The 57,671-nt window shown below is 41.7% G+C and carries 53 protein-coding genes, 3 tRNA genes and 1 pseudogene (2 of these 57 running past the window's edge); 33 read left to right on the top strand and 24 right to left on the bottom strand.

Annotated features, from left to right (window positions below; genetic code table 11):
- The 3 genes in view from parE to parC are tightly spaced (at most 54 nt apart) and all read left to right on the top strand, a layout consistent with a single transcriptional unit that may run on beyond the window.
- Window positions 1-1,345, top strand: partial view of a DNA topoisomerase IV subunit B gene (gene parE / locus EGC86_RS03060; RefSeq protein WP_059744637.1) — the 3' portion only. Its footprint begins 542 nt before the window's first position; only the last 1,345 of its 1,887 coding nucleotides appear in the window; its start codon lies beyond the left edge, outside the window; it ends in the stop codon at window positions 1,343-1,345.
- Between the two features lie 54 nt (window positions 1,346-1,399).
- A complete protein-coding gene (locus EGC86_RS03055; RefSeq protein ID WP_374702267.1) occupies window positions 1,400-2,554 on the top strand; it encodes a PQQ-dependent sugar dehydrogenase in 1,155 nt (384 codons plus the stop codon).
- On the top strand, window positions 2,547-4,850 hold the full coding sequence (gene parC, locus EGC86_RS03050; protein WP_059744634.1) for a DNA topoisomerase IV subunit A: 2,304 nt from the start codon (window positions 2,547-2,549) through the stop codon (window positions 4,848-4,850). Before EGC86_RS03055 ends, parC begins: the two co-directional genes overlap by 8 nt.
- A gap of 93 nt (window positions 4,851-4,943) precedes the next feature.
- Here the strand turns inward: parC and EGC86_RS03045 are convergent, their stop codons facing one another.
- From EGC86_RS03045 to rsgA, 7 genes and pseudogenes are all read right to left on the bottom strand, one after another.
- Window positions 4,944-5,135 carry a bacterioferritin-associated ferredoxin gene (locus EGC86_RS03045; protein WP_011638763.1) on the bottom strand — a complete coding sequence of 64 codons (192 nt, stop codon included), beginning with the start codon at window positions 5,133-5,135 and terminating at the stop codon, window positions 4,944-4,946.
- A gap of 354 nt (window positions 5,136-5,489) precedes the next feature.
- Entirely contained in the window at window positions 5,490-6,443 is a 954-nt protein-coding gene (locus EGC86_RS03040; RefSeq protein WP_123776581.1) for a D-2-hydroxyacid dehydrogenase, read from the bottom strand.
- 33 nt (window positions 6,444-6,476) lie between these two features.
- On the bottom strand, window positions 6,477-7,211 hold the full coding sequence (locus EGC86_RS03035; RefSeq protein ID WP_102037216.1) for a glycerophosphodiester phosphodiesterase: 735 nt from the start codon (window positions 7,209-7,211) through the stop codon (window positions 6,477-6,479).
- A 24-nt stretch (window positions 7,212-7,235) separates the two neighbouring features.
- On the bottom strand, window positions 7,236-10,472 hold the full coding sequence (locus EGC86_RS03030) for a mechanosensitive ion channel domain-containing protein (protein WP_123776580.1): 3,237 nt from the start codon (window positions 10,470-10,472) through the stop codon (window positions 7,236-7,238).
- Between the two features lie 18 nt (window positions 10,473-10,490).
- Window positions 10,491-11,364: pseudogene (locus EGC86_RS03025) on the bottom strand (DMT family transporter).
- A gap of 5 nt (window positions 11,365-11,369) precedes the next feature.
- The gene (asd, locus tag EGC86_RS03020; RefSeq protein ID WP_123776579.1) at window positions 11,370-12,236 is read right to left on the bottom strand and encodes an archaetidylserine decarboxylase; all 867 of its coding nucleotides are present in this window, start codon (window positions 12,234-12,236) and stop codon (window positions 11,370-11,372) included.
- Between the two features lie 55 nt (window positions 12,237-12,291).
- Window positions 12,292-13,353, bottom strand: coding sequence for a small ribosomal subunit biogenesis GTPase RsgA (gene rsgA / locus EGC86_RS03015; RefSeq protein WP_059744624.1), 1,062 nt, complete (start codon window positions 13,351-13,353; stop codon window positions 12,292-12,294).
- 112 nt (window positions 13,354-13,465) lie between these two features.
- Between rsgA and orn the strand changes: the two genes are divergently transcribed.
- The 25 genes from orn to EGC86_RS02890 all read left to right on the top strand — a co-directional run bounded on the left by orn (window position 13,466) and on the right by EGC86_RS02890 (window position 38,083).
- Window positions 13,466-14,011: an oligoribonuclease gene (orn, locus tag EGC86_RS03010; protein ID WP_011638756.1), complete on the top strand. Its 546-nt coding sequence runs from the start codon at window positions 13,466-13,468 to the stop codon at window positions 14,009-14,011.
- A gap of 197 nt (window positions 14,012-14,208) precedes the next feature.
- Window positions 14,209-14,284, top strand: a tRNA-Gly gene (locus EGC86_RS03005).
- Window positions 14,285-14,377: 93 nt separating this feature from the next.
- A tRNA-Gly gene (locus tag EGC86_RS03000) sits at window positions 14,378-14,453 on the top strand.
- Between the two features lie 104 nt (window positions 14,454-14,557).
- Window positions 14,558-14,633, top strand: a tRNA-Gly gene (locus EGC86_RS02995).
- Window positions 14,634-15,407: 774 nt separating this feature from the next.
- On the top strand, window positions 15,408-15,863 hold the full coding sequence (locus tag EGC86_RS02990; RefSeq protein ID WP_123776578.1) for a ferritin family protein: 456 nt from the start codon (window positions 15,408-15,410) through the stop codon (window positions 15,861-15,863).
- 172 nt (window positions 15,864-16,035) lie between these two features.
- A complete protein-coding gene (tsaE, locus tag EGC86_RS02985; protein WP_102036635.1) occupies window positions 16,036-16,494 on the top strand; it encodes a tRNA (adenosine(37)-N6)-threonylcarbamoyltransferase complex ATPase subunit type 1 TsaE in 459 nt (152 codons plus the stop codon).
- A 7-nt stretch (window positions 16,495-16,501) separates the two neighbouring features.
- Complete coding sequence (locus EGC86_RS02980) at window positions 16,502-17,845, top strand: N-acetylmuramoyl-L-alanine amidase (RefSeq protein ID WP_123776577.1); 1,344 nt, start codon at window positions 16,502-16,504, stop codon at window positions 17,843-17,845.
- A 1-nt stretch (window position 17,846) separates the two neighbouring features.
- The gene (gene mutL / locus EGC86_RS02975; RefSeq protein ID WP_123776576.1) at window positions 17,847-19,706 is read left to right on the top strand and encodes a DNA mismatch repair endonuclease MutL; all 1,860 of its coding nucleotides are present in this window, start codon (window positions 17,847-17,849) and stop codon (window positions 19,704-19,706) included.
- A gap of 1 nt (window position 19,707) precedes the next feature.
- Window positions 19,708-20,634, top strand: coding sequence for a tRNA (adenosine(37)-N6)-dimethylallyltransferase MiaA (miaA, locus tag EGC86_RS02970; protein WP_123776575.1), 927 nt, complete (start codon window positions 19,708-19,710; stop codon window positions 20,632-20,634).
- An 82-nt stretch (window positions 20,635-20,716) separates the two neighbouring features.
- Window positions 20,717-20,974, top strand: a complete 258-nt coding sequence (gene hfq, locus EGC86_RS02965; RefSeq protein ID WP_011638750.1) for an RNA chaperone Hfq — start codon at window positions 20,717-20,719, stop codon at window positions 20,972-20,974.
- Between the two features lie 20 nt (window positions 20,975-20,994).
- On the top strand, window positions 20,995-22,302 hold the full coding sequence (gene hflX / locus EGC86_RS02960) for a ribosome rescue GTPase HflX (protein ID WP_011638749.1): 1,308 nt from the start codon (window positions 20,995-20,997) through the stop codon (window positions 22,300-22,302).
- Window positions 22,303-22,335: 33 nt separating this feature from the next.
- Window positions 22,336-23,496 carry an FtsH protease activity modulator HflK gene (hflK, locus tag EGC86_RS02955; RefSeq protein WP_011638748.1) on the top strand — a complete coding sequence of 387 codons (1,161 nt, stop codon included), beginning with the start codon at window positions 22,336-22,338 and terminating at the stop codon, window positions 23,494-23,496.
- Between the two features lie 2 nt (window positions 23,497-23,498).
- Window positions 23,499-24,377: a protease modulator HflC gene (hflC, locus tag EGC86_RS02950; protein WP_011638747.1), complete on the top strand. Its 879-nt coding sequence runs from the start codon at window positions 23,499-23,501 to the stop codon at window positions 24,375-24,377.
- A gap of 412 nt (window positions 24,378-24,789) precedes the next feature.
- Window positions 24,790-25,380 (top strand): ubiquinol-cytochrome c reductase iron-sulfur subunit, encoded by a 591-nt coding sequence (petA, locus tag EGC86_RS02945; protein WP_123776574.1) that lies wholly within the window; start codon window positions 24,790-24,792, stop codon window positions 25,378-25,380.
- Entirely contained in the window at window positions 25,380-26,594 is a 1,215-nt protein-coding gene (locus tag EGC86_RS02940; protein WP_011638745.1) for a cytochrome b, read from the top strand. The genes petA and EGC86_RS02940 overlap by 1 nt, the downstream gene beginning before the upstream one ends.
- On the top strand, window positions 26,594-27,328 hold the full coding sequence (locus tag EGC86_RS02935) for a cytochrome c1 (RefSeq protein WP_123776573.1): 735 nt from the start codon (window positions 26,594-26,596) through the stop codon (window positions 27,326-27,328). Before EGC86_RS02940 ends, EGC86_RS02935 begins: the two co-directional genes overlap by 1 nt.
- Window positions 27,329-27,423: 95 nt before the next feature.
- Window positions 27,424-28,053, top strand: a complete 630-nt coding sequence (sspA, locus tag EGC86_RS02930; protein WP_011638743.1) for a stringent starvation protein SspA — start codon at window positions 27,424-27,426, stop codon at window positions 28,051-28,053.
- Window positions 28,053-28,523 (top strand): ClpXP protease specificity-enhancing factor, encoded by a 471-nt coding sequence (locus tag EGC86_RS02925; RefSeq protein WP_123776572.1) that lies wholly within the window; start codon window positions 28,053-28,055, stop codon window positions 28,521-28,523. The genes sspA and EGC86_RS02925 overlap by 1 nt, the downstream gene beginning before the upstream one ends.
- 97 nt (window positions 28,524-28,620) lie before the next feature.
- Window positions 28,621-29,190, top strand: a complete 570-nt coding sequence (locus EGC86_RS02920; RefSeq protein ID WP_123776571.1) for an aminodeoxychorismate/anthranilate synthase component II — start codon at window positions 28,621-28,623, stop codon at window positions 29,188-29,190.
- Between the two features lie 128 nt (window positions 29,191-29,318).
- Window positions 29,319-31,808: a S9 family peptidase gene (locus EGC86_RS02915; protein ID WP_123776570.1), complete on the top strand. Its 2,490-nt coding sequence runs from the start codon at window positions 29,319-29,321 to the stop codon at window positions 31,806-31,808.
- Between the two features lie 102 nt (window positions 31,809-31,910).
- A complete protein-coding gene (locus EGC86_RS02910; RefSeq protein WP_123776569.1) occupies window positions 31,911-33,053 on the top strand; it encodes an HDOD domain-containing protein in 1,143 nt (380 codons plus the stop codon).
- A 335-nt stretch (window positions 33,054-33,388) separates the two neighbouring features.
- Window positions 33,389-34,606: an aspartate aminotransferase family protein gene (locus EGC86_RS02905; protein ID WP_011638738.1), complete on the top strand. Its 1,218-nt coding sequence runs from the start codon at window positions 33,389-33,391 to the stop codon at window positions 34,604-34,606.
- Between the two features lie 117 nt (window positions 34,607-34,723).
- On the top strand, window positions 34,724-35,743 hold the full coding sequence (gene astA, locus EGC86_RS02900; protein ID WP_011638737.1) for an arginine N-succinyltransferase: 1,020 nt from the start codon (window positions 34,724-34,726) through the stop codon (window positions 35,741-35,743).
- Window positions 35,744-35,752: 9 nt separating this feature from the next.
- Window positions 35,753-37,213 carry a succinylglutamate-semialdehyde dehydrogenase gene (astD, locus tag EGC86_RS02895; protein WP_011638736.1) on the top strand — a complete coding sequence of 487 codons (1,461 nt, stop codon included), beginning with the start codon at window positions 35,753-35,755 and terminating at the stop codon, window positions 37,211-37,213.
- Window positions 37,214-37,282: 69 nt separating this feature from the next.
- Complete coding sequence (locus EGC86_RS02890) at window positions 37,283-38,083, top strand: DUF1338 domain-containing protein (RefSeq protein ID WP_102037572.1); 801 nt, start codon at window positions 37,283-37,285, stop codon at window positions 38,081-38,083.
- 77 nt (window positions 38,084-38,160) lie between these two features.
- Here EGC86_RS02890 and EGC86_RS02885 read toward each other — a convergent pair whose 3' ends face one another.
- From EGC86_RS02885 to crp, 4 genes are all read right to left on the bottom strand, one after another.
- On the bottom strand, window positions 38,161-39,495 hold the full coding sequence (locus EGC86_RS02885) for an ATP-binding protein (RefSeq protein ID WP_123776568.1): 1,335 nt from the start codon (window positions 39,493-39,495) through the stop codon (window positions 38,161-38,163).
- Window positions 39,492-40,166 carry a response regulator transcription factor gene (locus EGC86_RS02880; protein WP_123776567.1) on the bottom strand — a complete coding sequence of 225 codons (675 nt, stop codon included), beginning with the start codon at window positions 40,164-40,166 and terminating at the stop codon, window positions 39,492-39,494. Before EGC86_RS02880 ends, EGC86_RS02885 begins: the two co-directional genes overlap by 4 nt.
- Entirely contained in the window at window positions 40,147-40,497 is a 351-nt protein-coding gene (locus EGC86_RS02875) for a PepSY domain-containing protein (RefSeq protein WP_011638732.1), read from the bottom strand. The genes EGC86_RS02880 and EGC86_RS02875 overlap by 20 nt, the downstream gene beginning before the upstream one ends.
- A 131-nt stretch (window positions 40,498-40,628) precedes the next feature.
- Complete coding sequence (crp, locus tag EGC86_RS02870; RefSeq protein WP_101085253.1) at window positions 40,629-41,264, bottom strand: cAMP-activated global transcriptional regulator CRP; 636 nt, start codon at window positions 41,262-41,264, stop codon at window positions 40,629-40,631.
- 297 nt (window positions 41,265-41,561) lie between these two features.
- On the opposite strand from crp, the gene EGC86_RS02865 reads away from it, so the two are divergent.
- A complete protein-coding gene (locus EGC86_RS02865) occupies window positions 41,562-42,341 on the top strand; it encodes a tetratricopeptide repeat protein (RefSeq protein WP_011638730.1) in 780 nt (259 codons plus the stop codon).
- Window positions 42,342-42,579: 238 nt separating this feature from the next.
- Here EGC86_RS02865 and EGC86_RS02860 read toward each other — a convergent pair whose 3' ends face one another.
- From EGC86_RS02860 to EGC86_RS02850, 3 genes are all read right to left on the bottom strand, one after another.
- Window positions 42,580-43,476 carry a phosphoribulokinase gene (locus EGC86_RS02860; protein ID WP_011638729.1) on the bottom strand — a complete coding sequence of 299 codons (897 nt, stop codon included), beginning with the start codon at window positions 43,474-43,476 and terminating at the stop codon, window positions 42,580-42,582.
- A 133-nt stretch (window positions 43,477-43,609) separates the two neighbouring features.
- The gene (locus tag EGC86_RS02855; RefSeq protein WP_059744600.1) at window positions 43,610-43,858 is read right to left on the bottom strand and encodes a YheU family protein; all 249 of its coding nucleotides are present in this window, start codon (window positions 43,856-43,858) and stop codon (window positions 43,610-43,612) included.
- Between the two features lie 24 nt (window positions 43,859-43,882).
- A complete protein-coding gene (locus EGC86_RS02850; protein WP_123776566.1) occupies window positions 43,883-44,884 on the bottom strand; it encodes a hydrolase in 1,002 nt (333 codons plus the stop codon).
- Between the two features lie 112 nt (window positions 44,885-44,996).
- Here EGC86_RS02850 and EGC86_RS02845 point away from each other — a divergent pair, with 112 nt between their 5' ends.
- Window positions 44,997-45,509: a TAT leader-containing periplasmic protein gene (locus EGC86_RS02845; protein ID WP_123776565.1), complete on the top strand. Its 513-nt coding sequence runs from the start codon at window positions 44,997-44,999 to the stop codon at window positions 45,507-45,509.
- A 23-nt stretch (window positions 45,510-45,532) separates the two neighbouring features.
- Window positions 45,533-47,122: a GMC family oxidoreductase gene (locus EGC86_RS02840; protein ID WP_123776564.1), complete on the top strand. Its 1,590-nt coding sequence runs from the start codon at window positions 45,533-45,535 to the stop codon at window positions 47,120-47,122.
- A 72-nt stretch (window positions 47,123-47,194) separates the two neighbouring features.
- Here the strand turns inward: EGC86_RS02840 and EGC86_RS02835 are convergent, their stop codons facing one another.
- Window positions 47,195-47,686, bottom strand: coding sequence for a TIGR02444 family protein (locus EGC86_RS02835; protein WP_123776563.1), 492 nt, complete (start codon window positions 47,684-47,686; stop codon window positions 47,195-47,197).
- Window positions 47,687-47,758: 72 nt separating this feature from the next.
- Window positions 47,759-49,669, bottom strand: a complete 1,911-nt coding sequence (locus tag EGC86_RS02830) for an ABC transporter ATP-binding protein (RefSeq protein ID WP_059744586.1) — start codon at window positions 49,667-49,669, stop codon at window positions 47,759-47,761.
- A 176-nt stretch (window positions 49,670-49,845) separates the two neighbouring features.
- On the opposite strand from EGC86_RS02830, the gene EGC86_RS02825 reads away from it, so the two are divergent.
- Window positions 49,846-50,043, top strand: a complete 198-nt coding sequence (locus EGC86_RS02825; protein ID WP_059744585.1) for a YheV family putative zinc ribbon protein — start codon at window positions 49,846-49,848, stop codon at window positions 50,041-50,043.
- 36 nt (window positions 50,044-50,079) lie between these two features.
- Here the strand turns inward: EGC86_RS02825 and EGC86_RS02820 are convergent, their stop codons facing one another.
- The 8 genes from EGC86_RS02820 to sfsA all read right to left on the bottom strand — a co-directional run bounded on the left by EGC86_RS02820 (window position 50,080) and on the right by sfsA (window position 57,369).
- Window positions 50,080-50,598 carry a hypothetical protein gene (locus tag EGC86_RS02820; RefSeq protein ID WP_011638721.1) on the bottom strand — a complete coding sequence of 173 codons (519 nt, stop codon included), beginning with the start codon at window positions 50,596-50,598 and terminating at the stop codon, window positions 50,080-50,082.
- 489 nt (window positions 50,599-51,087) lie between these two features.
- Entirely contained in the window at window positions 51,088-51,942 is an 855-nt protein-coding gene (panC, locus tag EGC86_RS02815; protein WP_123776562.1) for a pantoate--beta-alanine ligase, read from the bottom strand.
- Between the two features lie 241 nt (window positions 51,943-52,183).
- Complete coding sequence (panB, locus tag EGC86_RS02810) at window positions 52,184-52,978, bottom strand: 3-methyl-2-oxobutanoate hydroxymethyltransferase (RefSeq protein ID WP_011638719.1); 795 nt, start codon at window positions 52,976-52,978, stop codon at window positions 52,184-52,186.
- A 68-nt stretch (window positions 52,979-53,046) separates the two neighbouring features.
- On the bottom strand, window positions 53,047-53,532 hold the full coding sequence (gene folK, locus EGC86_RS02805) for a 2-amino-4-hydroxy-6-hydroxymethyldihydropteridine diphosphokinase (RefSeq protein WP_102036217.1): 486 nt from the start codon (window positions 53,530-53,532) through the stop codon (window positions 53,047-53,049).
- Window positions 53,533-53,537: 5 nt separating this feature from the next.
- Window positions 53,538-54,839 carry a polynucleotide adenylyltransferase PcnB gene (pcnB, locus tag EGC86_RS02800; protein WP_059744576.1) on the bottom strand — a complete coding sequence of 434 codons (1,302 nt, stop codon included), beginning with the start codon at window positions 54,837-54,839 and terminating at the stop codon, window positions 53,538-53,540.
- 241 nt (window positions 54,840-55,080) lie between these two features.
- Window positions 55,081-55,962: a tRNA glutamyl-Q(34) synthetase GluQRS gene (gluQRS, locus tag EGC86_RS02795; RefSeq protein WP_123776561.1), complete on the bottom strand. Its 882-nt coding sequence runs from the start codon at window positions 55,960-55,962 to the stop codon at window positions 55,081-55,083.
- 140 nt (window positions 55,963-56,102) lie between these two features.
- Window positions 56,103-56,546 (bottom strand): RNA polymerase-binding protein DksA, encoded by a 444-nt coding sequence (gene dksA / locus EGC86_RS02790; RefSeq protein WP_011638715.1) that lies wholly within the window; start codon window positions 56,544-56,546, stop codon window positions 56,103-56,105.
- A 118-nt stretch (window positions 56,547-56,664) separates the two neighbouring features.
- Window positions 56,665-57,369, bottom strand: a complete 705-nt coding sequence (sfsA, locus tag EGC86_RS02785) for a DNA/RNA nuclease SfsA (RefSeq protein ID WP_102036220.1) — start codon at window positions 57,367-57,369, stop codon at window positions 56,665-56,667.
- A 144-nt stretch (window positions 57,370-57,513) separates the two neighbouring features.
- Between sfsA and pepB the strand changes: the two genes are divergently transcribed.
- On the top strand, window positions 57,514-57,671 hold the beginning of the coding sequence (gene pepB, locus EGC86_RS02780; protein ID WP_123776560.1) for an aminopeptidase PepB. It continues 1,117 nt past the right edge of the window; only the first 158 of its 1,275 coding nucleotides appear in the window; it begins with the start codon at window positions 57,514-57,516; its stop codon lies off the right edge, out of view.

Below are 57,671 nucleotides of genomic sequence, written 5' to 3'. Positions count from 1 at the left end.
CAGTAAGTTAATTTACATCTTGCGAGCTAAAGCGGTTTTGTGCCCTGGCTTACGGATTAAATTCACCAATAAACAAAATGGTGATGTGCATGAATGGTTTTATGAAAGTGGCTTAACCGATTATCTCAAAGAAGCGATAAAAGACTCGGTTTTATTGCCAGAAGAACCCTTTGTCGGCAGCTTTAAAGGCAAATTAGAAGCTGCTGAGTGGGCTATTACATGGTTGCCTGAAGGTGGCGAGAGTTTAAGTGAAAGCTATGTGAACTTAATTCCGACACCATTAGGTGGTACTCATGTGAATGGGTTTAGACAAGGTTTGCTTGAGTCTATGCGTGAGTTTTGTGAATTTCGTAATCTTGTTCCTCGGGGGATTAAATTATCGCCCGAAGATATTTGGGACCGTGCGGCGTTTATTTTATCGATAAAAATGCAAGACCCTCAATTTGCTGGGCAAACCAAAGAGAAATTATCGAGCCGTCAAAGCTCGGCATTTGTTTCTGGTATTGCTCGCGATGCCTTTTCGCTGTGGTTAAACTCCAATACTGAGCTAGCAGAGCAGTTAGCAGAACTGTGTATTGGTAATGCATTGCGCCGCTTAAAGGCCGCTAAAAAAGTCGCACGTAAAAAAGTCACCTCCGGACCGGCATTACCAGGCAAGCTAACCGATTGCAGCGGCCAAGACCCAATGCGAGGCGAGCTGTTTTTAGTAGAAGGTGATTCAGCTGGTGGTAGTGCCAAACAAGCACGAGACCGCGAGTTTCAAGCAATTATGCCGCTAAGAGGTAAGATTTTAAATACTTGGGAAGTCGATTCCGGACAAGTGTTAGCATCGCAAGAGGTACATAATATTTCGATTGCGATTGGTTGCGATCCTGACAGTGATGATATTTCAGAATTACGTTATGGTAAAATTTGTATCTTAGCCGATGCGGATTCTGATGGATTGCATATTGCCACACTATTATGTGCGTTGTTTTTAAAGCATTATCGTGTATTAGTTAACAATGGTCATGTGTATATTGCTATGCCACCGTTATTTCGTATTGATATTGGTAAAGAGGTTTTTTACGCCCTGGATGAGGCTGAAAAAGTCGGCATTTTAGATCGTATTACGGCAGAAAATAAAAAAGGTAAAGTGCAAGTGACTCGCTTTAAAGGTCTGGGTGAAATGAACCCGTTGCAACTACGTGAAACCACTATGGATCCCAATACTAGACGCTTAGTGCAATTAACTATTGATGATGCCGATGAGACAGTGGCATTAATGGATATGTTACTTGCCAAAAAGCGTGCTCCTGATCGTAAAAGTTGGTTAGAAACCAAAGGTGACCTAGCGTTGCTTTAGTCGTGTTTCTTAGTGCCAATAATAATGTATAACATAAGGCAAAAGATAATTAGCATGCAATATATTAGATTACGATCTTACGTAAATTTGGGCGGTAAATTAGCCTTCATGGGGGTTATGTTTTTAACCCTGACACCAGCTTTAGCCTTTGCCGCGCAATCGGTGATGATCACCGTTACAAAAGGTTTTGGATTAAGTTTATATGCTTCCGATTTAGGCGATATTAAGCAATTAACCGTTGGCGATGAGGGCACTCTTTTTGTGGGTTCTCAAAAAAGCGGCACTGTTTATGCGCTAGTTGATAGTGATCAAAACGGCCAAGTTGATAAACGTTATCTTATTGCCAGAGGCCTTGATTATCCTGAAGCACTAGCCTTTCATAATGGTTCACTATACGTCACCGAAGAAGATCGCATTATCCGTTTTGAAGAGATCGAGTCTCGCTTGCGTCGTCCTAGTCGAGCGCGTGAAGTGTATTCAAATTTACCAAGCTTAGATAAAAAGTATTCTCGTTCAATGCATTTTGGACCGGATGGGCGTTTATACATTGCCATCGGTTCACCTTGTAATGTGTGCGAGGCAGCTTCGCCATTTGGCAGTATATTAGCGATTAATGTTGATACCGGTGCCAGTGAGCAAGTTGCTTCTGGCCTTCGAAGTGTTATCGGCTTTGATTGGTCACCTGATACCAATAAGTTGTGGTTTGCCGATTTAGGCCGAGATTGGATGGGGGATAATATTCCCGCTGATGAGATAAACCGTTTAGACGTTAAAGGCAGCCATTTTGGTTTTCCTTATTTGCACGGTAAAGATGTTATTGAACCCGCCTATGATAAACCGGAAAATTTAAACATCACCTTGCCCGAATTTGAATTGCCAGCACATGTTGCAGCTACGGGTTTAAGCTTTTACCGAGGTGAGCAATTTCCTGAGCGTTATCGCAAAAATATTTTTGTGGCTGAAAACGGTTCGTGGAACCGTTCAAGTAAAGTCGGCTATCAAATTGTGATGCTTGAAATGGAAGATAACAAAATTATTAATCGTGAAACCGTGGTGAGTTTTCTGGATGGAGAATTTCCGGTTGCACGTCCATTTGATGTGATTAATGCGCCTGATGGTGCAATGTACATTTCAGATGATCTAAAAGGTAATATTTACCGCTTGTTTTATAATGCACCCGAACAATCACAGGAAACGAATAATGAGTGATGCGATTGAATTAAGCCTTGATGGTGTAGAGCAAATGCCGCTGAGGCGCTTTACCGAAGGGGCTTATTTAAATTATTCCATGTACGTGATTATGGATCGCGCCCTACCGCACATTGGTGATGGTCTAAAACCCGTCCAACGACGCATTATCTATGCAATGAGCGAGTTAGGTTTATCTGCGCAATCTAAGCACAAAAAATCAGCCCGTACTGTCGGTGACGTGTTAGGTAAATATCACCCGCATGGTGATAGTGCGTGTTACGAAGCGATGGTGTTAATGGCGCAGCCATTTTCCTATCGATATCCGCTGGTTGACGGCCAAGGTAACTGGGGCGCGCCAGATGATCCTAAGTCATTTGCTGCAATGCGTTATACCGAAGCTAGATTATCAAAGTTTTCTGAAGTGTTACTGTCGGAATTAGGACAGGGTACCGTAGATTGGAGCCCTAACTTTGATGGCACCATGAAAGAGCCTGTAACCTTACCAGCACGATTACCGCATATATTATTGAATGGTATTACCGGTATCGCAGTTGGCATGGCAACGGATATTCCGCCGCATAATGTGCGTGAATTAGTGGGCGCCTGTATAGAGCTAATCGATAATCCTAAAGCGGATTTAGCACGCTTAATGGAGTTTGTTCCAGGCCCTGATTACCCAACAGAAGCCGAAATAATTACCCCTAGAGCTGATATTGAGCGAATTTATGATACTGGTAAAGGCTCAATCAGGGCGCGTGCAGTTTATAGTGAAGAGCAGGGCGAGATTGTTATTACTTCATTACCGCATCAAGCCAGTAGCGGTAAGATTTTAGAACAAATTGCCAATCAAATGCAGGCCAAAAAACTGCCGATGGTGTCTGATTTACGTGATGAATCTGATCATGAAAACCCAGTTCGATTAGTGATTGTGCCTCGTTCAAATCGCATTGATTGTGATCAGCTAATGACCCATTTATTTGCGACGACAGATCTTGAAAAAAGCTTCCGAGTTAACCTCAATGTGTTGGGGCTCGACGGCCGTCCGAAAGTAAAAGGGCTAAAACAACTGTTAACTGAGTGGTTAGAATTTCGCCTTACAACAGTCACTCGCCGCTTGCAATATCGACTTGATAAAGTATTAGCACGGTTACATATTTTAGAAGCATTAATGGTTGCGTTTTTAAACATTGATGAAGTGATCGAAATTATTCGTTATAACGACGAACCTAAAGCTGAGTTGATGGCTCGCTTTAACTTGTCGGATAAACAAGCTGAATCAATTTTAGAGTTAAAATTACGTCATTTAGCCAAGCTTGAAGAATTTAAAATTAAAGGTGAGCAAGATGAGCTTGCGGCAGAACGTGACAAATTAGAGTTATTGTTAAGCTCTGAACGTCGCTTGAAAACCTTAGTGAAAAAAGAATTGATCCAAGATGGTGAGACTTATGGTGATAATCGTCGTTCACCTATTATTGAACGTGTAGATGCCAAAGCGCTGACTGAGCAAGAGTTAACGCCAACAGAGTCTGTCACTGTTGTATTGTCTGATAAAGGCTGGGTACGTTGTGCTAAAGGCCATGATGTCGATGTAGAAGGCTTATCGTATAAGTCTGGTGACAGTTATCTTTGTAGCGTGATGGGCAAGAGTAACCAAGCCGCGGTGTTTATTGATTCGACTGGACGTGCATTTGCCACCGACAGCCATACGTTGCCTTCAGCGCGAAGCCAAGGTGAGCCTATCACCACACGCTTTAATATGGCACCTGGCGCGACGATGCAACATGTGCTCATGGGCGAAGATGAACAGTTCTTCTTGTTGGCTACCGATGCTGGTTATGGCTTTATTTGTGCTTATCCAGATTTGGTTAGCCGTAATAAAGCCGGTAAGGCACTACTCAGTCTGCCAACCAATGCGCTTGCTATGCAGCCAAAGTTAATCAATAAAACGGCAGATCAGTCGTTGTTAGCGATTACCTCTGAAGGCCGAATGTTGATGTTTAGTTTAGATGCCTTGCCACAGTTATCAAAAGGTAAAGGCAACAAGATTATCGGTATTCCAACCGATCGCGCTAAGAATCGTGAAGAGTTACTTTTGCACTTAAATGTTGTGCCGCATAATACCGCAGTAACTTTGTGGGCTGGTAAGCGCAAGCTAACCTTGAAACCAAGCGATTTAGAGCACTATCGTGGTGAGCGTGGTCGTCGTGGTGCTAAGTTACCAAGAGGATTACAACGCGTAGACAGTGTTGATGTCGAAATGGGACCATTGGCAGAAGACGGCTTGCAAGACGATAATCTGGATATACACGAGTAAGATTGTTGGATTGTAGAATAAAAAAATGCTGCTCATATGTCATATGAGCAGCATTTTTTTATGGAAGCAGAGTCGACTTATATATTAATGCGACTAGGCAACTTCATAGAAATTAGGTTCGTACTCAAGCTGTGTTTGAATGATTTGACTAGCCATGCGGGCACATTTGCCGCATTGGTCTGCAACGCCAAGACGTTTTTTTACATCAGCCAACGAACTGTCACCTAAGCTAACAGCTGCTTTGATTTGAGTGTCGGTAATAGCATGACAAAGACAAACGAACATAGGGAAAGCCTCTTCATTCAAAAAAATGGTCTGAGCTAGAAAGTAATCTAATTCTAAATGAAAACAGTTATCATTGGCAATAACTATTTTGCTTATGTAGCGATCATTTTTAATACAGTTTGATCTAGCTCATCTTTTTCCGATAAATCAAGTCCGCGATATTGGTGCAGGCATAAACACATTTATAGTTAACTTATTGATACTGCTAAATTTAGATTGGTGAGTACAACAATTTGTGAAAGCGGTTAATATTAGGTGTTAGCCGGATCAGATTAAGTGCATTTTTGATGCTGTAAACCAAAGTGATCAAAACCCTCTTGAATTATATCTGTGAATATTAAGTTGATTGCAGCTTTAGTAACCTTGGTTAACGTCGACCACATACTGTAATGGTTTGGATTGTTGCCATAGCTGATAGTTGTGGCTGAATACCTGTATTACTTGCTCAGGGAAGCTTGGTGCAGCGATATGCGGTGTAATAGTGACGTTATCATAATGCCATAGTGGATGATCAGCAGGAAAGGGCTCTTGTTCAAATACATCTAATATGGCTTGGCGTTGTGGCTGTAAGGTTAATTCAGCTTGCAGAGCTTCTAATTCAATAGTGCTACCTCGGCCAATATTAAATAACATGGCATCTGCTTTTAATAACGTAAGATTAGCCACATTTAAAATGTGTTTGGTTTGAGGTGTACTGGGTAATACGCTAACTATCACATCTGCTAGCGGTAAATAGTCGGCTAATTTATCCATCGTGTCGATGCTATCAAATTCACTAACATGACCACCTTTTCGATTAAGCCCGCTGACGGTCATACCAAAATGATGAGCTGTTTTTGCAAGGTGCTGGGCGATAGATCCGGTGCCTAATATTAATAGTTGTGCTCCTTGCAAAGTACCATAACTACCCGCTAACCAACGCTGCTGTTGTTGCTGTTGAGTGTAAACATTATGATGGCGATAATGGCTTAGCAGGTAACCAAAAACATATTCACTCATAAGGGGACCAAACACACCGCGAATATTAGTCAGTAAATAATCATGTGGTAACGACAGATGCATTAATGCATCGACACCGGCAAAGGTAGATTGTAACCATTTGGGCGACGGTACATGCGGCAATAATGAAGCGGCTAGATGAGGTTCTGCTAACCAAATATCGGCATCGCTAATATTGCCGCCAGTATAATGGCCTGAACCATCAACCATCAGATCGTCAACAATTTCGAGGTTCGGCAGGCAAAGCGTTGTTAATAGTTGCCTATATCGGTCATTTTCTCTGGTCAGTAATAACAGTTTATGTGCCACATTAACCTCATTGTCGAACGTTGGATAACTAGATTATTCAAACCAACCACTATAATCGGTTGTTATCGGCATCATTGCTGCTGCGATGGCTTTGTCTGGGTAATTACTGAATATACCGTCCACGCCCATCGCTTTTAACGCTTGAATATCTTGTGGATTATCAACCGTATAAACAAACACTTTGCCACCTCGTTGGTGAGCATCATCAACAATGGCTTGATTAATAAAACCAACATCAAGATTGATTGAATAGGCATTAAGTGTGGTCATTATTGTAGCTAAATCGAGCGGGATTCCAGCTAGTAATGGTGCGATGACCGCGTGCGGAAAAGACTGTTTTATCTGCGCCAAATAAGGATGGTTAAAGGATGATATTAACAGTTGTTCTGGGGTGAAATTAAGTTGCTCTAAGGCTTGAGGATATAACGCAATCAAGGGTTGTACACAGCCAATGCCTTTTAATTCGATGTTGATAGTACATGAGCCTTTGCTGCTAATACTGACTCGTTCGAGTACTTGCCACAATGTGGGGATTGCTTGTCCGCCAACCGTAAATTGAGCCAATGCAGCCTTGGTGGCTAAATGAATTAGCCCTGTTCCTGTTGATTTACCTTCTAAGCGGCGATCATGAAACACCACTAATTCACCTTCAACGCAATGCACATCCAGTTCAATGGCATTAACGCCTAAGTCGAGCGCTTTGTCCATTGCGGCTAAGGTGTTTTCGGGAGCATAACCGCTGGCGCCGCGGTGAGCAAAAACGAGCATAGGTGTCCTTAATCAATACTTAGCTTAGCCCTTGTATAATCCGGTGGATTCTTTAGGCGCATGATTTATATGAACTTCCATCTGAGGGTAGGCAAGTTCAACATTGTTGTCTTTTAATTTTTTACTAATACGCTTATGTAAATTATGGCGTAGCGGCCAACGATCAGACATGTCTTTTGCATACGAGCGCACTTCATAATCTTGTGTGTGTTGACCAAAACCCGCAAACCATACTTCGGGTTCTGGGCTGGTTAATGATAAGTCACATTCACGTACTGCTTGATGCAATAACATTTCGACTTTAGCTGGATCAGAATCACGAGACACCGATACCGTAACAATAACGCGGGTAATTGGATCTGATAAAGACCAGTTAACCAATTGTTCGGTGATAAAGGCTTTGTTAGGCACGATAATTTCTTTACGATCCCAATCGACAATCGTGGTTGCTCTAATCTGAATTTTACTGACGGTACCGGTGAGATCGCGGATCGTCACCGTGTCACCAATACGGATCGGTTTTTCAAATAGAATGATAATACCGGAAATAAAGTTGGCAAAAATCTCCTGGAGACCAAAACCTAAGCCCACTGATAATGCGGCAACTAACCACTGTAATTTTGACCATTCCATGCCCAAAGTTGAAAACCCGAACAGCATGCCAAAAAATACCACAAGGTAGCTACTCACAGTGGTAATAGCAAAACCTGTGCCTGGCGATAAATCGAGCCTTTGTAGAAGCATTAATTCAAGTAAACCAGGTAGATTCTTCGCAATAACGACCGAGAACCCGACCAACATGATGCCAAATAAAATCGATTTTAATGTAATGGGCACTTGCTGCTCAATACCATTTACATTGCTATTGGTGGTCCATAAGGTAATGCCATCTAAAAATGAGAATACCGCAGTATGCGTTTGCGCCAAAATGCCTAATAAGCTGGCAAAAAAAGCTAAAATTAAGATCGACCTGACTAAACCTAACGATTGGCTAGAGATGGTTTCTAAATCAACGACGGGTTCTTCGTAGGTTTCTATCGGCTCATTATTCATTTCGCCTCTTTCACGCTGTGCAAGTCGCTCTGCACGTTTTGCTTTGGCTCGGTCAAAAGCAATTAGGCGACGCTCGATTAACATCCAACGCTTAATGAGCTGATAGGTTAGTAAGAAACCTAAGCCTAACAGTACCGATATTTGTAGCTGTAATAGCAGCTGGAAAGCCGTGAAGTAGTAACCTATTCCCGCCAAGATAGCGCTAAAAATTGGCGTGACAACTAGAAGTGCCCATACCGCTTTTTGAATCAACTCCATGTTAGTGGCGTTAGGCTTATTTTTACGATATTGACCAATAAGTAACATGATATCTTTATACAGCAGGCATAATACAATACAGAAAACGATAAATGCACCGCGGCCAAGACTGTTGCGTACTAACGAAGTATCTAATGCTTCGGTAAAGCCCATTAAACCGATTAATGGTGCAGATACCATGACAAATGAAGCCATGGTTTGTTGTGCTTGTTTTACAATTTTCTTGGGCCGTCTGAAATGGCTGATCAAAATGCCTTTATCAACGGTTAATAAGTAAAAGAATTGGTAAATGAGATAACAGACACCAATGGCTAAGATGCCCACTCCAACGGCATACACCATATTTTGCTCTGATCGCGAGAATATAAACCCAGCCATGATCACTGGTAAGGGTTTTATTAGGGCATACACTAAGCTGATGATTAGGGTTTTTATGGTGTATTTGAATTTATCTTGAGTCACATTACCGACAAAAATTGCATAGCGTCCAATCGCTTTATTGAACTTAGGTGTCAGCATGTCTTGTGCCATTAAACAGCACAATAATAAAATACCCCACCAAGCCCAATAATTACTCTGTTCGGACCACGCTTGCTGTAATGACTGCCACTGACTTGGCTGCAGCAACCAAACGCTACTGTGACTTAAATCAATTAGCCATAATGCGCCAATGCTAGGGGCGTTAGGTACCCAAAACAAATGCTCATTAAGAGTATTTTTTAATGTGTTGTGCAGTTGATTTAACTGTTCATAACCAATACGCAATTTTGCAAATTCAGCCAGGTATCGATCGTAGCTTTGCAGTAGCTGCTCTATCAATACTTGCTGTGATTGCAATAATTTGACTTGGGTTTCATTAAACATTTCGCTGTCATCGAGTTGCTGACTATTTAGCGCTTGTTGTTGTTCTAATTGGTAGCGCTCTAGCCGTGTGTCAGCTAACTCTGTTTGCAATTTGTCGAGATTGGGCGGTTTAGGCAATGATTGCAGCATTTGTAAGAAACGATCGCCGAATGCAGAATTAGTTTTAACCCAGGTAATTTGCTCAAGCACGTTTGATAGCTGTGCATTTTGAGATTGATAGCGTTTTTCAATGCGTTGTTGTTTCTCTATCGCAGATTTTATATTGCTAGTAAGTTTTTGTAATTGCTCTGCATAGTGCTGATTTAACTTACTTAAATCTTGAGATAATGGATCGGCCAGTTCTTGAGCATCAATTAAGTTGTTGGCTATGGTGTCTGCGGTTTGCTGCTGACGATACTCGATATTATGTTTGTTGATAAGCTCGATAAAGGTTTCTTGTTGGCTTAACGATAAGCGATTGAGCTGTTGTTGTAATTGGGTAATCTCTAATTGCTTAGGGTTAGCTAAACGTTCCGACTGCAAGGTCGCAATATGCTGCGCCAGCAGTTCAGCTTGAAGTTTGTTACGTTGGCCTAACGGAGTCTCAATTGGGACTTGGAGGGTTTTATTATGCTGAGTTAAGGCATTTTGTGCCTGAACTATTAAGTCTGGTAATAGTGTCTGACGTTGTGAAATTAGGCGCAACTTATCATTAAGGCTGGACTCAGTCTCTTTTAATTCCGATAAGTGAAAGTAGGCCATTGAGGCTTGCTGATCAAGATCGATATCCGCATCTAGAGTCAATGCTATTTGCGCTTCGCGTAATTGCCCTGCTAGTGATAGTTTGGTTTCGTTGTTAGATTGTTCAATATTGGTATAGGTTTGCTGTTCTATTTGCAGCTTTTCAATGCTGCTTTGCAGTTCTGCAATTTGAGATGTGATATCAAGCGGCTGATTTTCGGCTTGGCTATTGAGCCCCAAGCGCTTATCTAGGGTTAGGGGAGTATTGGCAAATACAGAAACCGACAGTGTATTAACTATAAGGAAACACAAGAATAAACACGCTAAACGTAACATAATACTTTGCTCAGGTTGGAGTATGGCCATGGTAGCAAATTTGCGTGATTATGCTCTACTTTTTTGATGACTTTGTTGGGTTTCAAATAAAGCCGTTGCCACAATAATGGTTCCGCCGATAAGGGTTCTTGTTGTGAGTTGCTCGTCTAAAATCAACAATGCGAGCACTGCACCATAAAACGGCTGTAAACACGACACTAACCCCACCGTTTTCGCGCTTAAAAAACGCAGTGCTGTAGTAAATAACGCATGAGGTAAGGCGGTGAAAACGATGCCAAGTAACAGAATCAATCCCCAAGTGGTTTGACTAAATGTGCTGGTCCGCGACATCTTGCCAAGGACTCAATAGAATTAACGTTATCAGTGTTTGGTAAAACATAGCATGCGGACCGCTATATTGCGAAAATACACGTTTATGAAGCAAATTTCTGCTGGTAAATAAAGCTGCTGAAATAATGCCAACGATAATGCCTAAGGTGGTGTCATTATTCAGATTAGCCTCAGGTATCAGCATTATTACTCCTGCTAATACCGCGATAGCGGATATCACATCGACAAGTTTGAGCTGAGTTTTATTGATTAATGGTTCGATTAATACCGTCATGACCGGATAAGTAAAAAATGCAATCATACCAATGGCGACAGATGACAACTGCATAGCCGCAAAATACGTTACCCAATGCAAGCACACTAAAGTGCCTAGCGCTAAGGCCGCCCAATAATCTTGTTGGCGTTGTAACCTAAGTGGGCGTTTGGTCGCTTTGATAATTGCTGCGAGTACCATTGCGGCGATGATACAGCGCAAAAAGGTAATGTTAAGTGCGCTAAGGGAAATGAGTTTAGAAAATAAAGCCGTACCACCAAAGAGCAGTACGGCTAAATGTAACTCAACTAAGCCAGTGTGTGGTTTAGTTGGTGTCATGTTGATTATTGCTGTTTGAGTTTCGCGAACGGCTGACCCATGCGAGTTGTTTCACCTGGTTCTACACCATCTGCAAATGTTTCAATAGCATCTTGGGCAAATAACATCACCACAGTACTGCCTAATTTAAAGCGACCCATTTCAGCGCCTTTTTCTAAGGTGACAGCTTCTGGACCCGTGGTTGGATAGTCCCAGCTAAATACTTGTTTACCACCTGGCGGTGTTACCGTGCCGGACCATATGGTTTCAATACTGGCAACTATGGTTGCACCAACCAGTACCATTGCAAGTGGACCTACTTCGGTTTCAAATATAGCCACAACACGTTCATTACGGGCAAACAGTCCTGGCACGTTTTGAGCGGTAAGTGGATTAACCGAGAATAAATCACCTGGCACGTAAGTCATTTTTGATAATGTACCTGTAATAGGCATATGCAGGCGATGGTAATCTTTTGGGGCCAAATAAATGGTGGCAAAATCACCACCATCAAAACGGGCAGCATCGGTCTTATTACCACCTAACAATGCTTCAGAGGTGTAACTGTGGCCTTTAGCCTGGAAAATATTGCCCGCTTCAATTGGGCCACATTGGCTTATCGCACCGTCAACAGGGTGCGCCATCATATTACTTTCTTGGCAGATAGGTCTTAGTTCAGGCTTTAATGCGCGGGTAAAAAATGCATTAAAAGTCTTATAGGCTTCGGGCTCAGGTTGCTGTGCTTCAGACATATCAATTTTGTACTGTTTGATAAACCATTTAATGCCTGCCGTGGTGATAGCACCTGCTTCAGCTGCAGCAAACTTGCCCACTAAACGTGACAGAAAATGTTTTGGTAGCATGTATTGCAAAGCAATTTTAATTGAGTCCAATGTGTTTCCCTTTTCTCTAATCTGGTTGAACCATAAAATATTATTCTATTGAGTATTATTCATCAATAGCACGGAAATGTCGTGCATGACGTTGCTCGTCTAAACTGGCAATAATACGTTGGTAATTACTAAAGCGGTCTTGGGTTATCTTTCCATCAGCTAAAGCCTGCTGTAAAGCACAACCTGGGTCGTCGCCATGTTTACAATCACGGAACTTACACGATCCTAAAAAGTCTCTAAACTCAACAAAACACCAGCCCACTCTTATGGCATCTAAATGCCATAAGGCAAATTCGCGAACACCGGGGGAATCGATTAAATCACCGCCGCTGACAAAGTGCAGTAATTTGGCCGTGGTCGTAGTGTGCTGTCCTAAACCTGAGTTGCCAGACACATCTCCGATCAACAGTTCAGCATCAGGCATTAATGCATTGATTAATGACGACTTGCCAACACCAGACTGACCAGCAAAAACACTGACGCTGTTATTGAGTAATTCTTTAAGGTCTTCAACGCCTTCACCTGTGTGACTACTGACGCGGAATACTTGATAACCAATATTTTGGTAACGCGTTAAGGCTGTTTCAATTTCATCACGATTAGTCTCATCCAATAAATCAATTTTATTCAAAATGATGATTGGTGTGATATCAGTATCTTCTGAAGCCACTAAGTATCGGTCAATAATTTGAGTGGTAAAGCTGGGCAATACCGATGACACAATTAAGATTTGATCGATGTTGGCGGCAATAATTTTTACGCCGTCGTATAAATCTGGTCGAGTTAAAGAAGATTTTCGAGGGTGAACTGCGATGACAATGCCACCGATACTGGAGCCTGATTGGACTTCTGTCGCTAATCTGACCACCACTTTATCACCAGTAACTAAACTGGTTACTGCCCGGCGAATATTACACCGCGATACAGTACCGTCAGCCGTTTCGATGTCGGCATGCTGACCAAAGCGCGAAATAACCACTCCAGCTTGCTCAGGGCCTAAGAGGTTATCCTGTAACTCAGCTTGTTGAGTGTCATCGTCACCGCGCTTTAATCGCTTGGTTTGATTCGCTCGCATTCGGCGTAATTGGCCTTGGCTTAGGGGTTTCTTTTTACTCACTGGCTTATCTTCATTAAATAGGTGTTTTTTTGTGTGTCAAAAAAACAGTATGATACACACTCTTTTATAAAAATGCCTGAATTTAGGCGACAGATAACATAAGGCGGCATAAATGGCTGTTGATGCGAATAATCTAATTTGGGTTGATTTGGAAATGACAGGCTTAGAACCAGATGTCGATCGAGTCATTGAAATTGCAACCTTAGTGACCGATCAAGAACTCAATATCATTGCTCAAGGCCCTGTTCTAGCCATTTATCAGACCGATGAAGTACTAGCAGGCATGGATGATTGGAACCAAAAACATCACGGAGAGTCTGGATTAGTTGACCGTGTGCGTGCCAGTAAATGTTCTGAACAAGATGCGATAGCACAAACGATTGATTTTTTAGCTCAGTACGTGCCTAAAGGCGCATCGCCAATGTGCGGTAATAGTATTGGTCAAGATCGTCGCTTTTTGAATAAGTACATGTTGGAACTTGAAGAGTTCTTTCATTATCGCAATATTGATGTCAGCACAGTTAAAGAATTGGTTCGTCGTTGGAGTCCTGAAACAATGAATGGCTTCAGCAAGAAAAATACTCACCAAGCATTAGAAGATATTAAGGAATCTATTGCTGAAATGCAGTTTTATCGCAAAGAAGTATTTAAAATTTAACCAATCGAACAATTTTTTTTAAAAAGGGGGTTGCAGCATAGTAAAATTTACCTATAATGCGGCCTCAACTTTCTACAGAGCGCCAAACTCTGAGTCATAGAAAGTTGTAATGAAATTTGAAAGTATGCGACATTAGCTCAGTTGACGTAGGTCGAAAGACGATACCTTGTTGACTGTTACAATGAAGCAAATAGTACGCGACATTAGCTCAGTTGGTAGAGCGATACCTTGCCAAGGTATAGGTCATCAGTTCGAACCTGATATGTCGCTCCAAATTTCAGCATGATTTTGTAATGCGACATTAGCTCAGTTGGCATAGGTTGAAAGACGATACCTTGTTGATTGTTACAATGAAGCAACTAGTACGCGACATTAGCTCAGTTGGTAGAGCGATACCTTGCCAAGGTATAGGTCATCAGTTCGAACCTGATATGTCGCTCCAAATTGTTGCACGTTTCTTATATGATTTTGATATGCGACATTAGCTCAGTTGGCATAGGTCGAAAGACGATACCTTGTTGATTGTTACAATGCAGCAACCAGTACGCGACATTAGCTCAGTTGGTAGAGCGATACCTTGCCAAGGTATAGGTCATCAGTTCGAACCTGATATGTCGCTCCAAATCACTTCCCTAGTTTGAACTCCCTAGTTTGAACTGCAACGTTAGCTCAGTTGCGCCCTTAGAAAATACGATACCTTTTTGTTTGCCAAACTAGAAGTGATAACTGCGTCATCAGTTCGAACCTCTCTTTGTGAAAATAAAGGTCGCTCCAAATCAATCTTCTCGTTTCAAACTCTTCCTGCTAAAAATTCCTAGCCAAAAATCTAAGCGTTAAACCTGAATTGATTTTTGATTTGCGACATTAGCTCAGTTGCGCTTTTAGAGAATGCGATACCTTTTTTGTTCGCCAAGCTAGACGTCATAAAGCGGTCATCAGTTCGAACCACTCTTTATTTATAAAGCAACGTCGCTCCAAATCATCTCCTCTTGTTAAATCCTCCATTAATTACCCTTGTGTCACTAGGCTCAGCTACGTTTTTAGAAAATGCGATACCTTTTTTGTTTGCCAAGCTAGACGTCATAAAGTGGTCATCCGTTCGAACCATTACTGAGAAACGTATAGCTCGATCTCCATTTTTAATGGCCATCAATCCGAATCTAATTCAGCCTGAACCTTATTATTGTAATAAATTTGCACCATTTGTGTTTGAGCAAATCGTTTTGCAATCAACAAATAAGTGATCTAGTACTCACTTCTTCATGGATCTCTAAAGTAAGCGCATATTGGTGAAGTAAAACATGATCTGGTTCAAATCATTTACTGCTGTAATCTTTGATAATCAGCTTAAGATAGATTTTCCTAAGAAGTTAGGGCTTTAAACGAGGTGAGTTTTATGCGGATCCAACAACTAAGTGAGCTACTTGATTACGTTGCTAATTGCCATCTCGATATGGAGAAATTATATAAGCGCTTAGATCGTAATGCGGATTCTTCTAGAGTAAAAATGATGTTGACCTATTTTCAACAACATCAAAGACATATTTACGAAACGTTAGAAAGCTATCTTGAAGATGCACCGTCAAGAATATTAAATACTTGGTACAAAGATATTACGTTTGAAGATTTTAGTAAGCGTTGCAATGAAACTTCACTCGCTGCCAATATGAAAGAAGACGAAGTGCTTGAGTTGCATTTAGACCTAGAAAACCGCTTAATCGCTTTACTTGAAAAAACAGCTAATAGTAGTCCAACTGATGAAATTAAAAGTGCATTAATGGACTTAGTCCGTGTTGCACAAACTCAACAAAAACGTTTAGTTCATAGCACAATCCGTATGGACGACATTTAAACGAGGCGTTGAAATTTTAATATAACTTCCTGAAGTGTGATTTTGCCAGCTATTCCCAGTAGCTGGTTTTTTTATTAACAAAAAATAACCACTATAACAGTGGGAGTTCCCCGGTAACTTCTGGTATATTTAGCATTCTTGTATCTCTTTTTTATGGAAGCTGACTTTACACATGACATCGCTGTTTAAAACCCTTGAAAATGAACAAGCTACTGTTGCCCTTGGACAACAAATTGCGCAGTGGATAAAGCCGCCACTCACTATTTATCTTACGGGGGATTTAGGGGCAGGTAAAACAACGTTTAGTCGAGGCATTATTCAAAGTTTAGGTCATCAAGGCGCGGTGAAAAGTCCGACATACACCTTGGTCGAACCCTATGAATTTAATGATATGGATGTATTTCATTTTGACCTATATCGATTAGCCGACCCAGAAGAGCTCGAGTATATGGGTATCCGTGATTATTTTACTGACAGAAGTGTGTGTCTAGTTGAATGGCCTGATAATGGTCATGGATTACTCCCTGAGGCTGACATCCATTTGCATTTGCGTTATAAAGAATCTCAAAGACAAATTGAATTACAAGCTTTATCCCCTGCAGGGCAGGCCATTTTGAATAATATAAAATAAAATAATAATGACTTTAAAAAATACGTTTTTTACCTCTGTAGTATTCATGCTGTTGTTTTTGCAGTCTAATGTGGTTTGGGCTGCCAACCAACTTGATAGCGTGCGCATTTGGGCTGCCCCAGAATCGACGCGAGTCGTATTTGATTTAACCCAAACCCCTAATTATGACAGTTTTACCTTAACCGGCCCTCATCGTTTAGTGGTCGATATTCAAGATACTGGCGCCAAGATTAATTTAGATAAAATAGCTAACAACAGTAAAATTATCAAAAAGATACGTTTTAGCTCTCCACCTAAAAAAGGTGTATTGCGCCTGGTTATGGATTTAACTAAACCGATAAAATCCAGTCTATTTACTTTGCCTCCTACTGCTCCATATGGAAACCGCCTTGTCGTCGACTTAGAAGATTCTAACGGCGAGTCGCCAACCGTGAATGCGGTTAGTCGCTCTGCTAATCAGTCATCTAGAGACATTGTGGTTGCCATTGATGCTGGGCACGGTGGTGAAGACCCAGGATCAATTGGTCCCTCCGGTACTTACGAAAAGCGTGTGGTGATGGAAATAGCAACTCGTTTAGCCAGTAAAATTAATCAAACTGCAGGAATGCGTGCAGTGATGACACGGCGTGGTGATTATTATATTCATCCCAATAAACGTTCTGAGTTGGCTCGTAATATTAAAGCAGATTTATTGATTTCAATTCATGCAGATGCATTTACTTCTCCTAAGCCTCAGGGCGCTTCGGTTTGGGTATTATCTATGCGCCGTGCAAATACTGAAATTGGTCGTTGGCTTGAGCAAAAAGAGAAGCACTCTGAGCTATTAGGTGGTGCTGGAGAAATTATTCAAAATTCTGATAGCGAGCAATATTTAGCTATGACCCTTTTAGATATGTCGATGAATAGTTCTATGGCGATAAGTAATTCTATTGCTGGCGATGTATTAAAAGATCTCAACGGTGTCACCAAATTACATAAACATAAACCAGAAGCTGCGAGCCTGGCGGTACTTAAATCACCGGACATTCCTTCTATTTTAGTGGAAACCGGTTTTATTTCTAATCCACAAGAAGAGCGTTTACTCAGAAGCCCGGCACATCAAGAAAAAATAGCACGCGCCATCCATTCGGGGGTGCAACGTTATTTTGCTAGTAATGCGCCCAGCGATACATTGATTGCGAAAGCGCGATCTAGTAGCTCGCAAGCACAAAAGCATAAAGTGCAACGCGGTGAGTCACTGTCTGTTATCGCCCAGCGATATCGCGTTTCTATTTCACGTTTAAAGCAGGCCAATAACTTGAAGTCGGACGTGGTACGTGTTGGTCAACATCTTGTGATCCCAAGGGCTTAATATGGCGATTCAGCTGTTACCTCCTCAACTTGCAAACCAAATCGCAGCCGGTGAGGTCGTTGAACGCCCGGCTTCTGTGGTTAAAGAACTGGTTGAAAACAGCCTTGATGCTGGTGCGACTAGAGTTGATATCGATATCGATAAAGGCGGCAGTAAGCTTATACGTATTCGCGATAATGGTGCGGGTATTGCTAAAGATGAGTTGGCATTAGCGTTATCGCGTCACGCAACCTCAAAAGTACATACGCTCGATGACCTAGAAGCTATTTTAAGCTTTGGTTTTCGGGGGGAGGCCTTGGCCAGTATTAGTTCAGTGTCGCGATTAACATTAACTTCGAAAACCGCTGAGCAATCTGAAGCTTGGCAGGCCTATGCTGAAGGCTCGCAAATGGACGTGAAAGTGACTCCTGCTGCGCATCCACAAGGTTCGACTATTGAAGTGGTGGATTTATTTTTTAATACTCCCGCCAGACGCCGTTTTTTAAAAAGTGATAAAACTGAATTTACTCATATTGATGAGTGGTTAAAACGTATAGCCATTGTTCGTAGCGATATTCATTTTACCCTGACACACAACGCTAAGTTAGTGCGTCAGTATCGTCCTGCAAATACTGACATTCAAACCCAACAACGTTTGGCGCAAATTTGCGGTAGAGCGTTTGCAGATCAAGCATTGAGCATTGCCTGTGAGCATGATGATTTCGTATTAACCGGTTATCTGCAGTCGCCACAAGACACTGTTATCACTGACACCAACTTTTTTTATGTCAATGGACGATTAATTAGAGACCGATTGGTTAACCATGCTGTAAAACAAGCTTTTGCTGAATATGGTATTGAGCATCAACCGGGCTATGTGTTGATGTTATCACTTGACCCACATCAAGTTGATGTCAATGTGCATCCTGCCAAGCATGAAGTGCGGTTTCATCAATCTCGTTATGTACACGACTTTATCCTTCAAGCTGTGCGCTCGGCATTAGTAGAAATGCCAGTACTACCTCTGTCTGATGAATTAGAACATCATGATAGTGTTGCCCCAATGCACACAGAATCGAACTTGATGCATGATGTGAAAGTCGTCGATACCGCAGAAGATGAATTCACACTTAATCATGGCTCTAGTAAGGCGATTAACAGCGTTAGCCAATTTGGCTCGATGCATGTCCCTGGAAAGAATAATGGCTTCTCTGGAGGTTATTCAGCTGCAATTAAGCCTAGTTATGATAAAAAGCCTTCTAGTGCATCTTCTGCCCAGACGAAAACGGCCATTGCCAATTATGGGCAATTGTTGCATACCCCGATGAATAGCGCGGTATCCTATGTTCATGAGGCTGCCCCTCAAGTTACTATGCCGCCGTTGTTAGCGGGTGAGCATTGGGTTATCTGTAAAGATGATAAGTTGTCATTACTGCCAATAAAAAGCGTGTTATTGGCAGTAAGAAAGAAAGATGTTGAAATCAAATTAGCTAACGGTTTAGTGTCGCAGCCTTTGTTAATGCCTGTGTCTATAGCAGCAGATTTGGATTGGATAGAAACCTTAGCTGCACGTGATCAATTACTGCGTCAAATGGGTATTGAGCTAACAATTCGCTTCCAACAGTTGATTATTAAAAAAGTGCCCCCATATTTGAGGGAATGCCAACTTGCAATTGTGATTCCAGAGTTACTGCAATGGATACAATTAGAGCAACCTACCCAGAGCGCCATCGTCGGTTGGCTGGCACAACAAAGTTTATCGCAATTTGAGCCAGCTCAAGCTTTATGGCTACAATTTTGTTCACTTGACGATGAAACACAACAAACTTGCTATGACCAAGAACGCATAATACCTTGGAAAAATTGGATGAAAGATAATTAACGTGAATAGTGTCGATAAGCCGAAAGTGATATTTTTAATGGGGCCTACCGCCTCAGGCAAAACGGCATTAGCCATTGATATGGCGACTCAATATAATTGCGAAATTATCTCAGTGGATTCTGCATTGATATACCGTAATATGAATATTGGGTCTGCTAAACCCAGTGCTGAAGAACTGGAAATGGCTCCGCATAAATTAATTGATATTCTTGACCCTGGCGAAAGTTATTCAGCGGCAGATTTTCGCCGTGATGCATTATTGGCTATAGAAGACATCATTAGCCGTGGTAAGACCCCTTTACTCGTGGGTGGTACCATGATGTACTTTAAGGCATTGTTAGAAGGCTTATCACCATTACCTAGTGCTGATGAAGCCATTAGGCAACAAATATTAGCGCAAGCGCAAACCGAGGGTTGGGAAGCGCTGCATCAAGAATTATGTAACATAGACCCTGTTGCTGGAGAAAGAATTCATCCAAACGATCCACAACGGTTGTCCAGAGCATTAGAGGTTTATCGGATCAGTGGCAAAACAATGACTGAATTGACACAAACTAAGTCAGCCGCTTTGCCGTATGATGTAGTGCAATTTGCTATTGCACCAAACGATCGAAAAGTTTTACATGAGTTAATCGCTAAGCGTTTTAATATCATGTTAGAGCAAGGTTTTATCGAAGAAGTTGCGCGTTTGAAAGCGCGTGATGATTTGCATTTAGAGCTACCATCAATGCGTTGTGTTGGTTACAGACAGTGCTGGCAGTACTTAGATAATGAATTTGATCATGCGACAATGGTCGAAAAAGCTACCGCAGCTACTAGGCAATTGGCTAAACGTCAATTAACATGGTTGAGGAGCTGGCCAGATTTACAGTGGCTTGAAAGTGGTGTAGAAGGGAATTTAGTTACGCTTATGCGACAAAGCCGCTAGCTTATTAGCTGTTGCTGTATAATACTAAAACTAAACAATAAAACTTAATTCAACATATTTTAAAATAAAAAAGGAAATTGAAATGGCTAAGGGGCAATCTTTACAAGACCCATTTTTGAACGCATTGCGTCGAGAGCGTGTACCAGTCTCTATCTATTTAGTGAATGGTATTAAATTACAAGGCCAAGTTGAGTCATTTGATCAATTTGTTATCTTGTTGAAAAATACTGTAAGCCAAATGGTTTACAAACACGCTATTTCAACAGTTGTACCAGCACGCCCATTTAATGTTTCTGCTCACCAGGGTACTGCCCATGGTGAAGAAAGCGATGCTGAATAATTTGAAAAGGAATATAATTTTTGTTTGATCGTTATGAAGCGGGTGAAACAGCTGTATTGGTTCATATAGACTTTTCAGACGAAGAGCGTCGTGAAGATCTAATTGAATTACAGTTGTTAGTTGAATCTGCTGGTGCTCGCTCTGTTGGAGTGATTACTGGCAGCAGACGCTCGCCGGACCGAAAGTTTTTTATTGGTTCCGGCAAAGCAGAAGAACTTGCTGCTATGGTCGCTGCTACTGAAGCCAATGTAGTGATTTTTAATCATGCATTAAGTCCTGCTCAAGAACGTAATCTTGAAGTGGTGTGTCAGTGCCGAGTCTTAGATCGAACTACGTTGATTCTTGATATTTTTGCTCAACGAGCGAGAACTCATGAAGGCAAGATGCAAGTGGAGCTAGCGCAATTGCGCCACATGTCGACACGCCTAATTCGTGGTTGGACTCATTTAGAGCGACAAAAAGGTGGTATCGGGATGCGAGGGCCGGGTGAGACCCAGCTTGAAACAGACCGACGTTTATTACGAGGCCGGATCAAGAATATCAATCGTCGCCTCGACAAAGTAGATAAACAACGCGAGCAAAGCCGACGAGCTCGTAAGCGCAGTGATTTAGCGACTGTGTCTTTAGTAGGTTATACAAATGCGGGTAAATCGACATTATTTAATGCACTAACGTCATCGGATGTTTATGCTGCTGATCAGTTATTTGCAACATTAGATCCGACACTGCGTAAATTATCGTTACCTGATGGTGCGGTCATTTTAGCGGATACAGTTGGGTTTATTCGTCATTTACCTCATGATCTCGTCGCAGCATTTAAAGCCACATTACAAGAAACTCGACAAGCTGAAATTCTTTTGCATGTCGTTGATTGTGCTGATGACAATATGACTGAAAATTTTGACCAAGTACAAAAAGTATTGGAAGAAATTGATGCAGATGAAATCACTCAATTGATTGTATGCAATAAGATAGATTTACTTGAAGATTTCGCGCCTCGTATCGATTACGATGAAGACGGTAAACCTGAGAGGGTTTGGGTCTCTGCGCAAAAACGCATTGGATTTGATTTGCTGCTGAAAGCGATAACCGAATTAATCGGTGAAGTGATTTGCGAGCTTACATTGAAAATACCTGCATCAGCAGGACATTATCTTGGCCAGTTTTATCGACTGGATGCAATACAGCAGAAAGAGTATGACGATCTGGGGAACTGTATTTTATCTGTTCGTTTATCGGACGCCAATTGGCGCCGGTTAGCTAAACAGAGTCAGGGGGAATTAGAGGCATTTATTTTTGAACCTTCAGAAGTAGACGTCACTTGTTAATCTCATTTATTTCATCCAATTATGGAGTGCTAAATGGCTTGGAATGAGCCCGGTAACAAGGGAAACAAAGACCCTTGGGGAAATAAAGGTGGTAACGATAAAGGGCCACCAGATCTTGACGAAGTATTTCGTAACCTATCAAAACGCTTTGGTGGCAAGGGGGGCGGTAGCGCCACTGGTCAGCCATTTAATTCATCTTTACTGATTGTAATTGCCTTGATTGCCTTAGTTATTTGGGCATTGTCTGGCTTATATACGGTCAAAGAAGCTGAGCGTGGAGTGTTACTCCGTTTTGGTCAACACATCGGTGAAGTGAGTTCCGGTTTACATTGGAAAGCCACTTTTATTGACGAAGTGACAATGGTTGATGTGGAAACGTTCCGTTCGATTCCTGCGTCTGGCAGAATGCTGACATCTGATGAAAACATCGTGAATGTTGAACTTGTGGTTCAATACAGCGTATCAGATGCTTATTCATATCTGTACAGTGCTGTTGATGCCAATTCGAGTTTACGTGAAGCGACTGATAGTGCGTTGCGTTATGTCATTGGTCATAATCGTATGGATGACATTTTAACCACTGGTCGAGATGCAATTCGTCGTGACACTTGGACTGAGTTAGAGCGTATTATTGAACCGTATAAACTAGGCTTACAAATTCGTGACGTTAACTTTTTACCAGCTCGTCCTCCTGAAGAAGTCAAAGATGCATTTGATGATGCAATCTCTGCTCAGGAAGATGAACAGCGTTTTATTCGCGAAGCTGAAGCTTATGCTCGTGAAATCGAACCTAAAGCGCGTGGTACTGTCGAACGTATGGCACAACAAGCTAGTGCTTACAAAGAGCGTGAAGTTCTTGAAGCTAGAGGTAAGGTCGCTCGATTTGAGAAGTTATTACCTGAGTATAAAGCTGCTCCAGGTGTAACCCGAAATCGTTTATACATTGATGCGATGCAATCTGTGTTGGCTGATACTAATAAAGTACTTATCGACACTAAGAATAGCGGCAATCTGATGTATTTACCTTTGGATAAGTTGATGGATTCTTCTAAGAGTCTGCGCAATCAAGTAGAACCTGAGGTTGAACGTCACATCAATTCTGTTTCTAGTAGTGGTGTTGATACGCCGATTACTAGCATGCCGACTGATGGTCGTCTCAGCCGCGAAGATCGTATTCGCCAAGGGAGGAACTAACAATGGGTAGATTAGCTCTGATCATTCTCGTGATCATTTTAGGGGTGAGCTTTTCCTCTTTGATGGTGGTAAGCGAAGGTGAACGCGCGATTGTTGCACGTTTCGGTAAAGTGCTTAAAGAAGATGGCGCAACAACTGTTTTTGCACCAGGCCTTCACTTTAAATTGCCTTTGGTAGATAAAGTTCGATATTTGGATTCTCGCATCCAGACATTGGACGGTGCTGCGGATCGTTTTGTGACTTCTGAAAAGAAAGACTTAATGGTCGACTCTTATGTTAAGTGGCGTATTCGTGATTTTGAAAAGTACTATCTTTCTACTAATGGCGGTATTAAAGCCAATGCAGAAAGCTTATTACAAGCCAAGATTAGCAACGATTTACGTACTGAATTTGGTCGTCGCACAATCAAAGAAATTGTTTCAGGTAAGCGTGATGAATTGCAAACCGATGCATTAGAAAATGCTTCTGAAAGCGCTGAGAATCTAGGTATTGAAGTGGTTGATGTGCGTGTAAAGCAAATTAACTTACCTGCTAATGTCAGTACTAGTATTTACCAACGTATGCGTGCTGAACGTCAAGCTGTGGCGAAAGAGCACCGTGCGCAAGGTAAAGAGCAAGCTGAAATTATCCGTGCGACTATTGATGCCAATGTGACAGTAAAGATTGCTGAAGCTGAACGTAAAGCCCTTACCATTCGTGGTGAAGGTGATGCATTAGCGGCAAAGATTTATGCTGATACCTACAGTAAAGATGCTGAGTTTTATAGTTTTTTACGTAGCTTAGAAGCGTACAAAGACAGTTTTGCCGGTAAAAATGACATTATGGTGTTAGAGCCAGAAGGTGATTTCTTCAAGTACATGAAATCATCAAACGGTAAATAATACCCGCGTATGTTTTTGCATTAAAAAGCTCGGTTTTTACCGAGCTTTTTTGTGCCTGTAATATAATGTTTTTAGTATGAATTCTGTTTTCCCAAAAGTCGTCGCAAATCACATTAATGCATCTTTCCGATGTCTTTTATTATTTATGATTAATAATTTATTGTTTTAAATGTATTTATAAGACTTTTTACAGCTAATTAAGCTGCTGCTAATTGTTTAAGATGACTGATTTGTAAGCGTTTTTGAAAAAAATGTTAATATCCTCATCTTAGATGTGTGTTTTCACTATGATCTGGTTCTAATTTTTCGCTATAATGAGCACCGCCTCAAACTATGATTTTAGCGTTTCACCATTTATGGTCGCTAAAGTATTGAAATATAAAAATTCCAACACCCTCTGGGAGATAAGTGGATGAGCAATGCGCCAGTCGATACCGGACGTCGCAGATTCCTGACAGCCGCAACCGCCGTAGTAGGTGGTGCTGGTGCCGTCGCTGTAGCGGTTCCTTTCATCAAGTCATGGAATCCGAGCGCCAAGGCGAAAGCTGCAGGTGCGCCGGTCGAAGTAAATATTAGTAAAGTAGAACCAGGTCAGTTAATTCGTGTCGAATGGCGCGGAAAACCGGTTTGGGTCGTTCGTCGTACAGAAGCTGTGCTAAATAATCTTAAAACATTAGACAGCAAATTACGCGATCCTGCTTCAGAAGAAATGCAGCAACCAGAATATGCAACTAACCCTGCGCGTTCTATTAAGCCTGAATTTTTTATTGCAGTCGGTATCTGTACTCACTTAGGTTGTTCACCAACTTATCTGCCTGATTCATTCGGTGAGCAGGTTGAAGGTGTAGCTTCTGGTTTCTTCTGTCCTTGTCATGGTTCTAAATTTGACATGGCTGGTCGTGTATTCCAGGGTGTTCCAGCACCACTAAACTTAGTGATCCCACCGCACAAATATGTCGATGATGCCAACGTTATCATCGGTGTAGATACAGGAGCGGCGTAATGGTTAAGAATATTATTGATTGGATTGATGCTCGCATCCCAATGACGGCTACATACAACCGTCATGTTGGACAGTATGCGACACCAAAGAATTTTAACTTTTGGTATTTCTTTGGTTCATTAGCGCTATTAGTTTTAGTTAACCAATTACTAACTGGTATTTGGTTAACCATGAATTACGTACCAACAGCAGAAGGCGCGTTCGCTTCTGTTGAGTACATCATGCGTGATGTTGATTACGGTTGGTTGCTACGTTACATGCACTCTACAGGTGCATCGGCATTTTTCTTTGTCATCTATATGCACATGTTCCGTGGGTTAATTTACGGTTCTTATCAAAAACCAAGAGAGCTATTATGGCTGTTTGGTATGTTGATATTCCTTGTGCTGATGGCTGAAGCATTTATGGGTTACTTACTACCTTGGGGACAAATGTCTTACTGGGGTGCGCAGGTGATTATCTCTTTGTTTGGTGCCATTCCTGTTATTGGTGATGACCTAACATTGTGGATCCGTGGTGATTACGTTATTTCAGGTGCAACACTAAACCGTTTCTTCGCATTGCACGTTATTGCGCTACCACTTGTATTGGTTGTATTGGTGTTCTTACACCTAATCGCCTTGCATGAAGTGGGCTCGAATAACCCTGATGGTGTTGAAATTAAAAAGAACAAAGATGAGAACGGATGGCCTATTGATGGTATTCCATTCCACCCTTACTACACTGTAAAAGATATTATGGGTGTCGCTGGGTTCTTAATCGTGTTCTGTTATGTGTTGTTCTTCATGCCTGAAGGCGGTGGATATTTCCTTGAAAAGCCAAACTTTGAAGCGGCTAATCCAATGAAAACACCTGAACACATTGCGCCAGTTTGGTACTTCACACCTTTTTATGCCATTTTACGTGCTATCCCTGATAAATTAGTGGGCGTTATTGGTATGGGTCTGTCAATTGCAGTGTTATTCCTACTGCCTTGGCTTGATCGTTGTAAAGTGAAGTCTATTCGCTATCGCAGCATGATCCACAAGATCAACATTGCACAATTTACTGTGTCGTTCATTATTTTAGGATATTTAGGTGTAGTTCCTGCAACACCTGAGCTAACTATTGCGGCACGTGTATTCACTTTCACTTACTTTGCTTTCTTCGTAGCCTTATGGGTTTACAGTAAGAATGAGAAAACAAAAGAAGTCCCAACGAGGGTGACACACTAATGAAAAAGTTATTAATTGCATTAGTTACATTGCTGCCATCTCTCGCAATGGCAGCAAGTGGACATAGTGTTCACTTAGAAAGTGCTAACGTTGATTTGCATGATAAAGCGTCATTAGAGCGTGGTTTGGATTCATTCCAACACTATTGCTCTGGTTGTCACAGCACTCAATACCAACGCTACGAGCGTGTTGCAACTGATTTAGGCATCTCTAACGATGATATGCGTAACAAGTACATGTTCACCGGTGCAAAAATCGGTGATTTAATGGAAAACGCTATTCCTACTCCAGATGCCGCTAAATGGTTTGGTGCTGCGCCTCCTGATTTAACGTTGGTTGCTCGTGTTCGTGGTGCTGATTGGGTATTTTCATACCTAAAAGGTTTCTACTTAGATGAGACTCGTCCATTTGGTGTGAACAACACAGTGTTCCCATCAGTGGGTATGCCACATGTTTTACAAGACTTACAAGGTCTTGCTACTGTTACGAAAGATGAAGCTGGTAATGCATCTCTTGTAAAAGATAAAGATGGTAATCTTGTTACCACAGGTGGCAAATTGACGGCAGAAGAATACGACCAAGTCGTTCGTGATATCACGGGTTTCTTAGTTTATTCAGCTGAACCAGTTCAGTTAGAGCGTGAAGCTTTAGGTTGGTGGGTACTTGGATTCTTGTTTATTTTCTTCATCATTGCTTATTTGTTGAAGAAAGAATACTGGAAAGATGTGCACTAGCCATCAATAACGGTTAATATACATTATCCGCATTTTGTAAACGGGGGGCTTAGCCCCTCGTTTGTTTTGTTTTTTCTAGATTCTGGAGGGTATCAATGGCTGTTGCTGCCAACAAGCGCTCTATCATGACACTTTTTTCTGGTGCCGATGATTTATATAGTCACCAAGTACGTATCGTATTGGCTGAAAAAGGGGTTACCGTTGATGTTTTACAGGTAGACCCAAGTGAAATGCCTGAAGATTTACTTGAAGTAAATCCATACAACTCTGTACCGACTTTAGTTGATCGTGAACTAGTGTTGTACGAATCACGCATTATTATGGAATATTTGGATGAGCGTTTTCCACATCCTCCATTAATGCCTGTATATCCGGTATCTCGCGGCCAAAGCCGTTTAATGATGCATAGAATCGACACCGATTGGTATGCGCTTGTAGAGCGTATCCGTAAAGGTGAAAAGGCTGATGCAGCGCGTAAAGAGTTAATGGAAAGCTTAATTGCTTTAGCGCCAGTATTTGCTGAAATGCCATACTTCATGAGCGAAGAGTTTGGTTTATCTGATTGCTACTTAGGCCCATTATTGTGGCGTCTACCAGTATTAGGCATTCACTTAGACCCACGTACATCGAAAGATATCAGTGCTTACATGACACGTATTTTTGAACGTGAATCATTTAAGGCATCGTTAACTGAGGCTGAGCGCGAAATGCGCATGGGCATGTAATGAAACCAATAACAGCTAATCGTCCATATTTGTTGCGTGCTTACTATGAGTGGTTGATGGATAACCATTTGACGCCACACGTAGTCGTGGATGCATTTGTTAACGGTACGCAGGTTCCGCAGCAATTTGTCAAAGACGGTCAAATCGTCTTGAATATTGCAACCGGAGCGGTGGCTAATCTTCACATGTCTAATGATGCAGTAGAGTTTAATGCACGTTTTGGTGGTGTACCACAGAATGTGTTTTTGCCTATGGCATCGATCGTGGCCATTTACGCTCGTGAAAACGGTGCTGGCACGGTGTTTGATATGGAAGATGCATATATGATCGAAGGTGAACATGATGAGTTATCATCTGTACCGCCATCAATGAAATCTGTTGATGACACTTCGACATTGGCACCATCGTCTAAATCGACAAAGCCTGATGATAAAACTAAGCGTAAAAACCATTTAACTGTGGTGAAGTAGCGGTTAGTTAACATTACATAAAACCAGTCGCAAGGCTGGTTTTTTTTAAGCTAAAATTGATGTGCTACAAACATTTATAGCGCAACTGGAACCCATAATGTTGTTGATGATTGATAATTATGATTCTTTTACGTTTAACTTAGTTCAGTACTTCCAAGCTCTGGGGCAAGAGATACTGGTTAAACGTAATGATGAAATCAGCATTGAACAAATTGAAGCTTTAGCACCTACACATTTGATTATTTCTCCTGGTCCATGCACTCCTAATGAAGCGGGTATTTCACTTGCAGCTATTAAACATTTTGCCGGTAAAATTCCTATTCTTGGTGTGTGTTTAGGACATCAAGCTATCGCACAAGTGTTTGGTGTTGATGTTGTGCGTGCAAAACGTGTTATGCACGGTAAAATCAGCTTGATTGAACATAATCAACAGGGATTATTCCGTCAATTAGCATTACCTCTGCAGGTTACTCGTTATCATTCATTGTTGATTAACCATGTACCTCATGGCTTTAGTCTGGATGCGTGGTTTGATGACCCAATTTATGGCCGTGAAATTATGGCGATGAGCCATGACGCGTTACGTATTTACAGCGTCCAGTTTCATCCTGAATCTATTTTGACTCAGCAAGGCCATGAACTTTTGGATAACTTTTTGTATTTATAAAGCGTTTTCGAATTTATATCTTCGGGTTCATTATCACGTATTCTGTTACAACTTCTGCAACTAATCTGGCTAAATTCTCGCGTCTATTTGTGCTATAAATAGCGCTTAAAATAATAAAAGGGATAACCATGACAAGCTTTATGCGAAACTTTGCGGTGAGCGCACTTTCTTTGGCAATGATAAGTGGTTGTGCTGCCACGGCCAAACATGACGATACAATGGTTATCGCAGCGCCGAGTGCAACAACGTTGACCGTGCCATTAGCACAGCCTCCAAAAGCCCAGCAACCGTTGACACTTAATCAAATTATGGCCAATCCAGATTGGATGGGAATTTTTGCTCAAGGAGCTTATTGGAGCGATGACAGTCAATCGGTATATTTCAGTCGCCAAGCACATCAATCTCCGGTCCGTGATTTTTATCAACAAGCTATTGGACAGTCCGAGGCAAACAAGCTTGCACTTAATCAGTTGCACCTTGCCGATCAGCGTAATGGTGTATTGGATCAGGCCAAGACTCAAAAAGCCTATATTTATCAAGGTAACGTATTTGTAAAAAATTTATTAAACAGTGAAATAAAGCAAATTACTCGTCAAAATGATGCGATTAATAGCGTACGTTTTTTAAATGGTGGCGACCTTGCATTCTGGCAAGGTAATAATATTTTTCGTGTACACCAGTCTAGCGGCCTAGTAGAACAAATTGCCGAAATCCAAATGGAAAACGAACCTAAAACGACGCAGCAGCCAAGCAGCTTTATTGCTAAGCAACAGCATAGACTTATTCAATATGTTGCCATGGAACATGACAACAGTGTCACACGTGATGAATACCGAGATTCATTGGCTAAAGCCGATCCTACTTTTTCAGCTAAACCTTGGTATTTAGGTGATGCTGAAGTGGTTTCAGAAATGAGCCTGTCGCCTGATGGACGTTATGTGATATTGGCCTTAACGGACAAAAATTATGATTGGCGTGCAGAACACGACATTATGCCGAATTATTTGGGCCAAGAAGGTTATGTCGATCCTGTGCCAGCACGTTCACGTGTTGCAGAAGACGCTTTTCCAGGTCAACGTTTAGTGCTACTCGACCTTATTGAACACAATAAAAAAGACATTACCATCGAAGGTCTAACTGGTTTTGATCAAGACGTATTGGCGAGTGTCAAAACTGAAAATGCTAAGGCCCAAGGCAAAAGCTATAAAAGTGAAAAAGCCCCGCGTTTAGTACAGTTAATGCAAGATTGGGAGTGGAGCCAAAGCGCAATTCAGTGGCATGAGTCTGATGATAAATTATTAGTGATGCTGGAAGCCGTTGACAACAAAGATCGCTGGATCGCCAGTGTCGACCTTCAAAAAGGTAAACTAACAACCGAACATCGGTTACATGACGATGCCTGGGTAAACTATAATTTTAATCAATTTGGTTGGATAACTGGTACAGATAGCATTTACTACTTATCCGAAGAGTCTGGTTTTTCTCAGCTCTATACTAAAACGGCAGCTGGCAAAGTAGTCGCTCTTACCAATGGCAAATTTGTGGTTGATAATGTGACGTTATCAACCGACGCAAAACACTTTTATTATCGTGCTAATAAAGACCATCCAGGTAGCTACAATGTTTACCGTGTAGAGATTGCCACAGGTAAAACAGAGCAACTGACTCAGTGGATGGGCACATTGGATTACAATTTGAGCCCTGATGGACAATCATTGTTACTAACGGCTTCATCTGCTGTTCACCCTGATGAACTGTACATTCAACCTATTGGCGGAAAAATGAGCCAATTAACGCATTATACTAGCCCTGAATTTACACTATATCCTTGGCAAACACCGCAGATAGTGACGGTTCCTTCAAGCCATGGGGCGGGAAACATTTATGCGCGGGTTTATTTGCCTCAAGGTTATGATGCTACCCAAGCAGACAAATATCCTGCTGTAGTGTTTAACCATGGTGCTGGATATTTACAAAATGCTCATTATGGTTTCTCGGGGTATTTTCGTGAGTTCATGTTCCATAACCTCCTAACCCAACAAGGTTATGTAGTGATGGACATGGATTACCGTGGTTCAAAAGGTTATGGCCGTGATTGGCGAACCGCTGTGTATCGCAACATGGGGCATCCTGAAGTTGAAGATTTAAAAGATGGTGTAGCATGGATGGCAAGTAATACTAACGTGGATGCACAGCGTGTGGGCACTTATGGTGGTTCGTACGGTGGTTTCCTTACCTTTATGGCGTTATTCAATGAGCCTGAGTTGTTCCAAGCAGGAGCCGCATTGCGCCCTGTAGCTGATTGGGCACATTATAATGCACCTTATACCTCTAATATTTTAAATACGCCTGACGTCGATCCTATCGCTTATGAGCGTAGCTCACCAATAGAGCATGCTCAGGGGTTACAGAAACCACTATTGATCATGAGTGGTGTGTTAGATGACAACGTGTTTTTCCAAGACAGTGTGCGCATGGTGCAACGGCTTATTGAATTAGAAAAGCCGATGTTTGAAACGGCAATCTATCCTGTCGAACCGCATGGATTTAAGCAACCTTCAAGTTGGTTAGATCAGTATCGTCGTATTTATAAACTGTTTGAACAAGAATTGAAGTAATCGGCTCTGAGTTAAAAAAAACAAATAAATATCTATTAAGGCTTCCTTTGAGAAGCCTTAATTTTTATGACTAAGTGATGAAAACTGTAAAAGGCAATGTGAGTGGCAATATCAATAGCAGGTGGAGTTCGGCCCGGAAAAGTCATTGAGATTGAGCGCCGACTCTATAAACAACTTATAGTGGGTAAGCATAAAGCTAATGCTATGCCTGATGAGTTGAGCGCAGAATTAGAAGAGAGCGCTAATAAACTTGATATTGAGCGTAAAGCATTAAAAATGCGTCTTGAGAAACAAGCAAAAGAGAAAAGTGTATATGTTGAGGTATCCGCACTGTTAATTCATACAGTTAATAATGCGATAGAGCATCAATTAGCTCATCCTCAAATGATATTAGAAGCATCAGCAATTAGCGAAAATCAAATTTTATTGTTAGACCTTTTATTACACCCAGATCTGAACATTAATCGACTTCGACCGATTATCGAAAGTATTAACTGGTTATCACGTGATTTAATCAATTTAATTAATAGTCCAGCATCTCGTCACCGCCGCCCTAAACATGGCGATGTTCAAGTGACCGACATTAAGCTAGTGCTTAACTACATTGGTATTGAAAATTTACGTTTGTTGATCCCTTATTTTTGTTTACGTAACTGGTTACCTTCAGGTAACGCTAACTTATTATGGATCACCCGCAAGCTTTGGCGTTACAGCATGGTAAGTGCCATAGCAGCGCAAACCTTAGCAGAGTTACATAATGAAGAGCCTGGTTTGGCTTATAGCTGTGCGTTAATGTACCAATTTTCTACCTCGATTATATTGAGCCAAAGTGGGCGTATATTTGATAACACTTGGGGGACTTGGTTACGAGAGGCAAGCCATAGCCGAGAAAAACAAGTTTACGATGCCATTATGGCAACAGACTTTCCTGCCGAGGAAGTATTGGGGCAAGTATTACTCCATAGCCACCGTTTAAATTGGCAACTATTGAGTTTACTGAAATTTGATGATTCCCCGATTACACAAGTGTTAAAAGAGTTAGACCACGATTACCACTTTACAGAGCTATCAGCCCATGCCGCCATTGTGGCTAAGGCTAGTTGTTATGCCAAAGTGCTTTTGTTAGAAGAGCAACAACAAATCGATCCACAAGAGAAACGTATTATGTTTGATTATTATCAGTTTTCGGCGCAAGAACTGATTAGGCTTAAAGGCCAAAATTTTCGGAAGCTTGATTTACTTTAAATAGCTTTTTTCTATCAAAAGGGTAAATGTTAAATATGTGTAATTATTCACTTTTGATGAATAGCTACACAAATTCGAGTCAAATAACTTTTTTTATGACTATTTATGCTTCATAACCCCCGATAAATGCGTTGTTTAGTCATATTTATCAATCTTTATGCAGAATACCAATAAGGCCTGCAGAAGTTAATTGTACTGAACTGGTATTTTGATCACATTTTCGCTAATAATGTCGCATAAATAACACAAACTTCCGCTAATGCACTTACAGAATATAAAGCAGACAGCGGAAACAGCGGCTTTCAAGCCGCTTACAACCTGAAGGATGAAATGCAATGAGTGTAGAAATGAATCTAACCCGTGCCCAATTCGATGAAGTTATGGTGCCTAATTATGCGCCTGCCGCTGTTATTCCTGTTCGCGGAGCAGGTAGCCGAGTATGGGATCAAGAAGGTAATGAATTCATCGATTTTGCCGGTGGTATTGCAGTAAATTGTTTAGGTCATTGTCACCCAGCTTTAGTGTCAGCATTAAAAGAGCAAGGCGAAAAGTTATGGCATTTATCAAACGTAATGACCAACGAGCCAGCACTAGAATTAGCGACAAAGTTAGTTAATGCCACATTTGCTGAGCGCGTCTATTTTGCTAACTCGGGTGCAGAAGCCAATGAAGCAGCATTAAAATTAGCTCGCCGTTATGCATTAGATAACCATGGTGCAGATAAAGACCAAATCATCGCATTCGATAAAGCGTTCCACGGCCGTACATTCTTTACTGTAACAGTTGGCGGACAAGCTGCTTATTCAGACGGTTTTGGCCCTAAGCCACAAAGTATTACTCACGTGCCATTTAATGATATCGCTGCACTTGAAGCGGTAATTTCTGACAAGACTTGTGCCATTATGCTTGAACCTCTTCAAGGTGAAGGCGGGATTATCAATGGTGATCCTGAGTTCTTAAAAGCAGTACGTCGTTTAGCTGATAAGCATGACGCATTAGTGATTTTTGATGAAGTACAAACTGGTGTAGGCCGTACTGGTGAGTTATTTGCTTACATGGGTACAGACATCGTGCCAGATATTTTAACCAGTGCCAAAGCGCTAGGCGGTGGCTTCCCTATTGCTGCAATGCTAACTAGCGCAAAAATTGCTGCTCACCTAAAAATTGGTACTCATGGTTCTACTTATGGCGGCAACCCACTGGCTTGTGCTGTAGGTAATGCAGTAATGGACGTGGTTAATACCAAAGAAGTGTTGGACGGAGTTAAACATCGCGAACAGTTATTCCGTGATGGTTTAGCGGCTATTAACGCCAAATACAACGTATTCAGTGAAGTACGTGGTAAAGGCTTGTTAATCGGTGCCGTATTAAATGAACAATATGAAGGTCGTAGCCGTGACTTCTTGGTTGCTTCTGTTGCTGAAGGCCTTATGAGTTTGATGGCTGGTGCAAACGTTGTGCGTTTTGCTCCTTCATTAGTGATCCCAGAAGCAGACATCGCAGAAGGCTTGTTGCGTTTTGAACGCGCAGTAGCAAAAGTGGTTGCTGGTTAATTTGCAAATTTAGTGCAGGCTTAGCTTGCACTAATTTGTTTGGGTACGCCAATTGGGTGAATACGCGTTGAAATGTATTTCAGCGCGGTTCGCTTATGGCGCAATGAGGAGATTAAGATGTTAATCATACGTCCTATCCGTGCAAGTGATTACGATGCACTTTATGGTATCGCAGTTGAGTCAGGCCACGGTTTTACATCTTTACCAGTTAACGAAGAGTTACTGCGTTCGAAGATTGCTAGGGCAGAGGCATCTTTTATCAAGCAAATTGATAAACCTTTTGACGAAGGTTATTTAATGGTGCTTGAAGATACAAAGACCAATGAAGTTGTCGGTACCTGTGGTATTGAAGCCGCCGTCGGCATGCAAGATGCTTTTTATCATTACCGTTTAGGTACTGAGGTCTATCATTCTCAGCAAATTTCTGTTCGCAATGAAGTTGAAACCCTCACATTATGCCACGACTACACTGGCGCAGCAGAAGTGTGCACCCTGTTTTTAAAAGACGGATATCGCAAAGGCAACAACGGCCGCATGTTATCACGCTCGCGCTTTTTATTATTAGCACAGCATCCTGAGCGCTTTGGCGATACCGTTATTGCTGAAATGCGTGGTGTGAGTGATGATCATGGTGACTCGCCGTTTTATGAATGGTTACAACATCACTTTTTAGGTATCGATTTTGTTGAAGCTGACTACTTGTCTGGTTTAGGCAAAAAAGCCTTTATGGCCGAAATGATGCCGCGAAACCCCGTTTATGTTTGCATGTTGCCTAAAAAAGCCCAAAAAGTGATTGGTGAAGTGCATAAAAACACCAAGCCAGCATTGCGTTTATTACAAGCAGAGGGTTTTAAGTTCCGTAATTATGTCGATATTTTTGATGGCGGCCCAACGGTTGAATGTGCACTAGCTGAGATCCGCTCAGTGAAAAAGAGCCGTTTATTGACCGTTTCAGTTGGCAAGATGCCACATGCCGATCATCATTTTATTATTTCCAACACCTCGCTTGCTGATTATCGTGCGTCAGCAGCTAAATTGTTGGTCTCTGATGAACACGACAATGTTGTGCTCAGCCCTGAAATCGCCGCTGGTTTACTGGTGAGCGATGGCGAGCAAATTCGTGTTTTAGCAATGTAGGAGCAAGAAATGACACAATATATTCAAGGTCAGTGGTTAGCTGGCGAAGGTCATGAAATCAATTCAAAAAACCCTGCCAACGGTGACGTAATTTGGCAAGGTAACACGGCTACTGCTACTCAAGTGAATGCAGCTGTAGATGCCGCTCGTGCGGCACAGTTTGATTGGTTTATGCTGGGTTATGAAGCTCGCTTAGCCATAGTCGAAGCGTATCGTGCACAACTAGAAGCTAATAAAGCCGAGATCGCAGAAACCATCGCTCAAGAAACCGGTAAGCCACAGTGGGAAACTGCCACTGAAGTGGGCGCTATGATTGGCAAGATAGCATTGTCAGCAAAAGCCCATGACAAACGTACCGGCACTGAAACCAATGATTTACCTGCAGGGCGTGCCGTATTACGTCACAAGCCTCATGGTGTTGTAGCGGTATTTGGCCCTTATAATTTCCCAGGCCATCTACCAAACGGACACATAGTACCAGCATTATTGGCCGGTAACACAGTGGTGTTTAAGCCATCAGAATTAACGCCTAAAGTGGCTGAGTTAATGCTGAAGTGTTGGGACAAAGCTGGTTTACCACAAGGTGTGGTTAACTTAGTGCAAGGTGAAGTTGAAACCGGTAAAGCATTAGCATCACATCCACAAATTGACGGTTTATTCTTTACCGGTAGTTCACGTACTGGGCATATTTTACATGAACAATATGCTGGCCTCCCAGGTAAGATTTTAGCCTTAGAAATGGGCGGTAATAATCCGCTTATCGTTAAAGGCGTTACCGATACCAAAGCTGCGGTCCATGACATTATTCAGTCTGCTTATATTTCGTCTGGCCAGCGTTGTACTTGTGCCCGTCGTTTATATATTGAAGAGGGCGCACAAGGTGATGCGTTAATCGCAGAGCTAGTAAAGGCTATTAAGCAAATTAAAGTGGGTGCTTGGAACGTTCAACCACAACCTTTTATGGGCTCGATGATTTCTGAAACCGCTGCACGTGGCATGGTTGCCGCACAGGCGACACTTCAGTCATTAGGTGGTGTTTCATTAGTTGAGTTAGTGCAAGTTGAAGCTGGTACTGGTTTAGTCACTCCAGGCTTAATAGATGTCACTAAAGTCGCTGAGTTACCTGATGAAGAATATTTTGGTCCATTATTGCAATTAGTGCGTTACAGCGATTTTGACCAAGCTATTCATCTAGCCAATGCGACTCGTTATGGTTTATCAGCTGGTTTATTAGCGGATAGCCGTGAAGATTACGATTACTTTTTAGCGCGCATTCGTGCTGGTATTGTTAATTGGAATAAGCAGATTACAGGCGCATCAGGTGCGGCACCATTTGGTGGCGTTGGCGCTTCAGGTAATCATCGTGCAAGTGCATTTTATGCTGCTGATTACTGTGCTTACCCTGTCGCTTCAATGGAAGCAGATGCCGTAAGCTTACCTGCTACTTTAAGCCCTGGTTTATCAATTTAACTGATAAATTCATCGCATGATCCGTGCTGGTGACTTTGTTCACCAGCCTTATTTTAGAAGGATTTAACCATGCATACTGACGTTAATGCTTTATTTGCTGCCTTATGGCAAGACTACATTAAGATGACGCCTTCAGCGGCGAAAATTCATCAGCTTTTAGGCCATGGCGCGCCAATCATCAATGACCATATCGCTTTGCGTACTTTTAATATCGCTAAAGTAAATTTAAGCGTATTGGCTAAACATTTCACCTCTATCGGTTATGTCGACAGTGGTGATTATAAGTTTGAGCAGAAAAAGCTGATAGCTAAGCACTTTGAACATCCGGATCCAAAACAGCCAAAGGTGTTTATCTCTGAGTTGTTAGTTGAAGAATTTAGCCCTGAGCTGCAAAAGAGCATCCATGGTTTAATCGATCAGGTTGATATTGCGGCAACCACGGCAGATAACTTCATATATTCTGGTCGTCATTGGGATGTAGATAAAGCGACTTACCAAGCATTACTTGCTGAAAGCGAATATGCTGCGTGGGTTGCTGCGTTAGGTTACCGTGCCAATCACTTTACGGTTTCAATTAACGATCTGCCTGAATTTGAGCGTATTGAAGATGTAAACCAAGCCTTAAAGCAGGCTGGGTTTGTGTTAAATAGCTCTGGCGGTGAAGTTAAAGGATCGCCAGAAGTCTTGTTAGAGCAGTCTTCTACCATGGCTGATAAAGTGGTTGTGAACTTTACCGATGGCGATGTGGAAATTCCAAGTTGTTTCTATGAATTTGCCCGTCGTTATCCAATGGCTAATGGTCAGCTTTATACTGGCTTTGTTGCAGCATCTGCCGACAAGATTTTTGAAAGTACCAATGCAATGATGTAATGTTTATGCATGGACGAAAAAGACCTAATTGATCGCTCAGTTAGGTCTTTTTTATTGCTTATTCTAGGCAAAAAAGCTTAGTTGCTCATCAATATACTGACATTAAGCCCTTGTAATATATTACTTCGACTAAATTGCAATACAAAACCATATTGGTCACAAATCTCTTTAACAATCGATAAGCCCAACCCGTGGCCAATAGTTGCTTCATCTAGTCGGGTGCCACGAGAGGTTAATAATGCAATTTGCTCTTGTTTTACACCGAGACCATCGTCTTCAATTTTAATTAATATCACTCCTGATGGTAATTCTTCGATGCTGACATGAACCTGTGAGTTTGCCCATTTAAAGGCATTGTCGAGCAGATTGCCAAACAGCTCCATACCATCTTCGCGATGTATTGGAATACGACTAATATGTTGCGGATTCACAATGCTGCAATCAATGCTCCGCTGATGATGCACTTTATGTAACGTTTGGATTAAGCTATCAAAATCTTTTGGCACCGCCAGTTGTGCTGCGGGCAGCATGTCTCCCGTTATCCTTGCTGCAGCCAATTTACGTTCAATCATTTTATGAACTAAATCTAATTGCTGCTGCATTGCTATAGCGGCATCCGGATGAGTGAGCCCAAGCGCTTCAACTTGTTGCTGCATTACGGCTAATGGGGTTTTTAAGCCATGGCTTAGATTACCTAGATTATTGCGACTACGTTCAATTTGCTTGGCTGTATAGTCTAATAACTCATTATAGGTTTCGGCAAGAGGGCGGATCTCCGCTGGAATTTGTGAAATGGCTAATGATGCTATTTCACCTTCGCGCAATTTAGCCAGTGCCCCTTGTATTTGATTCACTGGTTTAAACGATTGGCGTAAAATAATGAAGATACCGGCGATCATCGCCAATAACATGCCGATATTAATTGCCAGTTTAGTACCAAACACTTCGCTAAAAACACGTCGTCCGATACTGAGATCTTGGGCGACAGTTAATGTGGCTGTGTTGTGGCTATTTGGTGCGCCGATGCCGATAGATAACAACTGCATATCATTGTTTTTTGGCCCTTTAGCCTGCCAAACTCGTTTCTGCTGTGCTTGTAACTGTTCAATTTGTAATTCGGCATCCCACAATGAACGGGATCGAATAGTGCGGTCGGGCAGATTTAATTGGAAATAACGCCCTGAATAAGCTGGTCGGTAAAAGCTGGATAATTGGTTTTGGTCGATAACGATCTCACCCTCATCGAGCCTAGTGGCGATAATGATATGTTCTAAATCTTCTTCAAGACGATTAATAATAGAGTCATGAAACGCATCACGAAGCATCGACTCAAATAAAAATAAGCCTATTAGCGTAGCAATAATAATTAAGCCACTGAGCCAGAGGCTTAATTTAAACCGAATGGAAATCATTCAATAATGCCATGGAAGATATAACCCTGACCACGCCGAGTTTCGATAGCGGTTTTACCGAGTTTTTTACGTAAGTGTGTGACATAAACTTCAACGACGTTACTTTCTTTTTCATCATCAAATTGATAAAGTTTATCAGTAAGCTGTTGCTTCGAAAGAAGCTTCTTTGGTGACATTAAGAATATTTTCAGTAACCTAAACTCCATCGACGTCAGCTCATATATGTGTTCGCCAACCGTTACCTTTTGCTCGTTTTCGTCTAAATTAATCCCTGCATAACATAGCTGCTTGGATGACGAGTTAACCCGTCCATGGGCTCTATGGATGAGTGCTTGAATACGTGCGAGGAGTTCTTGCGCATGAAACGGTTTGCCTAAGTAATCATCTGCGCCAGCATTAAAGCCTTCAACTTTTTCATGCCACTGACTTCGGGCAGTTAACATGATTACCGGGGTATTTATGCCACGTTCACGCCATTTAGTCACTAATGACAAGCCATTTCCGTCAGGTAATCCGATATCTAAAATGACACAGTCATAATCAGTTTCTTTCATCAAATAATCGGCTTCAATAGCTTTGTCTGTGACATCCGTAATATAACCAGCTTGCTTGAGTTGTTTTTCAAGCTCGGCAACGAGTAAAGGGTTATCTTCAACGAGTAACAGTTTCATGTTTAGTACATTCGCTCGGTAATTGAGTCAATGAATCTTGCATACCGTTAGCTGCATCTAATTGCAGATTAACAACATGCCCTTGTTTTAGCTTAAATTGTAGATCATAGCGCCATTTATCTTGGTGCTGATAAAGCTGGGCGTCGATTAAGTGACCATCACAATACTGCGACAACCAAGTCAAGTAATCATCTAATGAACGTATATTACCAGAAGATACTAATTTTTGGACGTTGTCATGGTCCAGAGGGAGTTCTTTTGCGGGAATATCTTGTTGATTAATGGTGATGGCCATTAAGCTGCTTATTGCTGTTAAGAACAAGCTATTCATGGGCGCTCCAAAATGAAAAAGTGGCGTTCAGAGTATGAACACCACTTTAAGTATCTTGGCTTAAATCAAGCTGAAGCCTATATGATTAAGGCATAAACATTTAGCTTGATTCGTCGTTAGCCCTTAGTTATTTAGCGCGTACCGTAAACTACGATCGTTTTACCGTGTGCTTGGATCAAATTTTGTTCTTCAAGCATTTTTAAAATACGACCAACGGTCTCACGTGAACAACCAACAATTTGACCAATCTCTTGACGTGTAATCTTAATTTGCATGCCGTCAGGATGTGTCATAGCATCGGGTTGTTTTGCAAGGTGTAATAACGTTTGTGCAATGCGACCAGCAACGTCAAGGAACGCTAAGTCGCCTACTTTTTGGCTAGTACTTTGTAAACGATAGGCCATTTGCGCCGAAAGTTTCATCAAGATTTCAGGATTTACCTGAATCAATTGCTTAAATTTCTTGTAAGAAATTTCTGCAATTTCACATGCTTGTTTAGCACGAACCCATGCAGTACGTTCAGATTGCTCTTCAAACAATCCTAATTCACCTATAAAGTCGCCTTGATTTAGATAAGAAAGGATCATTTCTTTACCTTCTTCATCTTTGATCAATACAGCGACGGAACCTTTGACGATGTAATATAGAGTGTCAGACTCTTCACCTGCGTGAATTAAAGTACTCTTTGCAGGGTACTTATGAATGTGACAATGTGAAAGAAACCATTCTAATGTTGGGTCAGGTTTTGGCTTACCAATCAGAGCCATACGATGTTCCTCGATTGATTAAAAATGAAAGTAAGTAATGTCTAATTAAGCATTCTACGCTATTGAAACCGTGAAAACTTTGATAGAGATCGTATTTAGAAGTGTGCGTAGTGTATATTAACTTGTTAAATTTAAGATTAAATTTATCTCATTTGTGATGACGGTCGACTTTTTTTGTGAATTTGTCTTAATCATCACTACGATTGAATTATTGCTAATGTCATTTGTCTATTGTATTGGATCCATGAGTTAGCTAATGTTATTTAATCAGCTTCATAAATAGTTGTCGAGGTATGTGTGAAAAAACTGAGTCAAATCGGGTTTATTGCCTGTGTTGTTTTATTAAGTGGACTTAGTTCATCTGTAAAAGCGTTTGTTATCCCGCCCTCTATTGAGTCTCAGGCGGCGACTAAGCTGGTTCATATTCAGATTAAAGCCAAACAGGGCAATGCAGATGCACAATTTTTATTGGGTTTAATGAACCTTTCCGGACGATTTGTTACTCAAGATACTAAGCAAGGATTAAGCTGGGTTAATCTTGCTGCACAACAACACAATATTAAGGCGCAACAAACATTAGCTGATTTAGCCTTTGACGGTAAATTAATTCCGCGTGATTTAGCGCTGGCAGAAAAATGGTATCTGCAAATGGTCGCACAAGGAGATAAGTGGGCTCATTTTCGTTTAGGGTTTATTTATTCTGCTGGTGGTGATGGTGTAGTGCGTAATTGCGGCAAAGCAATGGAGCAGTTTAGTGCTGCGGGGGATGCCGTTTCAATGGGCAATATTGCGTGGATATTAGCCACGTGCCCTGAGGCCGAATACCGAGATGGTTCGCGTGCAGTATCAATGTCATTAAAATTACTCGAGCAAAATCAAAATGATCCAACGGTATTAGATAATCTTGCGGCCGCGTATGCTGAGCTTGGAGATTTTTCTGCGGCAATTGATACCCAGAAAAAAGCAATTGATGCGTTAAAGGATAATCCTGAGATTGTGCGCAGCGATGAGTTTATTTTACGTTTGAAACAGTATCAAAATAATCAAGCTTATCGAGAAATTATCCCACTGATGTAATGCTCAGGATAAGCAATGTGAGTCATTTACTATTATCAACCGGTCCGTGTATTGACTTGTTTATCAGAAGGGATAATAGCTGATGTGAGTGCTTGAGCATCGATGTTGTTTGGTTTCGTTGATGTGCTCAATGCGCTAACAGAAAAAAGGGGGAATTAGCACCCCAAGCACATCAACTGCCGTTCTTTCGCTCGAAATCACGATGCGGCTATCTTAATTGTTCTGACTTAAATCAAACTTAATCGAGTTTGATATCATCAAGGTTTTGCAACTCTAGACGTTTATCCATTAAGTCTTTAACCAAAGGCGTTAAAATTAATTCCATAGCCAGAGACATTTTTCCACCAGGAACAACTAGTGTATTGACGCGTGACATAAATGAGCCTTGGATCATGTTGAGGTAATAAGGGAAATCAACATTATTAATACCGCGAAAGCGAATCACTAAAAAGCTTTCATCTAAGCTTGGTATGTCTTTTGCGCTAAAAGGATTTGAAGTGTCTACAGTCGGCACTCGTTGAAAATTAATGTGTGTCCGTGAAAATTGTGGCGTCATGTGCTTGATGTAATCGTCCATACTACGGACTATCGAGCCCATGACTTTTTCACGACTATGGCCTCTATCGTTTGTATCGCGAATAATCTTCTGGATCCACTCTAAGTTAACAATCGGCACCATGCCTATCAAAAGATCAACATGTTTAGCGACATCGGCATCTTCCGTTACCACACCACCGTGCAGTCCTTCGTAATAGAGCATATCGGTATTGGCTGGCAAATCACGCCATTGAGTAAATGTACCTGGCATTTGATTAAATGGCACCGCTTCATCAAAGGTGTGTAAGTAGCTGCGGGTTTGGCCATTACCTGTATCACCATAACTGGTAAAACATTCTTCGAGCTTTTTGAAATTATTCGCTTCGGGACCAAAATAACTTAAGTTTCGATTTTCAGCCTGTGATTTTCTAATTAACACTTCCATTTCAGCGCGGGTAAAATTATGGAAACTATCCCCTTCAACGAATGCAGCATTGATACCCAACTGTCTAAAAATATGAATGAAGGCAGTTGTGGTCGTAGTTGTGCCAGCACCGGATGAACCGGTTACAGCAATAATAGGATGTTTTGCTGACATATTATTTGCCTAGGTAATGTTGTGGACGTGAAAAATCGAGTCACTAGTTATACGGTAATCATCACCCGTGGGTCAATTATTCGCAGGTAACAATGTGATCATTTTGTAGTAAAACCATCGTTTTGTATTACAGCTAGTCGAAAGATGAGCGTGAAATATGCTCGCGTTGCCTAATGGCGATAGACTCATCATCCTCACTATATTCAACCACTAGCTCGCCCTTTTTTAGTGCTAGCTTACATTGGTCCATTGCGCGACTTAATTGTTGCTCGTCTGCGTCACTAAAACTGCCATCTTCCAGTTGTGATAACAGATATTCTTTTATCATACGCTGAAGTACTTCTTGAGGTAATGAAAGTAACGCTTCATAAGGCACAAGCATGGTGTATTTCCTATTTTTGACTGACTAAAGAAGCGGGGCTTCGTGTTCGGTTGCTGTATCACCTGCAGTTCGAATAAACTCGATAATGCGACGCTCGAGGTAAAAGCGCGGTTTCCAAGGCCAGCCACCTTCAACAAACCCTACATGTCCACCACACTCATGCAACTCGTATTCAACCATAGGTGATAATTGAGCTTGCTTTGGGATCACTTCATCGGTCATGAAGGGGTCATCTTTGGCGTGGATGACTAATGTAGGCTTGGTGATATGCTGCAAATAGCCAAGGCCGCTAGATTGTTGATAGTAATCATTTACGTCAATAAAACCATGCAAAGGTGCAGTGACTTTATCGTCAAACAAATAAAAGGTATTGAGCATTTTGAGCTGCTCTTTAGTGATCGGCATTTGCTCGGTTAAATCTGCGGTGTTGATTTTGTCGAGCATTTTGTGTTGTAAGCGTTTAATTAAAAAGCGTTGATACAGAGTTGAAAAGCCACTTTCTAAGCGTTTAGCACAGGCTCCTAGCGTGAGAGGGGCTGACACCACCACAGCACGTTCAAGTAAGCTATGTTGTTTTTTACTGCCTTGGTATTTTGCCAGTACATTACCGCCCAAGCTGTAGCCGACAGCATACAATGGTGAGTCTGGATAGTAATGCTTTAGTTGCTCTAGGGTATGGGCTAAGTCGTTAACATCGCCGCTATGATAACTGCGAGCTAAGCGATTGGGTTCACCAGAACACCCCCTATGATGGTGAACAACAGCAGACATTTTGGCTTTTTTTGCTTCGATGAGCATTCTGCGTGCATAATGCGATTCAGTGTTACCTTCAAGACCATGAATGATCACTAAGATAGGCGCGCCATTTTGGGCCTGGCCTAGCCAATCTAAATCGATAAAATCGCCGTCGGGTAACTCTTGTCTTTGCCTAAATGTTATTGGTCTGGCCACTTTAAAAATGAATGGTAGAATCGTTTGTACATGCGGGCTAGCAGCCCACCAAGGCGGAGTGAACAAGGTTTTCATAAAAGGAATATTTCTGTAATAGTTTGTGAAAATTTAAACGTATGTTTAAATGTTGCTCATACCACTCTATCACATAAAAAATAGAGACAATAATAAACTCAAGGGGAAGTAAATGAAGCGGCGTACCTTTATTACGGGTGCTTTTGCTGGAACGGCAGCAATAGCACTAGGCGTTAATTTATATTCACCCAGTATCACGACTTCTAGCGATGATATTCATCACCGAGTGTTGTTTAGTGTATTGCTGCCAGTGTTCTTAGACGGTGCATTGCCCGAGGTTCCTAGCCATAGAGACATCGCGATAAATCGCACATTGGATGCAATTTCACAATCAATTACCCATTTGCCGATTGAACAACAGCAAGAGCTGATGGAATTGTTAGAGTTGCTTGAAGGACGCTTTGGTTTATTGTTGCTCAGTGGCAGTATGACACCGCTATTAATGCGTGAACCACAGCAATTGATTGACATGTTAGAGTTTTGGCGTAACAACTATTTGGACATGTTAACAACCGCTTATAACGGATTACGTGAATTGATAATGGCAAGTTACTACGCCTGTCCGGAACATTGGGGCAATTTACGTTATGTAAAGCCTACTTTCTTGGTGCCTAACGCGCATTAACCCCTTATGTAAGGAGCTCTACCTTGGCCATTATTGATCCTATTATTACCGGATTAAGTGCAGGCTGGCATCATATTGATGCCAGTACCTTAGAAATGGATCGTCACTTTGACGCTGATGTTGTTATTGTTGGTACCGGAGCGGGCGGCGGCACCGCAGCAGAAATACTCACTGAAGCTGGATTAAAAGTGATTATGATTGAAGGCGGCTCGCTTAAATCATCAAGTCATTTTGATATGGAAGAGCGCCACGCTTATCCGAATTTGTACCAACAAGCAGCTGCAATGAAAACTGCTGATAAAGGCATTGGTATATTTCAAGGTCGAACGGTAGGCGGTTCAACCACGGTCAATTGGACTACTTCCATTAGAACCCCCGAGCAAACCTTGGCCTTTTGGGAGCAAGAAAAGTCAGTAAAAGGCCTGTCTTCGCAAGATTTACTGCCTTGGTTTGAGTTAATGGAACAACGGCTCAACATTGAGCAGTGGCAGTTTGAACCCAATAGAAATAATGGTGCATTGCGCGAAGGTTGTGAAAAACTGGGTTGGGATTACACCGTTATTAAACGTAATGTTAAAGGTTGCTGGAATACCGGTTATTGTGGCATGGGTTGCCCCGTAAACGCCAAGCAATCAATGCTAGTGACCACCATACCTGCTGCCTTGGACAAAGGCGCAACGCTGATTTCTCGCGCCAAGGTGATCAAACTTGAACACAAAGGCGATCAAGTTGTTGGTTTAACGGCGCAGGCATTAACCGAAGGGTTAATGCCAACATCGGTGAACATTACCTTTAGCGCTAAACATTATATTTTAAGTGCGGGTGCAGTTCATACACCAACGATATTAATGCGTTCTAACACCCCAGATCCACATAAACAATTAGGTAAAACGTTTTTACATCCGTCATTGTTATCGGGCGGTATTTTTGCAGAACAAATTAATGGTCACAGTGGTGCGCCGCAATCTATCTATTCAGATGAATTTGTTTGGCGTGATGGCGCGACTGGCGATCTAGGTTATAAACTTGAAGTTGCGCCTGTTCATCCCGTGTTGATTGCATCTAAAACTATTGGTTATGGTGTGAGCCACGCACAATTAATGGCTAATTTTAACCAAATGCAGGTGACTATTGCGCTTATTCGTGATGGTTTCAATCAACAATGTCCAGGTGGTCAGGTAAGATTAACCGACACGAGTTTGGCGTTAGATTATCCTTTAGATAAAGGTTTTTGGGACGGTGCTCGTAGGGCATTTTTGTCTATGGCCGAATTACAATTTGCTGCAGGTGCCAAAAAGGTGTTGCCGATGCATGATGGCTTGGCTTTTCTTAATTCGTGGAGTGAAGCAAAGCAGGCTATTAATAATGCCGATTTAGGTTTATTAAAAACCATTGTCGCGTCGGCCCATGTGATGGGCGGTTGTGCAATGGGTGAAGATAAAACTCTTTCAATGGTCGATGGTTTTGGTAATTCGCATTACCTTGAAAATTTATCGGTGATGGATGGTTCGGTATTCCCAACCAGTTTAGGCGCGAATCCGCAGTTGTCTATTTATGGTATTGTGGCTCGAAATGCAACGGCATTAGCACAAAAATTGACTCAAACTGGCTAGATTAACTACCTTGATATGCCGCCGCTGGGCGGTATATCAAGGTAATATTACAAGTCGTAACCAGACAATGTGTTACGAGTTAGTCAAACCTGCTTGGGTGGTTAATTCAGCCATAATGCTTACATCTAAGCCAAATAAGCTAAGATAGTGTTGTATATTACTCGGCTCAGTATTATCAGGCTCAGTATCTAACGTTGTCCCCTGCAGCAAGTTCAATTTATGCAATAACATGTACTGAGATTTACGTTCCATAATTAGCTCTACGTCGAGCATTTTTTGATATTCTTCACTGTCTAAGTGTACTTTAGCAATCCGACGTAATCGTCGATAAGGTTGCAACACATTTTCTTCCCATTGTTCTATAGCACCCGTTAATAATTCCCACTGCTGCTGGGTTAACACATAATGTTGTTGATCTAGGTATTGAGCTAATAGTAAAAGGTTAACATTTACTTGGTAACTATCTTGTAAGCTTATGTAAAATTTAGGATTAATTGAATAGTTTTGTTCGCAATCGCGCCAAGTTAAATAGCTGAATGTTTGGTGGTGAGAAGGCCGCGACATACCGTATTCCTTGTTGCCTTTGTGATGCTATTTTACACCACAAATGACAATAAAATAATGAAGAGCAATTGCTTATAGGCAATCTTGCTCAAAAATTTCGATCTGCTCTTGAATCTCTAACCAATGCATTTCACTTTCATCCATAGCTTGAGTCAGCGTAGTCCGTTCGTTGAGAACATTGGTCATTTTAGCTTTGTTCTCTGCTTCGTATAAGCTGCCATCGGCTAACTCAATTTCTAATTCGGCTAATCGGGCATTAATTTTTTGCTGTTGAGTTTCTAACTTTACTTGTTGTTTTTTCAGCGGCGATACTTTCTGACGTAATTCAGCTTCCATTCTTTTTTGCTGTTTTTTATCAACAGCATCGCTGCTAGTGCCTACATCTGTTTTGTTGTTGGCTTGTGCTAGTTTAGCGGCATCGAGCAACCATTGATGGTAGTCATCTAAGTCGCCATCAAAAGGTGTTACAACACCTTGGTCAACTAAGTAATAATCACTACAACTTAATCGTAATAGGTGACGATCGTGTGACACGATAACCATTGCGCCCTCAAAGGTTTGCAATGCCATGGTGAGTGCGTGACGCATCTCTAAATCTAAATGGTTGGTCGGTTCATCGAGTAATAGTAAATTTGGACGCTGCCAAACCACTAATGCTAATACTAGGCGGGCTTTTTCGCCGCCAGAAAACGGCCGTACTGGCGATAAGGCCATATCACCATTAAAGCCAAACCCACCTAAAAAGTTACGTAATTCTTGTTCGCGAACACTTGCTGGCGCGAGTCTAGCCAAGTGTTGCATTGGAGAATCATCAAGCGTTAAAAATTCAACTTGATGCTGAGCAAAATAACCAATATTTAATCCTGGGTTAGGTTGATACTTACCCGTTTTGGCTTGTAGTTGGCCTGATAACAGTTTGATTAGTGTCGATTTACCGGCACCATTTCTACCCAACAAACCAATACGCGCACCAGGAACGAGATTTAACTCAACCTGTTTCAGGATGGTATTATCTTCATAACCAATAGAGACATTTTCCATCACCACTAATGGGTTCGGTAGCGCTTCTGGTTCTCTAAAGGCCATTTGAAATGGATTGTCTACTTGCGATGGCAGCAACTCGGCCATGCGCTCGAGTGCTTTTAAGCGGCTTTGCGCTTGTTTAGCTTTACTGGCTTTATAGCGGAAACGATCAACAAATGACTGCATATGCGAGCGCTCTTTTTGCTGACGTTCAAAGGCGACTTGCTGCTGTGCCATGCGTTCAGCGCGTACTCGTTCAAAAGAAGAGTAATTACCTTTGTAGTAATTTAATTTGTGATTTTCAACATGAACTATTTCACCAACAATGCCATCGATAAAGTCACGATCGTGACTGATCAAAATGAGTGTCCCTTGATAAGATTTTATCCAACCTTCCAACCAATACATGGTGTCTAGGTCTAAGTGGTTGGTTGGCTCATCGAGTAACAATAAGTCTGAACGACATAATAGTGCTTGGGCTAAGTTGAGGCGCATACGCCAACCACCAGAGAAGCTTTTTACTGGGTTACTTTGGTCTGCATCTTTAAACCCTAAGCCTGCTAATAGCGCGCCTGCTCGCGCCTTAATGGCATAGCCGCCAATTGCATCAATTTTGCCATGAATAAGCGCAATGGCATTACCATTATTGTCGGTTTGTGCTTTCTCTAGCTGGGCTTCTAAATCTCGGTATTCGGTGTCACCGTCGAGAACATACTCAAGTGCCGACACATCTAATGCCGGAGTTTCCTGCGCAACAGAGGCAACTTGCCAACCTGAGGGGAAACTAAACTCACCTTTATCTAGATGTAAATGACCTAAAATCAAGGCAAGCAATGATGATTTACCTGTACCGTTGGCGCCGACAAGGCCAACCTTGTGTCCGGGATAAATCGTCAGTGAGGTTTCATCGAGTAAGGTTTTACTGCCGCGAATTAACTGAGCTTGGCTTATGTTGATCATTAATTACAACTTGATACTTAAGAATAGAATAATGGTGCAGATAATATCGCATCTACGATTTATTTCCCACAATCACGGGACTCATGTGGGCTAATCATGGCAAAATAGGCGTATAAATCAGGTAAAGACCTTATTGAGTTAACAGCTCAACCAGTAAACACTAAGTCGAGTAAATCATGACCAAAATTAAAAAGCGTTTTGTTGCAGGCGCTAAATGCCCTAAATGCAGTGCTAAAGACAGTATTTTATTGTTTAAAGAAAATGGAATTGAAACGGTTGAATGTACTGACTGTGATTACCGTGAGCAACAAACAGATATTAAAGTGCCTCAAAAAACGACTGGCAGCATGATAGGAGTGTTCAAACCGGATTAACATTGAGTGACACCTCACGCTAATGACGAGTTGAGGTTAGTTACTCATATATTCGTCTGGTGGAGTTTCTGCAGATATCTTCATTTTATGCTTAGTTAATATTTGGATAACATTAGTATTATTTTTAATGAGGTCGTTAAAGCGTGTAGTGATTTCTTGTAATTCTAGGCCATAACTTGGGTCATCTTTGGGTTTAGTTTGCCAGTAACGCTTACGATCTAATTTTTGCACTTCGCTAGCGCGTAAAATTTCGAAATAGCTGTTTTCTTGATTTAAGCGATAAATTTCACCATCAAGTAGTTGCAGTAATTCCTCTTTAGAAATGGTTTGTTTATTGAGGAGTGCTTCTAAGGGATCTTGTTTGAGCTCGCGCTTGTCAGAGTCGACCTCAGTGGTGATACCCAGTTGATATTCAATTTTATGCTGGCTATATTCTTGGGGGCAAGTTGTTTGGCTGAAAACGACTTTTTCATCCATCATGCATTTGTAAATAGTATTAGCTTGAGCAGTAAAAGCGCCCATGGCGAGTACGATGAATAACAGTCTTTTTGCCATGCGGCCACACATCCTTTTGTCATCACTATTACGATTTTGATATCAGAGGTTTACGTTTTCGACACTAGGGCCTTGTCGATGATGCATTCAACCTAACAGCTGACCACCATGTCTAGCTGTTAATAGGTAAGCAATCACCGTTTACGGATTTTGGTTACAGGTTTTTTATTGAATCTTACTAACCCACTTATTTAGCTCGTGTTTTGATGAGCTTATTTACTTAAGCAGATTAGCATATTTTAGCGCTTTGCAAGTAAGACATTCCCCATACTCGTTACCGGACATTGAATACTTCGCAATCATATTTTTGCTAACAAAATAGCAATAATTACGTCGGCAACATTGCTCTACCGATTAAATATGATTCAATTTTATCGATAAAACCAGTTTTTTGACAATGGAAATTTCAATAATAAAAAAAATCTTTGTTTTTTATTTTATTGGCTTAAGCCAAAACTGAATGATTTTTAGCTTAAGCCATCTATATGCCTAACTTGAATGACGAGAAAATGACACATTGTCAATCAAGCGCGCTTTACCGAGATACGCTGCCCCAATAACCACAAGCTCACTGTCTGCTGCTGTGACTTGACGCAATGTATTGGCATTTCTCACTTCGAGATAATCAGGAGTAAAACCAGCTGTTATCAGTAGTTTTTTGGCTGTGGTGATTGCTTGTTGTGTTGCTTCACCGCGTTGAATCGCGTTAACAATACTGTCTAATGCTTGTTTTAATGTTGCTGCTGAGTGCTTTTCTTCAATGGTTAAATAGCCATTACGAGAGCTCATCGCAAGACCCGATTGTTCTCGGATAGTTTCCACCCCTATTACATCAATCGGTATCGATAAATCTTCAACCATGGTTTTGATAATCATCAATTGTTGAAAATCTTTACGGCCAAATAAGGCAATATCAGGTTGAACAATATTAAACAGTTTGGCGACTATGGTGGCCACACCACGAAAATGACCTGGACGACTTGCACCGCATAATTCATCGCCAATTTCAGGTACTTCAATGTAGGTTTGTTGCGCCAAGCCTTTGGGATAAATGATTTCTGGTGTTGGAGTGAAGAGTATTTCTGTACCGGCAGCCATCAGCTTGTCACTATCTTGTATTAGTGTGCGTGGGTAACCGTCTAAGTCTTCATTAGCGCTAAATTGCATTGGATTAACAAAAATAGATACCACCACATGGTCTGCGCGCTTTTTAGCTTCATTCACTAAGGTGATGTGACCTTGGTGTAAATTACCCATAGTAGGCACAAAAGCAACCGTTTCGCCTTTGCTGCGCCAAGTCTTAACATGTTCGCGAATGGTTGAGATAGCGGAGGTGGTTATCATTTTCTGTTCGAACCTTAATAAAAACAATGTAGTCATTGATATAGATTTATTGATTAGCCTCAACCCTGGTAAGAGCTAGAGTAATCGATAACAACGGGTTTATTTTACATCTGCAAATCAAACTTGCCGTGTGTTGCTAACTAGGTGCATCGACTTATCAATTGTCGATAGAGTGTAAGTCAATGCAGCGTAGATAGCAGGGCAAAAGATTGTAATAAACCTTTATTATCAGAATTATATACTAATTAAAGGTATGTTCTTCAGCAGGGAATGTGCCGTTAGCAACTTCATCAATATAGGCTCTGATAGCCGAGCGAATTTCGCCGGTTTGTTTGAGGTAGTTTTTTGAAAAACGGGGAATGTAGCCACTCGAAATGCCTAATACATCATGCATAACAAGTATTTGACCATCGGTGTCAGCACCCGCGCCGATCCCAATAACTGGAATGGTTAGTGCTTCAGTAATGGCTTTAGCCAGTGGGGCTGGAATACACTCAACCACTAATAATTGCGCACCAGCAGCTTGCAATGCTTTAGCTTCATCTAGAATGCGTTGCGCGTTATCAGCATCGCGACCTTGCACTTTAAATCCGCCAAAAACGTTCACCGACTGTGGTGTTAATCCTAGGTGAGCACAAACTGGAATACCACGTTCGGTTAACATTTTTACGCTTTCAAGTAACCAATGTCCGCCTTCTAATTTGACCATGCTGGCACCTGCCTGCATTAATATTGCCGCGTTATTCATGGTTTGCTCTGGGGTGCTATAACTCATAAACGGCATGTCTGCGATGAGTAATGCGCGCGCAACACCACGTTTAACACAAGCAGTATGGTAAGCTATATCGGCAATGGTTACTGGTAGGGTATCGTTATGGCCTTGAAGCACCATACCGAGTGAATCACCCACTAAAAGTACATCCACACCTTCACTGTCAAATGCGCCGGCAAAACTAGCGTCATAAGCCGTTAATGCGGTGAACTTTTTACCTTCTTGTTTGAACTTGATCAGGGTCGAACTGGTGACTTTTGACATAGTAGACTCTTAAAACAATATTGAAATACTAAAAGCTGAGCTTAATGTTCTGTCTGTTAAGATCAACTTTAATCGATAAGCTTTTGCAATTCATCACGCATTGCCACTCTAATAAGGCTTTCAAGGCTTGTATTACAGGGTAATATTAGCGCTGGTGCAATGTCTGCTAATGGAACTAACACAAAACTGCGTTGCTTCATGCCGTAATGAGGCACACAAAGACGAGATTCGTTGATGTGTTGTTGACCATAGAGTAACAAATCTAAATCTAAGGTACGAGGTCCCCAATGTTCAAGCCGTACACGCCCTTGTTGTTGCTCAATCTCTTGTAAAGCATCGAGTAACTCAATGGGCTTTAGCGAGGTTTGAAACCCCGCGACAGCATTGACATAATCTGGCTGAATAACATCACCCATGGGCTTGGAACCATAATAAGCTGACACTGTAAAAGTGTTGTTTATTGCCAATGCTTTTAGCGCCAATACCGCAACATCGAGTTGTTGTATTGGTTCGGCTAAATTAGCGCCTATGGCGACATAAACTTGGACCGCCATGATTGTTATTCTTCCGCAGGCTTGGCTGCTGGTTTACGGCGACGTTTACGCTGTGGTGCATTTCTGTTGCGACTATTACTGCCTTTGATGCTTTTAGCGATATCGCTACGGTCAGTTTCATCGGCTTCTACAAATGCCTTCCACCACTCAGCTATTTTGGCAATATTACCCATTTCAACTTCACCGCGCAGTAGCAGTAAATCATAAGCAGCTCTGAACTTAGGATGCTCTAGCAGTTTAAATGCTCGAGTGCCTTGACCACGTTCTAATCGTAACTGCAATTGCCAAATGTCGCGTGCAGGAGTGCTAAATCGGCGTGGTAAACTAATTGTTAGGCACTGTTTTTCAAGCACATCACCCATTGCAGCAACATATGCATCGTAATGAGTTAAGCCGCTTTCAATGGCAATATCATCAGCTCGTTGCTTAACGGGATACCATAAGATTGCCGCAAAGAAAAATGCCGGAGTCACGGTTTTATCTTCGCTAACACGAATATCGGTATTACGCATAACGACTTGCAGCATTTTAGCGGCATGCCCTTTAGGCGACTCTTCAATTAATGCACCCACTTGTGGGAACAAGGGCGCGAATAAACCAAAACGTTGCATCATGTGGTAATTGGCTTCTGCCTTACCAGCAAAAAACAGTTTTAATACTTCTTCATACATGCGCGCAGCAGGAATATCGGCTAGCAATGGAGCAAGGGCTTTGATGGGATCCGCTGTCACTGCATCGATTTGCATATCAAGTTTCGTTGCAAAACGAACTGCACGAAGCATACGCACTGGATCTTCACGGTAACGCGTATCTGGATCGCCAATAAGCTTAATCGTTCTAGCATTGAGATCGTTTATTCCACCACCATAGCTGCGAATAGAGTAATCACTGATGTCGTAGTAGAGCGCGTTAATGGTGAAATCACGGCGTTCAGCATCTTCATCAATCTCACCGTAGACGTTATCGCGTAATAGACGACCTTCAGCGTTGGATTTGGACACTTTATCATTGCTTTCACTGTGGTGACCGCGGAAAGTGGCAACCTCAATGACATCACGACCAAACACGATATGCGCCAGTCTAAAACGACGGCCGACTAGGCGACAATTGCGAAATAACTTTTTAATGTCATCTGGGGTGGCATTGGTAACAACGTCAAAATCTTTCGGTTCAAGACCTAATAGAATGTCACGTACTCCACCACCGACTAAATAAGCTTTGTAGCCTGATTTATTAAGGCGATAAAGGACTTTTAGTGCATTTTCACTAATTTGACGACGTGAAATTGAGTGACCATCTCTGGAGATAATATCCAGACGTAAGCCATCTTCTTGAATCGGTTCTTCAAGGACTGGAGCTACTTTGTTGTTTTCAAATAGCTGTTTACAGAATTGGCTAATACGGCGAAAAATAATACACCTCGGAATGCTATAATAATTTGATTAAAAATCTGGCGGGTATAATACATTAAATGTGACTGAATGAGTATACGTGCAGTTGCGCTAAAAAGGGCTTAATGCAATAACTTATGTCGGTTAATGACGATACCTAGTCGTTTATTGTCGATAAGACAATTTCTTTTTGTGCTGGAATCGTGCTTAGGTCAAATTGTTCAACAGCCTGCTTTAGCATCACCTCTACTGAATCTACATCGACAGCTTTTTGGCCTAAAAAGGTAAGCGCGGCATTAATACTGGCTTGAGGGTGAATAACATCGATAGCTGGAGCATAATTTTGCTTGGATAATTTAAAGCCTTTCTCGGCACAAACTAACGGCAAATGTAGCCAATCAGGTAGCGTAAATTCCAATTGGGTAAACAAACTTATTTGTCGACAACTGGCTTCAAGTAAATCACAACCTCTGACCACTTCAGTTATGCCTTGATACGCATCGTCCAGTACAACGGCGAGTTGGTAAGCATACAAACCATCACTGCGTTTAATAATAAAGTCTTCTTCGGCGAAAGCTTTATCAACCACCACCGGGCCTTGAAGTTTATCAACAAAATGATCAACTTTAACGTGATTACGAATTCGAATTGCACCGTGTGTCAGTCTAGGCTGAAGTCGGCCACAACGGCCTTCATACACGCCGCCACTGGTTTGGATTATTTTACGTGTGCATTGGCAATAATAAGCAAGATCACTGGCGATAAACGCTTCAATTTGGTCTTGATAAACCTGATATCGTTGCTGTTGAAATAGTACGGTTCCATGCCAACGTAAGCCGTAGGCATCGAGTGTTCTAAGGATATTATCGCTTGCACCGGGGACTTCGCGTGGCGGGTCGATATCTTCTATGCGGACAAGCCATTGGCCTTGCTGACTGTGCGCGCGAAGATAACTGCCTAATGCTGCAACGAGTGAGCCAAAATGCAGTGAACCTGATGGTGAGGGCGCAAAACGTCCGATATAGGATGGGGGAATCATGTTATAGCGTTGTTTGTCGTTAACATCGTATTGTTATTATCGTCAGTTAATGTGACAACACAATAGCCTTGTTAATTTGTTAGTGGGTAAATAAAGTAAAATAAAAAGGGCGAGATAATCTCGCCCTAATCAATAACGGGTTAACCCGCCATTTGTTTTTCTTTTATTTCAGCTAACGTTTTACAATCGATACATTGATCGGCTGTAGGGCGAGCTTCAAGTCGACGGATACCAATTTCTACACCACATGAGAAGCAGAAACCAAAATCATCTTCTTTGATCAACTGTAAAGTCTTTTCAATCTTTTTGATCAATTTACGTTCTCTGTCACGAGCGCGTAATTCTAAGCTGAATTCTTCTTCTTGTGCTGCACGGTCGACAGGATCAGGAAAGTTTGCAGCTTCATCTTGCATGTGAGTTAACGTACGGTCGACTTCTTCACGCAATTGGTTACGCCATGCTTCGAGGATCAATGTAAAGTGACCACGTTGCTTGGTATTCATATACTCTTCACCAGCCGATTCCTGGTAAGGATCTACTCCAGCGATAGCGAGTACGCCAAGTTTTTTCGTGCCTTGAGGCATAACGCATCTCCTGTAATCATTTGCGTTTTAAGGACGTCTTAAATTTATGGCCGCTATCTATACCAGAAACTCTATAGCGTGGCAAATTTTTTACCTGTTATTTAATTTTTATTTTGATCTACAGCATGACTTTACAAGCTGAAGTGATCAGGCTTCCCTGTGGCGAAAGCGCTGTTTTATAAGCTAGCACTTCAACGCCATTTGCTACGGCTTGTTCAAGTAAGTCTGCGTAATGTGGATCTATGTGTCGCGCGGGTTTAACACTCGTGATGCCACTGTGCTGCACCACAAATAATAAAACCGCGCGATGGCCTAATTCCACCATGTGGATTAATTCTCGCAGATGCTTCTGTCCACGCGTGGTTACAGCATCTGGGAAGTAACCTATTTGATCTTCTAGCAAAGTACAGCTCTTCACTTCAATATAGCACTCAGGTCGGTTTTGGCTAGTGAGCAAGATATCGATGCGGCTATTTTCACTGCCGTACTTCACTTCACGTTTTAAATGCTCGTAACCTAACAGTTCGGTAATCACTTGCCGATTAATCGCTTCTTCTGCAAGAGCATTGGCTCGTCCGGTATTAATCCCGATATAATGCTGCTGATCTGTCTGCATTAGTTCCCATGTGTGGGCATATTTTCGTTTTGGATTGTCGGAGGTGGAAAACCACACCTTTTCACCAGGGAATAAGCAATTTTTCATTGAACCAGTATTTGGGCAATGAATAGTGATTTCTTGCCCGTTAGGTAGCATGATATCGGCAAGAAAGCGTTTGTATCGTTTAATTAATACACCGGACTCTAATTCGGGAGTAAATTTCATCGATGACTCATCTAATGAGTTGATTTACAACAATGCTAACAAACTTTAGCTTGGTTTATCGATTATGTTTTGTCTACACTACTGCCATTAGCTCGTGATTAAGCTCGAGCATTGGTGTTATTTGGCTTACTACAAGGGATTATTATGAATATTATGACCGTTACGCTCACCACCGAAGCCCCTGCAGAACATTGGGGTAAAGCTGATGTGACTTACCAAGGTACTAAGGCAACAATCCATCTATCGGGTAGCGATGAACTGCGTCAAGTACAGATGGCGGCAAGAAAAATCCGCAATCAAGG

It is taken from the genome of Shewanella frigidimarina (assembly GCF_003797125.1).
GTDB classification, from domain to species: Bacteria; Pseudomonadota; Gammaproteobacteria; order Enterobacterales; family Shewanellaceae; genus Shewanella; species Shewanella frigidimarina.
Note: the sequence above shows the minus strand (reverse complement) of the source record. Positions and strands in the feature narration are given on the sequence as shown.

Excerpts from the sequence above, each read along its gene's own strand:
- EGC86_RS03055 (WP_374702267.1), top strand. The coding sequence starts at position 1,400 with ATGCAATATATTAGATTACGATCTTACGTAAATTTGGGCGGTAAATTA.
- parC (WP_059744634.1), top strand. The coding sequence starts at position 2,547 with ATGAGTGATGCGATTGAATTAAGCCTTGATGGTGTAGAGCAAATGCCG.
- EGC86_RS03045 (WP_011638763.1), bottom strand. The coding sequence starts at position 5,135 with ATGTTCGTTTGTCTTTGTCATGCTATTACCGACACTCAAATCAAAGCA.
- EGC86_RS03035 (WP_102037216.1), bottom strand. The coding sequence starts at position 7,211 with ATGCTCGTTTTTGCTCACCGCGGCGCCAGCGGTTATGCTCCCGAAAAC.
- EGC86_RS03030 (WP_123776580.1), bottom strand. The coding sequence starts at position 10,472 with ATGGCCATACTCCAACCTGAGCAAAGTATTATGTTACGTTTAGCGTGT.
- orn (WP_011638756.1), top strand. The coding sequence starts at position 13,466 with ATGGCTGTTGATGCGAATAATCTAATTTGGGTTGATTTGGAAATGACA.
- EGC86_RS02990 (WP_123776578.1), top strand. The coding sequence starts at position 15,408 with ATGCGGATCCAACAACTAAGTGAGCTACTTGATTACGTTGCTAATTGC.
- tsaE (WP_102036635.1), top strand. The coding sequence starts at position 16,036 with ATGACATCGCTGTTTAAAACCCTTGAAAATGAACAAGCTACTGTTGCC.
- EGC86_RS02980 (WP_123776577.1), top strand. The coding sequence starts at position 16,502 with ATGACTTTAAAAAATACGTTTTTTACCTCTGTAGTATTCATGCTGTTG.
- mutL (WP_123776576.1), top strand. The coding sequence starts at position 17,847 with ATGGCGATTCAGCTGTTACCTCCTCAACTTGCAAACCAAATCGCAGCC.
- hfq (WP_011638750.1), top strand. The coding sequence starts at position 20,717 with ATGGCTAAGGGGCAATCTTTACAAGACCCATTTTTGAACGCATTGCGT.
- hflK (WP_011638748.1), top strand. The coding sequence starts at position 22,336 with ATGGCTTGGAATGAGCCCGGTAACAAGGGAAACAAAGACCCTTGGGGA.
- hflC (WP_011638747.1), top strand. The coding sequence starts at position 23,499 with ATGGGTAGATTAGCTCTGATCATTCTCGTGATCATTTTAGGGGTGAGC.
- petA (WP_123776574.1), top strand. The coding sequence starts at position 24,790 with ATGAGCAATGCGCCAGTCGATACCGGACGTCGCAGATTCCTGACAGCC.
- EGC86_RS02940 (WP_011638745.1), top strand. The coding sequence starts at position 25,380 with ATGGTTAAGAATATTATTGATTGGATTGATGCTCGCATCCCAATGACG.
- EGC86_RS02935 (WP_123776573.1), top strand. The coding sequence starts at position 26,594 with ATGAAAAAGTTATTAATTGCATTAGTTACATTGCTGCCATCTCTCGCA.
- sspA (WP_011638743.1), top strand. The coding sequence starts at position 27,424 with ATGGCTGTTGCTGCCAACAAGCGCTCTATCATGACACTTTTTTCTGGT.
- EGC86_RS02925 (WP_123776572.1), top strand. The coding sequence starts at position 28,053 with ATGAAACCAATAACAGCTAATCGTCCATATTTGTTGCGTGCTTACTAT.
- EGC86_RS02920 (WP_123776571.1), top strand. The coding sequence starts at position 28,621 with ATGTTGTTGATGATTGATAATTATGATTCTTTTACGTTTAACTTAGTT.
- EGC86_RS02915 (WP_123776570.1), top strand. The coding sequence starts at position 29,319 with ATGACAAGCTTTATGCGAAACTTTGCGGTGAGCGCACTTTCTTTGGCA.
- EGC86_RS02905 (WP_011638738.1), top strand. The coding sequence starts at position 33,389 with ATGAGTGTAGAAATGAATCTAACCCGTGCCCAATTCGATGAAGTTATG.
- astA (WP_011638737.1), top strand. The coding sequence starts at position 34,724 with ATGTTAATCATACGTCCTATCCGTGCAAGTGATTACGATGCACTTTAT.
- astD (WP_011638736.1), top strand. The coding sequence starts at position 35,753 with ATGACACAATATATTCAAGGTCAGTGGTTAGCTGGCGAAGGTCATGAA.
- EGC86_RS02890 (WP_102037572.1), top strand. The coding sequence starts at position 37,283 with ATGCATACTGACGTTAATGCTTTATTTGCTGCCTTATGGCAAGACTAC.
- EGC86_RS02885 (WP_123776568.1), bottom strand. The coding sequence starts at position 39,495 with ATGATTTCCATTCGGTTTAAATTAAGCCTCTGGCTCAGTGGCTTAATT.
- EGC86_RS02880 (WP_123776567.1), bottom strand. The coding sequence starts at position 40,166 with ATGAAACTGTTACTCGTTGAAGATAACCCTTTACTCGTTGCCGAGCTT.
- EGC86_RS02875 (WP_011638732.1), bottom strand. The coding sequence starts at position 40,497 with ATGAATAGCTTGTTCTTAACAGCAATAAGCAGCTTAATGGCCATCACC.
- crp (WP_101085253.1), bottom strand. The coding sequence starts at position 41,264 with ATGGCTCTGATTGGTAAGCCAAAACCTGACCCAACATTAGAATGGTTT.
- EGC86_RS02860 (WP_011638729.1), bottom strand. The coding sequence starts at position 43,476 with ATGTCAGCAAAACATCCTATTATTGCTGTAACCGGTTCATCCGGTGCT.
- EGC86_RS02855 (WP_059744600.1), bottom strand. The coding sequence starts at position 43,858 with ATGCTTGTGCCTTATGAAGCGTTACTTTCATTACCTCAAGAAGTACTT.
- EGC86_RS02850 (WP_123776566.1), bottom strand. The coding sequence starts at position 44,884 with ATGAAAACCTTGTTCACTCCGCCTTGGTGGGCTGCTAGCCCGCATGTA.
- EGC86_RS02845 (WP_123776565.1), top strand. The coding sequence starts at position 44,997 with ATGAAGCGGCGTACCTTTATTACGGGTGCTTTTGCTGGAACGGCAGCA.
- EGC86_RS02835 (WP_123776563.1), bottom strand. The coding sequence starts at position 47,686 with ATGTCGCGGCCTTCTCACCACCAAACATTCAGCTATTTAACTTGGCGC.
- EGC86_RS02830 (WP_059744586.1), bottom strand. The coding sequence starts at position 49,669 with ATGATCAACATAAGCCAAGCTCAGTTAATTCGCGGCAGTAAAACCTTA.
- EGC86_RS02825 (WP_059744585.1), top strand. The coding sequence starts at position 49,846 with ATGACCAAAATTAAAAAGCGTTTTGTTGCAGGCGCTAAATGCCCTAAA.
- EGC86_RS02820 (WP_011638721.1), bottom strand. The coding sequence starts at position 50,598 with ATGGCAAAAAGACTGTTATTCATCGTACTCGCCATGGGCGCTTTTACT.
- panC (WP_123776562.1), bottom strand. The coding sequence starts at position 51,942 with ATGATAACCACCTCCGCTATCTCAACCATTCGCGAACATGTTAAGACT.
- panB (WP_011638719.1), bottom strand. The coding sequence starts at position 52,978 with ATGTCAAAAGTCACCAGTTCGACCCTGATCAAGTTCAAACAAGAAGGT.
- folK (WP_102036217.1), bottom strand. The coding sequence starts at position 53,532 with ATGGCGGTCCAAGTTTATGTCGCCATAGGCGCTAATTTAGCCGAACCA.
- gluQRS (WP_123776561.1), bottom strand. The coding sequence starts at position 55,962 with ATGATTCCCCCATCCTATATCGGACGTTTTGCGCCCTCACCATCAGGT.
- dksA (WP_011638715.1), bottom strand. The coding sequence starts at position 56,546 with ATGCCTCAAGGCACGAAAAAACTTGGCGTACTCGCTATCGCTGGAGTA.
- sfsA (WP_102036220.1), bottom strand. The coding sequence starts at position 57,369 with ATGAAATTTACTCCCGAATTAGAGTCCGGTGTATTAATTAAACGATAC.